The organism is Agromyces sp. GXS1127 (genome assembly GCF_050565425.1).
Classification (GTDB): Bacteria; Actinomycetota; Actinomycetes; order Actinomycetales; family Microbacteriaceae; genus Agromyces.
In genome coordinates this window covers 97231-152664 of record NZ_JBOCIG010000008.1, presented here as the reverse complement: position 1 = coordinate 152664, position 55434 = coordinate 97231, and the positions used below count along the sequence as shown (strand labels likewise).

The following is a 55434-nucleotide window of genomic DNA, read 5'->3' as shown; positions in this document are numbered from 1 at the left end:
GCGGCCGCCGGCCGGCTCGCGCGCCACTTCCCCGCGCAGGTGGACCGGGTCTACGTCCAGCACGACCTCACCATCGTCTCCCCGGGCCCGCTCGAACCCTCGCTCGACGCGCGACTGCGCGCGTTCGCCGAGGTGGAGGGCCGCGACCTCGCATCGAGCTATCGCGTGACCGCGGCATCCGTCAACCGCGCCCTCGCCGCCGGCGACACCGAAGACGGCATCCGGGCCTTCCTCGAGCGGATCTCGCTGACCGGCATCCCGCAGCCGCTCGCCTACCTGCTGAGCGAGTCGGCGGCCCGGTTCGGCGCCGTACGGGTCGGCGCCGCGGATCCGTCCGAGGCTCCGGCCCGGGCCTCCGTCCGGTCCGACGACGCGCAGCTCGTGGGCACGCTCCTCGTGGACCAGACGCTCTCGTCGCTCGGCCTCCGGCAGGCCGGCTCGCACCGGCTGCTCTCCCGGTTCCCGCCCGACGTGGTCTTCTGGGCCCTGAGCGACGCCCGGTACCCGGTCGCCGCGGAGGACTCGGAGGGGCGCATCGTGCGCCTCCGGCGCCACCACGTCGGCCATGCCGCCGCACCGGCCCCGCGCACGGATCCGATCGCGGCGCTCCTCGACCGGCTCGCGGAGGCCGACGCCGGCGGTGGAACCGAGCAGGCCTGGCTCGCGCGGCAGCTCGAGGCGGCGGCCCGCGCGAAGGAGACGCTCACGGTCACCGTCCGGATGCCGGGCGGCGACACGGCCGACTACCTCCTCGCGCCGGCGAGCGTCGCGAACGGGAGGCTGCGCGCCCGGGATCGCAAGTCGGACATCGAGCGGACGCTCCCGATCTCCGCGATCGCGGCCGTCGCGCCCGCTCCCGCGGGCAGCTGACCGCGACCGCCCGGAGCCCCCGGCCGAGCGCACGCGGCCGCCGTCGAGACCCGCGGCCCGCGGCATCCGACCCCTCGGGGCCGACGCCCGGGAAGCCGGGATAGACTGGTCCGCTATGTCAGACGGCCCCCTCATCGTCCAGAGCGATCGCACCGTGCTCCTCGAGGTGGCGAACCCGCTCGCCGAGGACGCACGGCACGACCTCGCCATCTTCGCCGAGCTCGAGCGCGCACCCGAGCACATCCACACGTACCGCATCACGCGGCTCGGCCTGTGGAACGCGCGCGCCGCGGGGCACACGGCCGACGACATGCTCGGCACGCTCGAGCGCTACGCGAAGTTCCCGGTGCCGCAGACCGTGGCCGTCGACATGCGCGAGACCGTCGACCGCTACGGCCGGCTCGTGGTCGACCGCACCGACGACGGCGCACTGCGACTGCGCAGCGACGACCTGGCGGTGCTCACCGAGGTGGCCGGGGCGAAGCGCGTCGCACCGCTGCTCACCGAGCGGCTCGACGACACCAGCTTCCTCGTCGAGCCGTGGGCCCGCGGCCAGCTCAAGCAGGAGCTCGTCCGCCTCGGGTGGCCCGCCGAGGACCTCGCCGGCTACACGCCGGGGACGCCGCACGAGATCGACCTCGAACAGGACGGCTGGCACCTCCGCGACTACCAGCAGAAGGCGGTCGACAACTTCTTCGAGGGCGGTTCCGGGGTCGTGGTGCTCCCCTGCGGCGCCGGCAAGACCCTCGTCGGCGCGGGCGCGATGGCGACCGCGAAGACGACCACGCTCATCCTCGTGACGAACACCGTGAGCGCGCGCCAGTGGCGTGACGAGCTGCTGCGCCGCACGAGCCTGACGCCCGAGGAGATCGGCGAGTACTCCGGCCAGACCAAGGAGGTCAAGCCGGTCACGATCGCGACCTACCAGATCCTCACCGCGAAGCGGAAGGGCGAGTACGCCCACCTCGCGCTCCTCGACGCGCTCGACTGGGGCCTCGTGGTCTACGACGAGGTGCACCTGCTGCCCGCGCCGGTGTTCAAGCTCACCGCCGAGCTGCAGGCGCGCCGCCGCCTCGGCCTGACGGCGACGCTCGTCCGGGAGGACGGGCGCGAGGGCGACGTCTTCTCGCTCATCGGCCCGAAGCGCTTCGACGCGCCGTGGAAGGAGATCGAGGCGCAGGGCTTCATCTCCCCCGCCGCGTGCTACGAGGTGCGCATCGACCTGCCGCAGTCCGAGCGGCTGGCGTACGCGGCATCCGCCGACGACGAGCGCTACCGACTCGCCGCCACCGCGCCGGCGAAGCTCGGCGTCGTGAAGGAGCTCGTCGCCCGGCACGCGGGCGAGCGCATCCTCGTGATCGGCCAGTACCTCGACCAGATCGAGGAGCTGGCCGACGCGCTCGACGCGCCGCAGCTGACCGGCGCGACGCCGGTCGACGAGCGCGAGCGGCTCTTCCAGGAGTTCCGCGACGGCACGACACCGGTGCTGGTGGTGTCGAAGGTCGCGAACTTCTCGGTCGACCTGCCCGAGGCGACCGTGGCGATCCAGGTCTCCGGGTCGTTCGGCTCGCGGCAGGAGGAGGCGCAGCGCCTCGGCCGCCTGCTGCGTCCCAAGGAGTCGGGCCTGTCGGCGAACTTCTACACGCTCGTCGCGCGCGACACGGTCGACCAGGACTTCGCGCTGAACCGCCAGCGCTTCCTCGCCGAGCAGGGCTACAGCTACACGATCCTCGACGCGCACGCGCTCGCGGCCTGAGGCGACGGGCGTCAGTCAGCGGATGTCGCGGCGCGGCGCCGCACGCGCCGCGACCGGTCGCCGAGCCACCACGCGAGCCGGTCGAGCCCCATGACGACGACCCCGAGCACGGCGATGTACGCCACGACCTCGAGCATCTCCACGAACGATCCGAGCGCGCCGAGGGCGTCGGTGTCGAGGAACGGGTACGGGAACCGGTCGGGCACCTCGGGCAGGGCGAGCGCGCGCCAGAGGAAGATCAGCCCGTAGGCGGTGGGGTAGACGAGCCACCACGCGGCATCCCGCCACCGGACGACGCGGTGCGGACCGAACGCGACCCAGTCCACGAGCACCATCACCGGCACGACGTAGTGCATGGCGAAGATCGCGCGTTCGGCGAGCCGGTCGGTCGGGTCGGTGACGAACAGGCCGGGGATCGGGTTCTCGAAGTGGTTGAGCAGCACGTGCGAGACGACCATGGTGGTGAGGATCCAGGTCGTCACGCCGCCCCGGAGCACCGGCGCCGGCGGAGCGGCCGCGCCGCGGCGTACCATCCAGTACAGCGCGCCGGCGAAGTAGGCGAAGACGATCACGTTGCTCTGGGTCGTGAAGTAGGCCAGGCGCCGCTCGCCCGCGACGAGTCCCCAGAGGACCACGACGACGATCGCCGCCCGCCACCAGAACGCGGGCGTCGCCCAGACGTTCACGCGCGGCTCGGCCTCGACGTCGTCGTGCACCCTCGCATTGGCCGCGTCCACGCCCACCCGATCACCTCTCCTCGTCCACGAGCGGGCGCGTCGTGCACCGCAGGCCGAGGGTAGGCGGCGCGTCCTGACCCTGTCAATCCACGCCCTGCACCGACGCGTCCGGCGCGAACGCGTCCCGCGCCGATCGCACGAACAGCATGCGCTCGCCCAGGATGGCGTGCACGAACCGCATGTCGCGCGGCGCCTCGGTCCCGGACACCACGATGCGCCCCGCCTCGCCCCCGACGACCAGCGGACCGATCGACACGCAGAGCTCGTCCACCAGGTCGGCGGCCGCCAGCGCGCCGAGCAGGCGCGGCCCGCCCTCCGAGAGCACCGACCGCATGCCGCGTGCGGCGAGTTCCGCGAGGGCGGACGGCAGGTCGACGTCGTCGTGGCCGGCGACGATGACGTCGGCGACCCCGGCGAGCGCGGCACGCCGGTCGGGCGGCGCCGAACGACTGGTGAGGACGACGGGTCGTTCGAGGGCCCGGGCGAAGAACGGATGGTCCGGCCCGAGGCCGAGCCCGGTCGACACGAGCGCGAAGCGGGGCTGCGGAGCCCTGCCGCGTGCCGCCCGCCACGCGGCATCCTCGGCCACGACCGCGGCGCCGCCGTAGCCCTCGGCGCGGACGGTGCCCGCCCCGACCACGACGACGTCGGCATGCGAGCGCAGCACCGACATGAGCCGCTGGTCCTCCGGGTCGCCGAGCCCGCCGCTCCGGCCGGCGAGCGTCGCCGCGCCGTCGAGGCTCGAGACCATGTTCACCCGGCAGAAGGTGCCGCGGCGCGGCCCCGAGTCGACGACGTCGACGGCGTACGCGGCGTGCATCCGGTCCGCGTCGAAGGGCGGCATCACCGCCGCGAAGGCCGGGGTCACGGAGCTTCCTCCGGCCGGACGTTGTGCTCGAGGAAGGCGGGCTCGCGCCATCCCTCGATCGCCTCGACCATCCGCACGGCGTCGACCGTCTCGCGCACGTTGTGCACGCGCACGATCCGCGCCCCCCGGCCGATGCAGTAGACGGCCGCCGCGAGCGACCCCGCCAGGCGGCCGCGTCGATCGCGGCGCCCGAGGCTCTCCCCCACGAAGTCCTTGTTCGAGAGCGCGACGAGCAGCGGCGGCCCGACGGCCGCGATCTCGTCGAGGCGGCGGGTGAGCTCGAGCGAGTGCAGCGTGTTCTTGTTGAGGTCGTGGCCCGGGTCGATGACGATGCGCTCGTCGGGCACGCCGTGCGCCTTCGCGAGCGCGATCCGCTCGCGGAGGAACGATGCGACCTCGGCGACGACGTCGTCGTACCGCGGCATCGGGTGGGGCGTGCGCGGCGCGGCGAGGCTGTGCGTGATGACGATCGTCGCCTCGCTGTCGGCGACGACGTCGGCCATGGCGGGATCGTGGATCCCCGTCGTGTCGTTGATGACGTGCGCGCCCGCGGCGATCGCGCGGCGCGCCACCTCGGGGTGGAACGTGTCGACCGAGACCACGGCTCCCGATCCGGCGAGCGCGGCGACCACGGGCACCACGCGGTCCGCCTCCTCGTCCACTGGGATCGCGGGGCCGGGCGCGAACTTCGCGCCGCCGATGTCGACCCAGTCGGCGCCGTCCGCCACGGCGGCGCGGGCGGCGGCCACGGCGCGGTCGAGGGCGAACGTCTCGCCCCGGTCGTAGAAGGAGTCGGGCGTGCGGTTGACGATCGCCATGACGGCGACCTGCCGCCCGAAGTCGAACTCGCGCGGTCCGATGCGTCGGGTGAGACCGCTCACGCCGTCGCGCCGATCTCGGGGATGGGGACGCCGGGGTCGGCGAGCGCGGCGGGGTCGACCGGCACGCGGGACCGGATGAGCCGTTGCACCTCGTCGTTGACGTCCCAGACGTTCACGTTCATGCCGGCGACGACGCGCCCCTCGAGCAGCCGGAACGCGATGCACTCCCGCCGGGCCAGGTCGCCGCGCACGACGAGCTCGGCCCGCTCGGCGAGCTCGCCGTATCCCGAGTACTCCATGCCGAGGTCGTACTGGTCGGTGAAGAAGTACGGGATCTCGTCGTACTCCAGTTGCTCGCCCGCGAGCACCCGGCCCACCGCGCGGCCCGACGCGTCGGCGTTGTCCCAGTGCTCGACGCGGAGCCGGTGCCCGAGTGTGGGGTTGAACACGTTCGCGACGTCGCCCGCGGCGAAGACGCCGTCGGCGCTGGTGCGGAACGAGGCATCCGTCACGATGCCGTCGTCGACCGTGAGGCGAGCGGATGTCGCGAGCTCGACGTTCGGCGTCGCGCCGATGCCGACGACCACGAGGTCGGCCGGCAGCCGCTCGCCCGTCGCGAGCACGACCCCGCGCACGCGACCTCGCTCGCCCTCGATCGCGGAGACCGAGACCTCGGTGCGGAGCCCGACGCCGTGTTCGCGGTGCAGCTCGGCGAACATGTCGCCGAGCTCGCGCCCGACGGCCTTCTCCAGGGGGGCTTCGCCACGCCCGAGCACGGCGACCTCGTTGCCGTACGTCCGCGCCGCCGCGGCGACCTCGAGGCCGATCCAGCTCGAGCCGATCACGACCACGCGCCGGTCGCCGGCGCGGAGCGCGGTCCGCAGGCGGGTCGAGTCCGGCAGCGACCGCAGCAGGTGGACGCCGCGGAGTCCTGCGCCGGGACCGTCGAACGGCCGCGGCGACGCGCCGGTGGCGAGCAGCAGGCGGTCCCACGCGAGCTCGCCGGCGTCGGTCGCGAGCGTCCGGGCCTCGGTGTCCAGCTGCGTGGCGCGCACGCCGCGTCGCACGTCGACGTCGTGGTCGCGGTACCAGGCCGCATCCAGCGGGTACACGGCGCTCGACGGCTCGTCGCCCGCGAGGTAGCCCTTGGACAGCGGCGGCCGCTCGTACGGCAGGCGCGGCTCCTCGGCGACCACCACGATCTCGTCGTCGACGCCCTGCTCGCGCATCGACTCGACCGCTCGCGCCGCGGTGAGGCCCCCGCCGACGACCACCACTCGTTCGCGTGCCATGCCGCGAGTCTTTCACGCCGCCCGGCGGGCCGGGACGGCTCATGGCATCCGTTCGCAGCGCGTTCGAGCAATTCCCAGCCAAGTTCCAGCCCACGCGCAGCAGAATCGTTGCATGAGTGACGGACCTCGCATCCTCATCGTCGACGACGAGCCCAACATCCGCGACCTGCTGACGACGAGCCTGCGGTTCGCCGGCTTCGCGGTGCGTGCAGTGGCCAACGGCGCGCAGACCATCTCGGCCGTGCTCGAGGAGGAGCCAGACCTGATCATCCTCGACGTCATGCTGCCCGACATGAACGGCTTCGGCGTCACCAAGCGCCTGCGGTCGGCCGGGTACACCGCCCCGATCCTCTTCCTCACCGCGAAGGACGACACGGAGGACAAGATCACCGGCCTCACGGTCGGCGGCGACGACTACGTCACCAAGCCCTTCAGCCTCGACGAGATCGTCGCGCGCATCCGCGCCATCCTGCGTCGCACCATGCACGCCGAGGAGGACGCGGTGATCCGCACCGGCGAGCTCACCATGGACCAGGACACGCACGAGGTGCTCGTGGGCGACGTGCCCGTCGAGCTCTCCCCCACCGAGTTCAAGCTGCTCCGCTACCTGATGCTGAACCCCAACCGGGTGCTCTCCAAGGCGCAGATCCTCGACCACGTGTGGGAGTACGACTTCAACGGCGACGCGGGCATCGTCGAGAGCTACATCTCGTACCTGCGCCGCAAGCTCGACCAGCACTCGTCCGAGCCGCTCATCCAGACCAAGCGCGGCTTCGGCTACATGCTGAAGTCGAAGTCGTAGTCCAGCACCGGTACAGGGAGCGTCCGTAGACTCGGCCCGCCATGCACCAGACCCTCGCCGACCGGTGGAGCCGGATCTCGCTCCGGACGAAGATCACGGGCGTCACCGTCCTCATGCTGACGCTCGGGCTCCTCGTCTCCGGCATCGGCACGGCGGCGATGCTCCGGTCGTACGTGGAGTCGCAGCTCGAGACCAAGCTCGAGTCGATCGCGTCGAGCAACATCGGCGATTACCTGTCGCGCAGCGACGCCGACGCCACCGGGTCCGACGGCGGGGCGTTCGACCTCGACGCCTCGGACGATGTCTTCGTCGCGGTGTACGACGCGAACTCCGGCCGCTTCCTGACGCACAACTGGGGAACCCGTGATCCCGGTGTCTTCCCGCTGATCCCGAAGCACTTGTCGCAGGCCGACGTCTACGCGCAGAACGTCGGCGGCGGCTACCGGGTGTTCTCCCTGCCCGACGCCAACGGCGACCTCACGTTCCGTGGCGTCTACGCGGTCATGTACGCCGATGAGCAGGGCAACCTCGCGCCCATCCTCATCGCCATCTCGTCGAAGGACACCGAGCGGCTGCTCGCGGCCTACCTCACGATCTTCCTCGGCTTCGGCATCGGCGTGGTGCTCGTCGGCGCCCTTCTCACGCGGATGCTCGTGACGACGACGTTCACCCCGCTCCGCGAGGTCGAGGCGACGGCCGCGGCGATCGCCGACGGCGACTTCAGCCAGCGTCTCGGCGGCGCCACGCCGAACACCGAGGTCGGGCGCCTGAACCGGTCCCTCAACACGATGCTCAATCGGATCGACCGGGCGTTCCGCGATCGGGCCCGCACGATCGACCAGATGCGGCGATTCGTCGGCGACGCGTCGCACGAGCTGCGGACCCCGCTCGTGTCGGTCCGCGGCTACGCCGAGCTCTACCGCATGGGCGCCCTGCAGGGGCCCGACGACGTCGCGCAGGCGATGGATCGCATCGAGAAGGAGGCCATCCGCATGGGCGGCCTCGTCGAGGACCTGCTCGCGCTCGCCCGGCTCGACGAGGCGAAGCCGCTCGACCTCACCGAGGTCGACCTCGTGCCGCTGGCCCGCGATGCGGCCCTCGACGCGATGGCGGCGAACCCGGGACGCACGGTGACGGTCATCGCGCCCGAGGCGATCCCGACGGGCTCCACGGAGGTGGTCCCGGCCGAGGTCGAGGTCGACCTGGACCCGGCGAACGCGCGTTCGACGTCCGGGCCGATGGCCTTCGCGGGCGCGACCCTGGCACGGCTTCGCGGACGGCGCGCCGGGGACGGCGGCGATGAGGGCGTCGCCCCGACGCGCCCCGCGCGGCGCGGCGGCCGGGGCGGCGCGGGCGCTCGCGCGGGTCGCGGTGGGCAGGCGCGCGGCGGTGCGGCGGCGGATGTCGCGACCACGACGCGCGCCGGAGGAGGCGGTGACGCCGAGTCGGCGGCCCCCGGCGCGGGCGGGCCCACCGCCGGAGCCGCGGCCGAGGGCGTTCCCGTGCGCCGCGCGATCGTGCTCGCCGAGGAGAACAAGATCCGCCAGGTGATCACGAACCTCATGGGCAACGCGATCCGCTTCACGCCCGTCGAGAGCCCCATCGAGATCCGGGTCTCGGTCGACGACGACGCCGAGCGCGCCCTGCTCGAGATCGTCGACCACGGCGAGGGCATCCCGCCGCAGATCCGGGAGAAGATCTTCCAGCGCTTCTGGCGCGCCGACACCTCGCGCACGCGCGAGACCGGGGGGTCCGGCCTGGGACTCGCGATCGTGTCGTCGATCGTGTCCGCGCACAACGGGCACGTGGACGTCGTGGAGACGCCCGGCGGCGGGGCGACGTTCCGCGTCGCGCTCCCGCTGGCGGGCTCGAGCGCCGCTCCGCAGCCGGTCGCGCACGGCTGAGCCGCCGCGCTCGAGGCGCGTCGTGCGCCGCGGCCGCTCGGGGAGCGCGTCGGCGGCGGCTCGGCGCTCGCGTCGGCCCCGGCGACCCGGCACGTCCTCCACAGCCGCGCCCGCGGCGCTGACCTCCTCGTGGAACGCCGGCGACTCGTTCGCCGGGCCCGCGCCTCGTACGGTCGCAGCAACGCGAACCGGAAGGGATGACGATGACGAGGTACCAGGTCGACAGCGAGCAGGTGCACGCCGCGACGCAGAGCATGCAGGGCACGATCGGGCGGATCCAGTCGGAGGTGGCCGCCCTGATGGCCCAGCTCACCGGACTGCAGGCTTCGTGGTCGGGTCAGGCGTCGGCCGCGTTCCAGGCCGCCGTGGGCGACTGGCGCGCGACGCAGCAGCACGTCGAGCAGAGCCTCGCCGCGCTGAACCAGGCGCTCGGCGCGGCGGCGCTGCACTACGGCGACGTCGAGCAGGCCAACGCCCGGCTCTTCGTGCGCTGAGGCGCGCCGGCGAGCGAGCGCGGAAACGACGAAGGGCGCCTCCCGGAGGAGGCGCCCTTCGCGCGTGGTGCGGCGGATGCCGCCATGCGGAACGGATCCGCGAGGACTCAGAAGTCCATGCCGCCCGTCGGGTCGGCCGGAGCGGCGGCGACCTTCTCCGGCTTGTCGGCGACGACGGCCTCGGTGGTGAGGAAGAGGCCGGCGATCGACGCGGCGTTCTGCAGCGCCGAGCGGGTGACCTTCGCGGGGTCGATGATGCCCTGCGCGAGCAGGTCGCCGTACTCGCCGGTCGCGGCGTTCAGGCCGTGGCCCGCGGGGAGCTCCGAGACCTTGTTCGCGACGACGCCCGGCTCGAGGCCGGCGTTGAGGGCGATCTGCTTGAGCGGCGCCTCGATGGCGACCTTCACGATGTTCGCGCCGGTCGACTCGTCGCCCGAGAGCTCGAGCTTGCCGAACGCGGCCTTGCCGGCCTGGATGAGGGCGACGCCACCACCGGCGACGATGCCCTCCTCGACGGCGGCCTTCGCGTTGCGGACGGCGTCCTCGATGCGGTGCTTGCGCTCCTTGAGCTCGACCTCGGTGGCCGCGCCCGCCTTGATGACGGCGACGCCGCCGGCGAGCTTGGCGAGGCGCTCCTGGAGCTTCTCGCGGTCGTAGTCCGAGTCGGTGTTCTCGATCTCCGAACGGATCTGGGCGACACGGCCCGCGATCTGGTCGGGGTCGCCCGCGCCCTCGACGATGGTCGTCTCGTCCTTGGTGATGACGACCTTGCGCGCCTGGCCGAGCAGGTCGAGCGTCGCGTTCTCGAGCTTGAGGCCGACCTCCTCGGAGATGACCTGGCCCCCGGTGAGGATCGCGATGTCCTGGAGCTGGGCCTTGCGGCGGTCGCCGAAGCCAGGTGCCTTGACGGCGACCGACTTGAAGATGCCGCGGATCTTGTTCACGACGAGCGTGGCCAGGGCCTCGCCGTCGACGTCCTCGGCGATGATCAGGAGCTGCTTGCCCGACTGGATCACCTTGTCGACGATCGGGAGCAGGTCCTTGATGTTCGAGATCTTCTGGTTGGCGATGAGGATGTACGGGTCCTCGAAGACCGCCTCCTGGCGCTCCGGGTCGGTGACGAAGTACGCCGACAGGTAGCCCTTGTCGAAGCGCATGCCCTCGGTCAGCTCGAGCTCGGTGCCGAAGGTGTTCGACTCCTCGACGGTGACGACGCCCTCCTTGCCGACCTTGTCGATCGCCTCGGCGATGATCTCGCCGATCTGCGGGTCTGCGGCCGAGATGGACGCGGTCGCGGCGATCTCGTCCTTGGTCTCGACCTCCTTGGCGGCGGCGAGGAGCTCCTCCGAGACGGCCGAGACGGCCTTCTCGATGCCGCGCTTCAGCGAGATGGGGTCGGCGCCGGCGGCCACGTTGCGGAGGCCCTCGCGCACGAGCGCCTGGGCGAGCACGACCGAGGTCGTGGTGCCGTCGCCGGCGACGTCGTCGGTCTTCTTCGCGACCTCCTTGACGAGCTCCGCACCGATCTTCTCGTACGGGTCGTCGAGCTCGATCTCCTTGGCGATCGACACGCCGTCGTTCGTGATCGTGGGGGCGCCCCACTTCTTCTCGAGCACGACGTTGCGGCCGCGCGGGCCGAGGGTCACCTTGACCGCGTCGGCGAGCGTGTTGAGGCCACGCTCGAGGCCGCGGCGGGCCTCCTCATCGAAAGCAATGATCTTTGCCATGTGTGTCTCTCGTCCCTTCCCGGACGTCTAAGAACCTTGGGGTTAGCACTCGTATCGAGTGAGTGCTAAATCGATTCTGGCACTCGCCTGCGTCGAGTGCAAGCGAGCGGGGGACGGAGCGCCGTGCCCGGACATGCGGAAGCGCCGCCGGGGGGATCCGGCGGCGCTTCCGAGGAACCGGACTCAGGCGGGACGGACCGCCTCGGCCTGGGGACCCTTCGAGCCCGAGCCGACCTCGAAGGTCACCTGCTGGCCCTCTTCGAGGACCTTGTAGCCGGCCATGTCGATCGCGGAGTAGTGGACGAAGACGTCCTGCCCTCCGCCGTCGACGGTGATGAATCCGTATCCCTTTTCAGCGTTGAACCACTTCACGGTTCCGTTCGCCATGCGTTGCTCCCATGTTGCCGTGTATCGAAGTCAGCACGTGCCGTCGGCTGTACCGGGCCGTCGTCGTGCCGACGTCGACGACGGGGACCGGCGCCGGGTGCTCACACGGGTGTTCGAGCGGCCGGTTCTAGATACTCACGGCGCGGCGGCCGGGCACAAGGCTTCCGGCGACGCGAATGGTCGCAGAATGGCAACGATTCGGTCACCGGGTCACCCGGCGACGGCCTCCGCGTAATCCGACCCGAGCACGACGACCAGCTGCATGCCCTCCTCGCCGAACTCCTCCGAGAGGCGCACCTCGGCCTCGGGCAGCTGCTGCGCGACGCCCCTGGCGGCGCCCTCGAGGTCGGCCGTGGCGTAGTAGACGACGGTCTGCTCGATGTCCGACGTGTCGGCGTTCGTCGTGATGCCGACGGGGACGCCGGCGGCCGTCAACGCCTCGCCCGCGCGCGCCGCGAGCCCCGACGTCGCGGTGCCGTTGAGGACGGCCACGCTGACGTCCGGCGCGAGCGTCGGCTCGGCCGTCGGCGCCGCCGACGCGGACCCGGCCGGCGGCTCGGCGTCGTCGAAGTCGAGGCGCTGGTTGTACGCGGACACCGCGGCGATCCCGATGCCGGCCAGGACGACCGTGGCGAGCGCGGCCCAGGCGAACGTGACCCACCGCCGTCCGCGACGCGCGGGCGCGCGGTGCGCGCCGACCCGGTCCATGCCGTGCGGGATCGAGTCGAAGCGGTCGCGGGGGAACTTCTGCACCTGGGGTCCAGTCGGTCGGGGCGCTCAGGCGAGCGGCCGGGCGGTCGGGATGGTTCGGCGCGCACGCGACTGCGCGCGGGCGTCGCGCTGCCGCTGGAGACGCCCGACGAGCATCGGGTCGAACCGCAGTGCGGCCGGCGAGTCGACGAGAGCGCCGAGGAGGCGATAGTACCGGGCCGCGGAGAGCCCCAGCTCGTCGCGGATCGCGTCGGCCTTCCGCGCGGGGTCGCGCCACGGCCGTGACTCGAAGGCGAGGATGGCGCGCTGCGCCTCGTCGAGCCCGTCTCCGTCCATCGACGCCCGCCTCCCGTCACGTCCACCGTCGTGCACATCCTAGGGAGCGGATGCCACGAGCCCGCCGCACGCGTCGGCGCGGCCCGAACGCGACGTCCCCCGTCCACCGTGCGCCGCGGCGCGGCCGGGAACACCGTCGCATCGGGACACGTTGCACCCGACGCGCCGCGAAGCTGCGACGATGGAAGACGGCCGACCCGAGGAGACCCATGACGTACCAGGTGAACAAGTCCGACGACGAGTGGCGCGCACAGCTCGACGACGAGCAGTACGCGGTGCTCCGCGAAGCCGCGACCGAGCGCCCGTGGACGGGCGAGCTCCTCGACGAGGAGCGCGCCGGGGTCTACGCGTGCGCCGCGTGCGGCAGCGAGCTGTTCAAGTCGGGCACGAAGTTCGACTCCGGCTGCGGCTGGCCGAGCTTCTACGAGTCGGTCCGTCCCGAGGCCGTCGAGCTGCTCGAGGACACCTCGCTCGGCATGGTGCGCACCGAGGTGCGCTGCGCGAACTGCGGCTCGCACCTCGGCCACGTCTTCCCCGACGGCTTCGGCACGCCCACGGGCGACCGCTACTGCATGAACTCGATCGCGCTCGACTTCACGCCCGAGTCCTGACCGTGCGATCCGTCAGAGAGGCCGTCCTCGCGCGCCGCTCCTGGCCGAGCGTGACGGATGCCGCACCGACGGACGCCGAGCTCGCGGGCCTCCTCGAGGCGGCATCGACCGTTCCCGACCACGCCGCCCTGGGACCGTGGCGCGTGATCGCGCTGCGCGGCGAGGCACGTCGGCGCCTCGGCGCGGCGCTCGCCGAGGCATCCGGCTTCGAGGGTGACGCCGCCGACAAGCTCGCGGCCAAGCCGCTCCGCGCTCCCCTGCTGCTCGCCCTCGTGGCCGCGGTGCGGCCGCACCCGAAGGTGCCCGCCTGGGAGCAGGAGGCGTCGGCGGCGGGCGTCGGTCACCTGCTCGCGCTGCTGCTCGACGACGCCGGCTGGGGCGTCATGTGGCGCACCGGCCCGTTCACGCGGCATCCGGCCGTCGCGCGCATGCACGGGCTCGCCGAGGGCGAGCACCTGCTGGGCTGGCTCTACGTCGGCGGGCGCGGGGCGGCCGACCGTCCGCAGCGGCGGAGCGACCCCCGGATCGCGGACCGGTTCAGCGCCCTGACGTGAGCGGGCCCTCGGCCGCCGTCTCCGCCGTCGGAGCATCGGCCGCGAGATGCCGTGCCGGACGCCACCGGATGCTCGCGAGCGCGACCGCCACCAGGGCGAGGACCGTGCCGCCGACCGTCGCGAACCCGACCGGCCGGCCGGCGGTCGGCAGGAGCAGGTCGAGCGCGAGCGCCGCGGCGAGCTGCCCGGCCACGAGCCCGAGGGCGAGCACGAGCACGCCGACGCGCCGGACGAGCACGGCCTGTGCGGCGATGAAGACGCAGCCGACCGCACCGCCCGCGTAGAGCCACGGCTCGGCGGGGAACGCGGTCGGCCAGCCGACGGATGCCGCGTGCGCCAGCATCACGACGACGAGCACCGCGGTGCCGACGAGGAAGTTGGTCAGCGTCGCCGCGAGCGCACTCGCCGACGCCGTGCGGACGCGGCCGTTCATGGCCTGCTGCCACGACGCGCCGACGCCGGCCGAGAACGGCAGCAGCATGAGCAGGAGCGGCACGGATTCGGCGACCTGTGCCGAGACGGCCCAACCGATGGCGGCGAGCGCGAGCGCCGCACCGGCGATGCGCGTCGGGCTGAGCGGGCGACGTCCGCCCGGACCGAGCCCGATCGCGTCGAAGACGACGCCGCCGAGCGTCTGCCCCGCGACGATGGCGACCGTGAAGAGTGCGACGCCCAGCACGCCGGCGGCGAGCCCCTGCGTCGCCACGAACCACGCACCGGCGACGCCGCCGAGCAGCATCCACCACGCCAGCCGCCGCGCGCGGACGGCGTCGCGCAGCCGTGCGACCCCGCGGCGGCCCTCGGGCCAGGCGGCGGCGATGATCGCCAGGATCACGAGGCCGGAGCCGAACGAGATCGCCGCGGCGACCGAGAAGTCGTCGAGCGCACGGGACAGTTCGCCGTTGATGCGGGACTGCAGCGCGACGAGGGCCCCCGTGACGACGGTGAGCGCGATCGCGACCCACATCGGCATGCGGGACGATTCGGCGTGGGCGTGGTGATGCGGATGCGCGACCGGATCGGTCGACGCCGCTGACGAGTGCGACACCGCGATCGGGTCGGGACCGCCGGAGGATCTCGACATCGAGCCGGCTACGGGACTCGAACCCGTAACCACCGCTTTACAAGAGCGGTGCGCTACCAATTGCGCCAAGCCGGCATGGGACCCTGACATCCTACCGAGCGCCAGGGGCCGGCACGACGACGGCCCGGCCGGTCGGCCGGGCCGTCGTGCGAACGGCGGTCGGGGCTAACCCGCGCTCGGCGTGGGCGTCGGGGTCGGGGTCGCCTCGGACTCCGAGTAGCTCTCGCCCGTCGCCTGCAGCACGAACGCCTGGAACTCCGCCGGGTCCTCGAGCGAGCCGACGTACTGCTTGCCGTTCACGAGCACCGTCGGCGTACCCGTCACCGACGCGAGGTCGGAGTTGGGGATCGGCTCCGTGAGCGCCCGCTCCGTGGCATCCTGCACCCAGCTCTTGAAGGTCGTGTCGTCGATGCACGAGTCGACCGACGAGGCCGCACCGGCCTCGGCGGCGAGGTCCTTGATCTCGTCGTTCGTGAGGCCGGCCGTGAGCTCCTCGGGCTGGTTCTCGAACATCAGCGCGTTGAAGTCGAAGAACGCCTCGGGCGACTCCTCGGCCACGCACGCGGCGGCGTTCGCCGCCCGCAGCGAGTACTGCGTGCCCGCCGACTTGTTCGTGAGGATCGCGATCGGGTGGATCTCGAGCGTCGCCGCCCCCTGCTCGACCATGGTGCGCATCGTCTCGGAGTTCGTCGTCTCGAACTGGCCGCAGTACGGGCACAGGTAGTCGATGTAGACGACGATGTTCGCCACCGTGCCGCTCTCGTCGGGGACGGTCGCGGTCGGCTCGCCGCCCGCGGGGATGGCCGGGGTCTCGACGGCCTCGATGCCCTCCTCGCCGCCGACCAGCAGGATGCCGTCGCTCGCCATGTTCTGCGGACCGGGACCCTCGGGACGGATGCTGTTGAAGATGAGCGCGCCGATCAGCGCCGCCACCGCGACGATCGCCACGACGACGCCGCCCTGGATCAGGAACTTGTTGCGGCGCTCGCGCTTCCGCTGCTCCTCGCGGAGGACGCGAGCCTTCTCGCGAGCCGCTTCGCGTCGCTGGTTGCGGGTGGGGCGTGGCTCTGATCCGCCAGTGCTCATCGTGGGTCAACTCCGGGTCGCTGTGGGGGCGCGCGTGCATGCAGGCGCACGCACCGAAGAGTGTAGGAGCGATCACTGGGAATCGCCCAAACGGCGCCCGGATGCGCGCTGCACGCGGCATCCGCCCTCGTCGTCGGCGACGTCACGCGCGCGGACGCACCGCGCAGCCGTGCCATACTGAGTGGGCGTCGACACGGATGTCGGCGTTTCCATTCACTACGGATCGTCCGGCACGTACCTGCCGGTGAAGGAGAAGCAGAACCATGGCGTCAGTCACGTTCGACAAGGCCACCCGCCTGTACCCGGGTGGCACCCGTCCCGCCGTCGACCAGCTCGACCTCGAGATCGCGGACGGCGAGTTCCTCGTCCTCGTCGGTCCCTCGGGCTGCGGCAAGTCCACGTCGCTCCGCATGCTCGCCGGCCTCGAAGAGGTCAACGAGGGCAACATCTTCATCGGCGACCGCAACGTCACCGACGTGCCGCCGAAGGACCGCGACATCGCGATGGTCTTCCAGAACTACGCGCTGTACCCCCACATGACCGTCGCCGAGAACATGGGCTTCGCGCTCAAGATCGCCGGCGTCGGCAAGGAGGAGCGCGCCGCGCGCGTCCTCGAGGCCGCCAAGCTGCTCGACCTCGAGCCCTACCTCAACCGCAAGCCGAAGGCCCTCTCGGGCGGCCAGCGCCAGCGCGTCGCCATGGGCCGCGCGATCGTCCGCCAGCCCCAGGTGTTCCTCATGGACGAGCCGCTGTCGAACCTCGACGCCAAGCTCCGCGTGCAGACCCGCACCCAGATCGCGTCGCTCCAGCGCCGCCTCGGCGTCACCACGGTCTACGTCACGCACGACCAGACCGAGGCGCTCACGATGGGCGACCGCATCGCGGTCCTGAAGGACGGCGTCCTCCAGCAGGTCGGCACGCCGCGCGAGCTGTACGAGCGGCCGAGCAACGTCTTCGTCGCGGGCTTCATCGGCTCGCCGGCGATGAACCTGTTCCACGCCGAGGTCGCCGACGGCGGCGTGATGTTCGGATCGTCGCTCGTCGCGGTCGAGCGCGAGGCGCTCGACTCCGCGTCGGGCAACGTCGTCACGGTGGGCGTGCGCCCCGAGGACATCGAGGTCTCGACCACCCCGGGCGAGGGCCTCGAGGTGAAGGTCGACCTCGTCGAGGAGCTCGGCGCCGACGGCTACCTCTACGGCCACTCCGAGATCGAGGGCAAGCGCACCGACATCGTCGCGCGCGTCGACGGCCGCAGCCACCCGTTCGCGGGCGACACCGTCTACCTGCTCCCGACGCCGAAGCACGTGCACGTCTTCGACGCCGAGTCGGGCGAGCGCCTGCTCAAGACGGCCATCGCCAGCTGACCTCCGGTCGTCCACGAAGCCGGTCGGGCCCTCGGCCCGGCCGGCTTCGTCGTTCCCCGGTACGCTGTCCCTGATGAGCGGCACTCTCTCGATCACGTCGGCGATGACCGATCCGGCACTGCTCGACCTCCCGTGGGATCTCCCACTCGAAGCCTGGCCGAGCGAGCACATCGCCGCGCTGCCGAAGGGGATCTCGCGCCATCTCGTGCGCTTCGCGCACCTCGGCGGCCACGTGGTCGCCATCAAGGAGACGACGGCCGAGATGGCCAAGGGCGAGTACGAGATGCTGCGAACGCTCCAGCGCCTCGAGATCCCCTGCGTCGAGCCCGTGGCGGTCATCACGAACCGCACCGACTCCGACGGCGAAGGGCTGAAGCCGGTCCTCGTCACGCGGCACCTCCGCTTCTCCCTGCCGTACCGCGCCCTCTTCTCCCAGACGCTCCGGCCCGACACCGCGACCCGCCTGGTCGACGCGCTCGCGGTCCTGCTCGTCCGCCTGCACATCATCGGGTTCTTCTGGGGCGACGTCTCGCTCTCGAACACGCTGTTCCGGCGCGACGCCGGTGCGTTCGCCGCGTACCTCGTCGATGCGGAGACGGGCAAGCTCTACGAGGGGGGACTCTCGAACGGCCAGCGCGAGAACGACCTCGAGATCGCCCGGGTCAACATCGCGGGCGAGCTGCTCGACCTCGAGGCCGGCGGCCGCGTCGCCGACGAGCTCGACCCCGTCAACATCTCGAACGGCATCGTCGACGCGTACCGCAACCTCTGGAAGGAGCTCACGGGCAGCGAGTCGTTCGGCATGGCCGAACGCTGGCGCATCAACGAGCGGGTGAACCGGCTGAACGACCTCGGGTTCGACATCGAGGAGCTCGCGATCCGCACGGACGAGTCGGGCACGACGCTGCGCATCCAGCCGAAGGTCGTCGACGCCGGGCATCACCAGCGACGCCTGCTGCGCCTGACGGGCCTCGACGCCGGCGAGAACCAGGCGCGGCGCCTGCTCAACGACCTCGACTCGTACCGCGCGGCGTACCGACAGGACGCCGACGAGGAGATGGTCGCGCACGAGTGGCTCATGCGCGTGTTCGAGCCGGTCGTCCGCGCGGTCCCCCAGGAGCTGCGCGGCAAGCTCGAGCCGGCCGAGGTGTTCCACCAGCTGCTCGAGCACCGGTGGTACCTCGCCCAGCGGGCGGGGCACGACATCCCGCTCGCGGAGGCGCTGACCTCGTACATCAACGACGTGCTCAGGCACCGGCGCGACGAGGCGACCGTGATCGGTCCGCCCACCGAGGCGATCACGACCGCGATGCCCGCGCTCGCCCCCGACACCTCCGCCATCCCCGTGCACGACCCCGACGACGAGGGCGACTGGCGCCTCAAGGTCTGACCCGCAGCGCCCACTCGACCTCGGGGCCGGGGCTACTCGGCGCGCAGCTTCGCGATCTCGTAGAGGGTGACGGATGCCGCGATGCCGGCGTTCAGCGACTCGGTCGCCGCCGAGATCGGGATCGAGACGACCGCGTCGCAGGTCTCGGTGACCAGCCGCGAGAGGCCCTTGCCCTCAGAGCCGACGACGATCACGATCGGCCGGTCGGCGAAGTCGAGCCCCGGCAGCGACACGTCGCCGCCGCCGTCGAGGCCGAGCACGAACACCCCGCGCTCCTTCAGCGCCTTGAGCGACTGCGTCAGGTTCGAGGCCATCGCGACCGGCACGCGCGCGGCCGCACCGGCCGAGGTCTTCCACGCCGACGCGGTGACGCCGACCGAACGGCGCTGCGGCACGATGACGCCGTGGCCGCCGAAGGCGGCGGTCGAGCGGATGATGGCGCCGAGGTTGCGCGGATCGGTCACGCCGTCGAGCGCGACGAACAACGGCGTCTCTCCGGAGTCGATGACCTCGTCGAGCAGGTCGACCGGGTGCGCGTACTCGTAGGGCGGCACCTTGAGCGCCAGCCCCTGGTGCACCCCGCCCTCGCCCGCGAGCCGGTCGAGCTCGGGCCGCATGACCTCGAGGATCGGGATGCCGCGGTTCGTGGCGACCTTCACGGCCTCCTTGACGCGGTCGTCCATCTCGATCCGGGCCGCGATGTAGAGCGTCGTCGCCGGGATGCGGGTGCGCAGCGCCTCCACGACGGCGTTCCGGCCGGTCACGATCTCGGACTCGTCGCCCGACTTCGCACGGCGCGCAGCGCCCGATGCACCGCGCGGTGCGCCCGGACGCTGGCCGCCGCGACCGCCGGACTTCGCGGCGGCGCGCTCGGCGGCCGCCTTCTTCTTGTACGCCTGGTGGTAGGGACGATCCTCGGCCTTCGGCGTCGGGCCCTTGCCCTCGAGGGCCTTGCGGCTGTGGCCGCCGGTCCCGACCTTCTGGCCCTTGCCCTTCTTCCGCACGGCTCCCGCGCGAGGCTTTCCGCTGCTGCCCTTCATGAGGTGAGGCTCCAATGCGTTCCGGTCTGGCTGTCTTCGATGGTGATGCCGGCGTCCGCGAGCTCGGCGCGGATGCGGTCGGCTGCGGCCCAGTCCTTCGAGGCGCGCGCTGCGCGGCGATCCTCGAGGAGCCGGGCGACGAGGGTATCGAGCGCGGTCGCCGCGGGTCCGGCATCCGTCGACCAGAACGCATCGGTCGGATCGATGCCGAGCACGCGGACCATCGCGAGCACCTGCCCGCGCAGGTCGGCCGCCGTCCCGAGGTCCTCCCCGTCGAGCGCCTGGTTGCCCGCACGGACGGTCTCGTGCAGGACGGCGAGCGCCTGCGGCACGCCGAGGTCGTCGTCCATCGCCTCGGCGAAGGCGTCGGGCCACGAGGCGTCCGCCCCCGCATCGGCGTAGCGGGTGCCGGCGAGGCGCCGATCGACCCGGGTCAAGAAGGTGCGGATCCGGTCGACCGCGGCCTCGGCCTCGGCGAGCGAGTCGGGCGAGTAGTCGAGCGTCGAGCGGTAGTGCGCCTGGCCGAGGAGGTACCGGACGGCGAGCGGCGAGGCGAGCGCCGTCAGCTCGCTCGCGTAGACCGAGTTGCCGAGCGACTTCGACATCTTCTGGCCGCCGATGTTCACGAGGCCGTTGTGCACCCAGTAGCGAGCGAAGCCGTCGCCGGCCGCGGTGGACTGGGCGAGCTCGTTCTCGTGGTGGGGGAAGCGCAGGTCGAGTCCGCCGCCGTGGATGTCGAACTCGGGCCCGAGGTAGCGCGCCGCCATCGCCGAGCACTCGATGTGCCATCCGGGCCGGCCGGGGCCCCACGGCGACTCCCAGCCCGCCGAGCGCGGCTCGGTCGCCTTGTGCCCCTTCCAGAGCGCGAAGTCGCGCGGGTCGCGCTTGCCGCGCGGGTCGGAGTCGGCCGCGGCCTCCATGTTCTCGCGGGCCTGCCGGGTCAGCTCGCCGTAGGTCGTCCAGCTGCCCGTGTCGAAGTAGACGTCGCCGGAGCCGTCGGGCGCCGGGTAGGCGTGCCCGCGGTCGATGAGGCGCTGGATGATCCGCTGCATCTGCGTGACGCTCGCGGTGGCGCGCGGCTCGTACGTGGGGGGCAGGATGCCGAGCCCGTTGTAGGCGGCGGTGAACTCGAGCTCGACCCGGTACGCGAGCGACCACCACTGCTCGCCGATGCCCTCCTCGGCGGCGGCGTTCAGGATCTTGTCGTCGATGTCGGTCACGTTCCGCACGAAGGTCACCGCGTACCCGCGCGCCATGAACCAGCGGCGCATGATGTCGTACACCAGCGCGCTGCGGAGGTGCCCGATGTGCGGGCTCGACTGCACGGTCGGCCCGCAGACGTACATGCCGACGTGCCCTTCCTCGAGGGGCACGAAGTCACGCAGGGCCTGGGCCTTCGAATCGTGGAGTCGCACGGTCACCCGTCAAGCGTACCGGCGCGCCCGGGATCCGGGATCGACGCCCGTCCGGACGGGACGTGGCCGACATCACAGTGGTCGGAGCGGCCGAACGACGTCCGCCCGACGAGAGGAGCCCCCGATGGCCACCACCCCGCACCCTGCGCGGACGACCCCCGACCACGACGTGCCCACCCGACCGGTCGACTCGGGCGTCGCAGGCGCCCCAGATCCGGCGCGGCGGCGGGCGCTCGCGCGAACGGCGGCCTGGATCGCCGCCGCCCTCTTCATCGGCCAGTTCGGCGTGGGTGCGGCCGCCGCACTCACGGGCATCGACGTCGGCGACCACGGGAACGCCCTCGGTCGTGCATCGGAGGCCCTGACCGGACTCGCCTTCCTCGCCGGGGCCGTGGCGATCGCCGCGCTCGCTCCCCGGGGTGCGCTGCTGACCGCGTGGATTCCGGGCATCGCCGGCCTCGCGGCATCCGGCGCGACCATGGTCTGGGTCGTGGCGACGGGCGCGGAGCCGGCGATCGAGGTCTTCCTCGCCGAGGTTGCGCTCACCGCGCTCGGGCTGGTCGCCGCGGGCGTCCTCGGCGCCCTGCGGCGGCGGGTCTGGCCGTGGTGGGTCGGGACGGGCGTCGCGCTCATCATCCCGATCATGTTCCTCGTCCCGCTCAACGCGATTCCGCTCGCCCTCGTGTGGGCGGCCGTCGCGCTCACGGCACACCCCGACCCGCGATCCTGAATCACGTGCGCACCCGCCGATACACTTCGCGCATGGCGACTGGCCGTGACGAAGCCGCCCCGTCCGCGGCGGGCCGGATCGCGATCCGGCTCGTCGCGACGTGCGCCGCGGCATCCGGCATCGTCGTCCTGGTGTCGGTGCCCTCGGCCTGGCGGGTCCGCACCGACGTCTGCGCCACGGCATGTCCTCCGGGCTCGATCGATGCCGCCGCGGCCGCCCGGCTCGATGCGCTCGGGCTCGGCGTCCCGGGATACGTCGCGATGGGCCTCGTCCTGATGCTCGTGCTGGTGGGTACGTGCCTCGCCGTCACGGCGCTGCTCCTGCGGGGCGCGCTCACCGGCCCGTCGACGGCGCGGGGCGCGGTCACGGCCGCGGCCGCCCTGGTCGCGATCGCGGTCGGCTTCCCCCAGCTCGTGCCGGCGCTCGTGACCGAGTACCCCGGGCTCGGGTGGCTGGCCCCGGTCGTCGACGCCTCGGTGCTCCTGCTCGTCTGGTGGCTCGCCGCGTTCCCCGACGGCGTGGTCCGAGGATGGCTCGCGCACGCCCTCGTCGCGACCGCGGTGGGCTGGGTCGCACTGTCGGCGGCGACCGTCGAGACGGAGATCGGGGCGGCGGTGGTCGCCGCCGGCACCCTCGTCGTCGCCGCGCTCGGGATCGCGATCGTGACCGTCGGGCTCGTGCGTCGCGATCGGAGCGACCGCCGACTCGTCGCCGGGACCTACGCGACGATCGGCGGCGCGCTGGTCGTGCTCGCCGTCGCGGGCGTCGTGCAGGCGGCTGGTTTCGCACCGATCGGCACCCTCGCGGACCTCGCCGTCCAGGTGCTCCTCGTCGCGGCCTTCCTCGCCATCCCGGTCGCCGTGGCATCCGCCGTGCTCAGGCGGGGCCTGTGGGGCACGGCCGCGTCCGTCGCCCGGATCATCGCGGCCGGGGCGGTCGCGCTCGCCGCCGTCTCCGGCTTCGCGATGGCCGCCGCGTCGCTCCACCTCGCGGGCGCCGAGCCGGCGATCGCCCTGACGGTTCCCGCGGCGCTCCTCGCGGTCGCCGTGCCGCCGCTCGACCGCCTGGCGGTGCGCGGGGCGCGGCGCATCCTCACGGGCAGTTCCGCGGACCGCCGCAGCGCCCTCCGGGACCTCGACGCCCGACTCGCGCTCGCGGCGACGCCCGAGTCGGGACTGGACGGGATCGGCGAGGAGCTCGCACGAGCGCTCGGGGTACCCGGCGCGACGATCCTCGTCGGCGTGCCGGACGCCGACCGGAGCGGTGATCCCCGCGACCCGGGCACGCCCACGGGCCGGGAGCTGCCCCTGGTCCACTCGGGACGCACGGAAGGCGTGCTCGCGATCCGACCCGGACGGACCGCCCTCGATCCCGCTCAGCTCGTCGAGCTCGAGCCGGTCAGGGCGCACCTCGCCGCCGTGCTGCACGCGCGTCGGCTCGCGCGCGAACTCGATGCCTCGCGCCGCGCTCTCGTCGCGGCGCGCGAGGACGAACGTCGCCGTGTCCGCGACGACCTGCACGACGAGCTCGGGCCGACGCTCGCGGCTGCGGCCCTGACGCTCGGAGCCGCCGAACGCGAGGCGAACCGCCACCCGCCCGAAGCCGTCCGCCTCCTCGCCGACGCCCGCTCGCAACTCGCCCTGGCCGTCGACGACGTGCGACGGATCGTCCGCGGGCTGCGGCCACCGGCCCTCGACGACGTCGGGCTGACCGAGGCCGTACGCGCCTACGCCTCGGCGGTCGACGGGCCGGTGCGCGTCGAGGTGTCGGGTCGGGCTCCCGATCCGGTGCCGGCCTCGGTCGAGTCGGCCGCCTATGCGATCGCCCTCGAGGCGATCGCCAACGCGATCCGGCACTCGGGCGGCTCGCGGTGCAGCGTCGCCTTCGATCACGACGACGGCCACCTCGTGCTGGAGGTGAGCGACGACGGGTCCGGTATGGCGGCATCCCGGCGGGGCATCGGATCGGAGTCCATGGAGCGGCGCGCCCGTGAACTCGGCGGTCGCCTGCAGATCGACGCCGACGCGGGCGGCACCACCGTGCGCGCCGTGCTCCCGATCGTCGAGCGGATGCCGCGGGAGGCACCGTGAACGGCCCCATCCGCGTCGCGATCGCCGACGACCACGCCCTGTTCCGGCAGGGCGTGCGCGCGATGTTCTCGACCGTGGACGGCATCGAGCTCGTCGCCGAGGCGGAAGACGGCGACGAGGCGATCCGCATCGCGGTGACGACCTCGCCCGATGTCCTGCTGCTCGACGTCCGCATGCCGAGGCGGAGCGGGGTCGATGCGATCCGGGCCATTCGTGCTCGTGCACCGCAGGTCCGCGTCGTCATGCTCACCATGGTCGACGCGGATGAAGCCCTCACCTCGGCGCTGCGCGACGGCGCGATCGGCTACGTGCTGAAGGGCGCCGATCCCGACGAGCTCGTCCGCGTGGTCCATGCCGCCGCCCGCGGCGAGGTGCTCTTCGGCGCGAGCATCGCGCCCCGCGCGACGGCGTTGCTGCGCCCAGCCGCCGGGCCGTGGCATCCGCCCCTGCCGGAGCTCCGCGAACGCGAACGCGAGGTGCTGGACCTCCTGGCCGCCGGCCACGGGACGACCGAGATCGCGGGTCGACTCCACGTGAGCGTGAAGACGGTGCGGAACGTGCTCGCGGGCATCCCCGGTCGCCTCGGCGTCGCGACGCGCGACGAGGCGATCGCGCTCGCCCGCGAGGCCGGACTCGGCCGGGCGGGCTGAGACGAGAGGGGCGGTCGCGGCCCGGTCCGGGGCCGCCGGCCCGTGAGCGGCGTCGTCAGGCGGGCACGACGAGGGCGGTCGCGATCGCCGCGACGCCCTCGCCGCGGCCGGTGAACCCGAGGCCGTCGGTCGTCGTCGCGGCGAGGCTGACGGGGGCGCCGACGATGCCGGTCAGCACGGCCTCGGCCTCGGCGCGGCGGGGCGCGAGCTTCGGACGGTTGCCGACGACCTGGACCGACACGTTTCCGACGCGCCATCCGGCCTCGGCCAGTCGGCGCACGGTCTCGGCGAGGAACACCTCGCCGTGCGCGCCGGAGAACCGCGGGTCGTCGGTGCCGAACATGCCGCCGATGTCGCCCAACCCGGCGGCGGCGAGGAGCGCGTCGCAGATCGCGTGTGCGACGGCGTCGCCGTCGGAGTGGCCGGAGAGGCCACGCTCCCCCGGCCAGTGGAGCCCCGCGAGCCACAGCGCGGTGTCGGGGTCGTCGGCGAACCCGTGCACGTCGATGCCGGTCCCGACGCGCGGCACCGCCGCATGGGCGGTCAGTGCGCGGCGGGGCGCGGGCTCGGCCGCCGGGGCGGCCGCGATCCGCTCGGCGAGCAGCTGCTCGGCGCGGTGGAGGTCGGACGGCACCGTGATCTTGAACGCCCGGGCGTCGCCCGGGACCACGTCGACCGGCACGCCGGCGGCGGCGACCAGGGCGGCGTCGTCGGTGAAGTCGGAGCCCGCTGACGCGTACGCCGACTCGAGGGCCTCGCGCGGGAAGCCCTGCGGCGTCTGCATCGCGGCGAGCTCGGAGCGGTCGACCGTCTCGAGGACGTGCCCGGATCCGTCGACGCGCTTGACGGTGTCGACGACCGGGAGACCCGGCACGATCCCGTGCCCACGACCCTCGACCGCGGCGGCGACCTCGTCGAAGACCTGCGGCGGCGCCAACGGGCGGGCGGCGTCGTGCACGAGCACGACCTCGATCTCGCGCGGAAGCCCCGCGATCCCCCGCGCGACCGACTCCTGCCGGGTGAGGCCGCCGGCGACGACGTCGAGGGCGACGGACGCCGCGCTCGCGCGCCCGGCGTAGCGAGCACGCACCTCGTCGACGCGATCGGCCGGCGCCACGACCACCACGTGCGGCCGCTCGCGCATGCCGAACACCGCCTCGAGGGCGACGCCGAGGATCGTGTCGTCGCCGAGCGGGACGAACGCCTTGGGCTCGGCGTGACCGAGCCGGGTGCCGCTGCCGGCGGCGACGACGATGACGGCCACGGTGGAGTCGTTCACGCCTCCACCGTACTCGTCGCCGCGATTGCGCCGAGGTCCCCGCGATCGCCTGGAGGACCCGGCGATCGCGCCGGCGGACCGCCCCGGAGACGACGATCGCCGCCGTGCGCCTCAGCGCCGGCGGCGATCGTCGAAGGGGCTCGGCCTAGGAGGCGAGCACCTCGTCGAGGACGGTGGAAGCCTGCTCCTCGTCGGTCTTCTCTGCGAGCGCGAGCTCGGAGATCAGGATCTGGCGGGCCTTCGCGAGCATGCGCTTCTCACCCGCGGAGAGACCACGGTCCTGATCGCGGCGCCAGAGATCGCGGACGACCTCGGAGACCTTGATCACGTCGCCCGAGGCGAGCTTCTCGAGGTTCGCCTTGTAGCGGCGCGACCAGTTGGTCGGCTCCTCGGTGAAGGGGGCGCGCAGCACCTCGAAGACCTTGTCGAGGCCCTCCTTGCCGATCACGTCACGAACGCCGACGAGGTCGACGTTCTCTGCGGGCACCTCGATCACGAGGTCTCCCTGCGTGACGTTCAGCTTGAGGTAGAGCTTCTCTTCGCCCTTGATGATGCGTTTCTTGACTTCGACGATCGTTGCGGCACCGTGGTGGGGGTAAACGACGGTCTCGCCAACCTCAAAAAGCATGAATAGACGTCCTTTCGGCAACTTTCAGGATATCACACCGAGGTAGTGCTAAGGTTCCGCCTCCGTCCCCGAGGACCGCCGCCGCCGTAGGCTACACTCGACTCGATCACACGCGCACGGGTCGTATGCCGCTGCGCGCACGCTCGTCCTTGGAGGTTCTGTGAAGGCGCGTCTCGCGGCATCCGCCGCCCTGGCTCTCGGCATCGCCATCGGCGGCAGCGGTTGCGCCATGCTGACCTACCAGGCGACCACCGAGAAGTACGACGCGAGCGACGGCGTCTCGGCCGATGTCGGCGCGCTCGACGTCCGCAACGTCCTCGTCGTGAGCGAGGACGGCGAGGAGGGCAACCTCATCCTCTCGGTGACCAACACGAGCACCGACGACGAGACGCTCTCGGTGCAGTTCGTCGACGCGGGCGACACGTTCGAGATCGACGTCGACGGCGGCGAGACCGTCTCCCTCGGCACCGAGGAGGAGGACCCGCTCCTCATCGAGAACCTCGACGCCGAGGTCGGCGGCAACGTCTCGGTCTACCTGCAGGCGGGCAGCGCCGAGGGCGTCGAGATCAACGTGCCGGTCCTCGACGGTCGCCTCCCCGAGTACGAGGACCTCGTCCCGTAGGCAGCGAGGGCCTGAAGACCACGAGAGCGGATGCCGCGGCGCGAGCCGGCGGCATCCGCTCTTCTCGTACCGCTACGCCTCGAAGCGGTAGCCGAGCCCGCGCACGGTCACGAGCTGGACGGGCTCGGAGGGCGTGACCTCGATCTTCGACCGGATGCGCTTGATGTGCACGTCGAGGGTCTTGGTGTCCCCGAAGTAGTCGCTCCCCCAGACGCGGTCGATGAGCTGGCCGCGCGTCAGCACGCGCCCGGCGTTGCGCATGAGCAGCTCGAGCAGCTCGAACTCCTTGAGCGGCATCGCCACCGGCTCGCCCTCGACCTCGACGGTGTGCCGGTCGACGTCCATCCGCACCCGACCGCCCTCGATGACCGCATCGTCGAGGTCGGTCGGCTCGATGCGACGACGGAGCACCGCGCGGATGCGCGCGAGCAGTTCGCGGGTGGAGTAGGGCTTGGTCACGTAGTCGTCGGCGCCGAGCTCGAGGCCCACGACGATGTCCACTTCGGAGTCCTTGGCCGTCAGCATGATGATCGGCACGTTCGAGCGCTGCCGGATCTCACGGCACACCTCGGTGCCCGGCAGGCCGGGGAGCATGAGGTCGAGGAGCACCAGGTCGGCGCCCTCCCGGTCGAACGCGGCCACCGCGGCGAGGCCGTCTGCGGCGACCTCCACCTCGTAGCCCTCGCGCTCGAGCAGGAAGCTCAGCGGGTCGCTCAGCGCGATCTCGTCCTCGACGAGCAGGATGCGGGTCACTCTCGGTCTCCTCGGGATGGCGCGGCCGGAAGCACCGCGGCGATACGGGACTTGGTGTCGTCGGCGACGGGCACTGGCGCGTCGACGGTCGATTCGACGGCCTCGGGCGCTTCCCGGGCGATCGGCCGCTCGGCGAGAGGCAGGCGGATCGTGAAGGTCGAGCCCCGACCCTGGCGCGACCACACGCGCACGTCGCCGCCGTGGTTCTGCACCGTGTGCTTCACGATGCTGAGCCCGAGGCCCGAGCCGCCCGTGTTCCTGGACCGGGCCTGGTCGACGCGGTAGAAGCGCTCGAACACGCGATCCAGGTCCTCCGGAGCGATGCCGATGCCCTGGTCGGCGATCGAGATCTCGACGGCGTCGTCGTCGACGGCGACGCCGACGCCGACGCGCCCGCCCTCGGTCGAGTACGCGATCGCGTTCGAGATGAGGTTGTGCAGCGCGACGACGAGGAGCGCCTCGTCGCCGTAGACCTCGGCGCGGGACTTCGCCCGGACCGCGACCTGGACGCCCTTCGCGGCCGCGACGACGCGGTTCTGGTCGACCGCCGCCGCGACGACGCGATCGACGTCCACGAGTTCGTCGCGCCGCAGCGCGTCGCGCGCCTGGAGCCGGGAGAGCTCGATGACCTCGCCCGTGATGTGCGCGAGGCGCGTGGACTCGACCCCGAGCCGGTCGGCGAAGCGCCGCACCTGGTCGGGTTCGTCGGCGGCCTGGTCGAGCGCCTCGGCGAGCAGGCTCACCGACGCGATCGGGGTCTTCAGCTCGTGGCTGATGTTGGCGATGAAGTCGCGCCGCACCTCGTCGAGGCGGTGCGCCTCGGTCCGGTCGTCGGCGAGCAGCAGGACGAAGCGGGTCCCGAGGCGGGCGACCCGGACCTGGAGCCGGATCGTCGCGTCGCCGAACGGCCCGCGCGGCAGCTCGAGCTCGACCGCGACCGGCTCGCCGGTCCTCCGCACGTCGGCCGCGAGGTCCACGAGCTGCTGGTGCGCGAGCATCTGGTTCCGGACGAGCCCCATGGCGAGGGCGCCGGGCGAGGCCCGGAGCACGTTGTTCGACGGGTCCAGCACGACGCCGGCCGACTCGAGCACGTCGAGCACCTGGTCGACGCCGTCGGGGATCGTCGGGGCGACGACGCGAGCTGCGCTCTGGCCGCGGCGTTCGGCCATGTGCAGCACGACCGTGAACCCGGCCCCGAGGAGGATGCCGAAGGTCAGCGCGACCAGCACCGACCAGGTGGAGTCCATGGCACCACCATAACCATGCCGGTCACCCGCCTCTCACCCGCGGCGGCGGCGGGCGGGGGTAGGTTAGGGAGAGTTCAGCAGCACGGCACCTGCCGTTCACCTTCGACGGCGAGGATGTCGCGTGCCGGTCCATGACCGGTCGTCCCGCGTGCCCGTCGTGGGAGCCCGAGACCATCGAAGGGGTCAACACATGCGTGAGGTGTTCCAGCAGGAACTGCGCGAGGTTCAGGACGGCCTCGTCGAGATCGCGACGCTCGTCGCGGAGGCCATCGACAAGGCGACCAGCGCCTTCAACGAATCGAACGTGAGCCTGGCCGAAGAGGTCATCGCCGACGACAACCTGATCGACCAGCGCGCCCAGGCGCTCGACGAGCTGGCCATCACGATCCTCGCTCGGCAGCAGCCGGTCGCGCGCGACCTGCGCATCGTGGTCAGCGCGCTGCGCATCTCGGCCTCGCTCGAGCGCATGGGCGACCTGGCGACCCACATCTCGCAGCTCGCCCGCTACCGCTTCCCCGACAAGGTCGTGCCGAAGTCGCTGCGTCCGACCTTCATCGAGATGGGCGCGCTCGACGTCGAGATCGCGCGCAAGCTCGTCACGCTCCTCGAGACGCAGGACGTCGAGCTCGCCGAGGCCATCCGCAACGAGGACGACAAGGTCGACGCGCTGCACCTCTCGGTCTTCGACAAGGTGCTCGGCGAGACGTGGAAGGGGCAGGCGGTCGACACGGTCGACTCGACCCTCGCGAGCCGCTACCACGAGCGCTTCGGCGACCACGCCGTGTCGATCGCGCAGAAGGTCGTCTACCTGGCGACCGGCGACTGGGTGCCCGAGCCCGTCTGACCGGCCGGCCGCCCGGCGACACCTCGAGGGCCGAGCGGATGCGACATCCGCTCGGCCCTCGCGTCGTTCCCGGGTCGGGCTACTTCTTGCCCTGCGCGGCCACGGCCGCGGCGCCGGCGGCGGCGGCCTCGGGGTCGAGGTACTCGGCCGGCTTCGTCGGCATGAAGTCGTCGCCGAGCTCGTACACGAGGGGGATGCCGGTCGGGATGTTGAGGCCCGCGATGTCGTCGTCGGAGATGCCGTCGAGGTGCTTCACGAGCGCGCGGAGCGAGTTGCCGTGCGCGGTCACGAGCACGGTCTTGCCGGACTGCAGGTCGGGGATGATGTCGGACTCCCAGTACGGCAGCATGCGCGCGATGACGTCCTTCAGACACTCTGTGCGCGGCATCTCGTCGTCGGAGAGGTTCGCGTAGCGCGGGTCGCCGACCTGGGACCATTCCGCGTCGTCCTCGATGGGCGGCGGCGGGGTGTCGAACGACCGGCGCCACAGCATGAACTGCTCCTGCCCGTACTTCTCCAGCGTCTCGGCCTTGTCGAGGCCCTGCAGCGCACCGTAGTGGCGCTCGTTCAGGCGCCACGAGCGGCGCACGTCGATCCAGAGCCGGTCGGCCTCCTCCAGCGCGAGGTCGGCGGTCTGGATGGCGCGGGTGAGGACCGACGTGTGCAGCACGTCGGGCAGCACGTCCTTCTCGACGAGCAGCTCGCCGGCGCGCTTCGCCTCGGACCGGCCGAGGTCGCTGAGCCGCACGTCGACCCAGCCGGTGAACAGGTTCTTCTGGTTCCAGTCGCTCTGGCCGTGGCGCAGCAGCACGAGGGTGTAGACCATGCGGTCCAGCCTAGCGACCCGGTCGCGGACCGCCGCGGCCGCGGTCGTCGCGTGACGGATGCCGCGCGGCGGGTGGGCTGCGACACTGGGACCATGCCGGTCGGATCCATCACGCGCGGGACGACGAACACGAATCGCCTGCGCCGCGTCGACCGCTGGATCGCCGAGCAGCCGGAGTTCCGGCGTGCCGTCGATCCGCTCGTGGTCGACCTGGGGTTCGGCGCGAGCGGCGTCACGGCGTTCGAACTCGCCGCACGCCTGCGCCGGGCCCGGGCCGACGTGCACGTGCTGGGCCTCGAGATCGACCCGGTTCGCGTCCGGACCGCCGAGGCGCAGCTCGCCGCCGTGCGAGCCGGGCGCACGCCGTTCGCGGCGGACCTGCCGGTGTCCTTCGGGCTCGGCGGCTTCGAGGTGCCCGTCGCCGGCGGCCGGCGACCGGCCGTCATCCGCGCGTTCAACGTGCTGCGCCAGTACGACGAGGCCGACGTGGCCGGCGCGTGGGACCGCATGGCGGCGCGGCTCGCGCCGGGCGGCCTCCTCGTCGAGGGCACGTGCGACGAGGTCGGTCGCATCTCGAGCTGGGTCGGGGTGACGGATGCCGGTCCCGGCTCGTTCACGATCAGCCTCCGGCTCACCGGGCTCGAGGCGCCGTCGATCGTCGCCGAACGCCTGCCGAAGGCGCTGATCCATCGCAACGTCGCCGGCGAGCGCGTGCACGAGCTGCTCGCCGCGCTCGATCGGGGCTGGCGCATGCACGCGCCCCTGTCCGTCTACGGGCCGTCGCAGCGCTGGATCGCCGTCGTCCGCGGGCTGCTGGAGGCGGGGTGGCCGGTCCGCGGCGGCGTGCGGCGCTGGCGGCTCGGCGAGGTGACGCTGGACTGGGCGGCGGTGGCGCCGGGCTGATCGCGCCTCAGTCGCCGGGCAGCAGCGCCCGCGCCTCCTCCAGGTCGAGCCCGGTCGCGGTGAGCAGGTCGACGAGGTACGGGCGGAGCGCCGCGAGCGTGTTCCGGTCGCCCTGCGAGCCGTCGGGGAGGATGGCCACGGGATCGAGATGCCGGACGATCTCGGCGAAGCCCTGACGCGCGATCGGCTGCTGCGACACGTCGCGCAGCGACTCGTCGAACACCTCCACGGCGACCGCGATCCGAGCGACCACGTCGGCCACCGCGTCCCGCGAGCGTCCGTCGCGGAGCACCCAGGCGACCCGTCGGGCGATGATCCGGAGGTTGCGCGTCGCGAGGTCCGCGCCCGAGAGCATCGCCCGCTGCCGCTCCAGGTCGAACCGGGCCCGGCGCACGATCGGCGAGAGGCGCGCGATCGCGAGCCCCGAGTCGACGCTCGCCGTCCACGCCTCGACGAGCGGCTGCGTCGCACGCGCCCGCGAGAGCGCCCGCCCCGCGGCATCCGGATCTCCCCCTCGGAGCGCCGCGGCGAGCTCGAGCAGCACCGCGACGTGCTCGTCGAGGAGGCGCCGACCGTCGCGGAGGGCCGTGCGGCGCGGATCGCGCGGGATCACCGCGGTCGCGAGGAGCGCGAAGGCGCCGCCGACCACGGCGTCGAGCGTGCGGACGAACGGGCCGCCCTCGGGTGCCGGCACGAGCATCACGAGCGAGCACTGCACGGCCGCGGCGATCGCGAACGAGGCGTTGCCCGACAGGAAGCGCGCGACCGCGAGCGTCACGGCGAGGGCCAGCGCGTACTGCCAGATGCCGCTGCCCGCCGCGAGCAGCAGGCCCTCGGCGAGCGCGATGCCGAGCGTCATCGCGACGACGGTCTCCAGCACCCGGATCGGGCGCGCGTCGCGCACGAAGCCGAGGGACGTGATCGCGACGAGCGCCGAGATGAGCGGCTGCTCGTGGCCCACGACGAGGAGGGAGAACGCGTACGCGGCGATGGCCGTGACGGTGATCTGCAGGATCGCCGGCAGCGAGTCGCGCAGACGCCGGAACCGCGGGGCCAGGTTGGTCGCCGAGCCGGGCGGCGGCTTCACGGCCGGATGCCGAGCCTCGGCAGGCGGGGCACCTCGACGGCCGCGGCGGCACCGGCCGGCACGATCTCGACCTGGGCGGCGGCGACGTCGATGCCGTGGCTCTCGACGATGAGCTCGAGGTCGCCGGGAACGGCGCGCTTGATCACCGCGAGTGCGATCGGGCCGAGCTCGTGGTGCATGGCCGCGGAGGTGACGGCGCCGACCGGGCGGCGCTCGGGCTCCTCCCCCGGCGCGGGCTCGGGCCGGACCTTCACGCCCACGACCGCATCGCCGCGCTTCGGCAGGACGGTGTCGCTCCCGTCGAGGTGCAGCATCACGAGCCGGCGCGGCGGACGGCCGAGGTTCACGACCTTCGCCACCGTCTCCTGACCTCGGTAGCAGCCCTTGTGGAGGTCGACCGCGCTGCGGAGCCAGTCGAGCTCGTGCGGCAGCGTGCGCTCGTCCACCTCCGTCGCGAAGCGCGGCCGCCACGCGGCGATGCGGAGCGCCTCGAGCGCGAGGGCGCCGGCGACGTCGACCGAACCGGCGCGCGCCGACGCCGCGAGCGCGGGCAGCGATGCGCGCGGCACGATCGCCTCGGCGTATCGCCAGCCCGCCCCGGCGTGTCCGGCCTCGGGCGCGTAGCCGTAGCCGTCGGGCAGGACGCGACGCCACGGGTCGCGCCACACGAGCGCGCCGCCTGCGAGGTCGACCGGGAAGGCGTCGTCGCGCGGCATCGCGCCGACCACCGCGAACGCCTCGCTCACGTCGGCGACCTCGACGCGCAGCATGAAGCGCATCCGATCGAGCCAGGCGGCGAGCACCGGCGCCGCGTCGCCCTCGAGCACGAGCCAGGTGCACTCGCCGTCGTCGACGACGTGCACGGCGTGCTCGACGTGGCCGGATGCGTCGAGGAACAGCGCCTCGGCGCTCTCACCCGGGGCGAGGTGGTCGAGCGCGCGGCTCGCCATCGAGTTGAGCCACGACCTCCGGTCGGGGCCCGAGACCGTGAGCACGCCGCGGTCCGACAGGTCGACGATCGCGCGCCCCTGCTCGAGGCGGCGCTGCTCGACCATCGGGTTGCCGTAGTGCGCGGCGACGCCCGCGTCGGGCGGATCGCCCGCGACCGCGCCCGGCAGCGCGAGGAAGGGCGAACCGGTCATCAGTCGACCTTCGCGAGCCGGGCCGACGCGTGCGTGCGGAGGTCCTGGCCGAGCGCGGCGATGTCCCACGCCCACAGCAGGTGGTTCTCGACGAGGCCGTAGAGTCGCGTGGCCGCCGCGTACTCCTTCGCGCCGGCGGTGCGCATGACGGCGTCGGTCGCGAGGTCGATGCGAGGCCCCGTGACCTGGCCGAGGTACAACTCGCTCACCCCGCCCGGGTGCACGATCGAGACCTCGAGGTCGAAGCCGCCGGCGTCGTTGCGGAGGGTCTCGACCGACTCCGCGTCGGGGAACCGCGTCCGGCCGACGGCGGGCAGCATCGCCGGGCCGGGATCGCCTTCGCCGAGCGGGCGCGCGAGCCGCCAGTAGCCGGTCTCCGCGGCGAGCGGCGTGGGCTCGTCGTCATCCGTCGTCGGGAACAGCCAGGTGGAGGACGTGTAGTTGAGGTACGGCAGGCCGTCGTGGCTGAAGCTCACGCGCTGCCCGAACTCGTGCGTGACCGAACCGTCGCCGACGGCGTAGTCGATCACTCCGGAACCCTCCCAGACCCCGATGAGCCAGGAGAGCGGAACGAGCTCCGCGGGGAGGTCGACCGGCAGCTCGATCACGGTCTAGCGCTGCCCCTTGAAGAGCTTGAAGACGACGACGCCGCTGATCCAGGCGATCGTGAGGCTCGCGAGACCGAGCAGACCGATGAAGAAGAGTTCGAGCGCGAGCAGCGAGGACATGCTGCGAGTCTACCCGGTGCTCAGCCGACGACCGGAAGCAGCGCGAGCGCTCCCACGGCCACCGGGACGACGGCGCCGGCGATCGACGCGCTGACCCGGCCGACGTACCCGTGGGGCCGTCGGGAGGCGAGCTGCAGCAGCAGGGCCGAGATGACGGATGCCGCGAACACCATGCCCAGGACGCCGAGCGCGGCGTAGGGGCCGGTGTCGTGGAACCAGTCCGTCGTGCCCGCCCACGCGAGGACGACGACGGCCGCGGTGCCGATCAGGGAGATGGCCCAGACGATCGGCACGGCCCATCGGGCGAGCCCCGTCGCCGCCGGCTCCGCGTCGTCCTGCGTCATGTGCGTCCCCATGTCCGTCGCCGGTCGCCCGGCGTCCCGTAGTATTGACCGCACCTTACTACTGGAGGGTGTGCGTGGCGCAGCTGCTGATCCTGACGCCGGCAGCAAACGAAGACGTTCTCCCGGCCCTGTCTCTCCTGACGCATCGGGTGCGCGTGATCCCGGCGTCGCCCGATCAGCTGGTGCGCGCGCCCGAGGCCGACCTCGTCTTCCTCGACGCGCGGACCAACCTGGCCGGCGCGAAGGCGCTCGCGCAGATCCTGCGCACGACCGGGCTCTCGGTGCCCCTCATCCTCGTCGTGACCGAGGGTGGACTCACCGCCGTCACCTCCGACTGGGGCGTCGACGACGTCATCCTCGAGCAGGCGGGCCCCGCCGAGATCGACGCCCGGATCCGACTCGCCCTCGGGCGCGCACAGGCCGCGCAGCCCGCCGAGCGCATCCAGACCTCCGGCGTCGTCATCGACGAGGCGAGCTACTCGGCGAAGGTCCACGGCCGCACGCTCGACCTCACCTACAAGGAGTTCGAGCTGCTCCGCTTCCTCGCGGCGCACCCGTCGCGCGTGTTCACTCGCGAGCAGCTGCTCAGCGAGGTCTGGGGCTACGACTACTTCGGCGGCACACGCACGGTGGACGTGCACGTGCGGCGCCTGCGAGCGAAGCTCGGCGACCTCGACAGCCTCATCGGCACGGTGCGGAACGTCGGCTACCGCTTCAACGTCCACGAGGACGACGAGCAGGACGCGAACGTCACCGCCCGGTGACCTGCGCTTCACCACCGCGTCGCGGGCCGGTGGCATGATGTGTGGATGACCGCGGAGAGCACCCTCGACGACGACCGCACCGCGAGCGACTTCGACGACGACTTCGAGCCGCTCGACATCGACGGCGCGCCCGAGCTCCTCGCCGAGCGCTACCTCGATCGCGAGCTCAGCTGGCTGGCGTTCAACCAGCGCGTGCTCGAACTCGCCGAGGACCCGCGCCTGCCCGTGCTCGAGCGCGCCAACTTCCTCGCCATCTTCGCCTCGAACCTCGACGAGTTCTTCATGGTCCGCGTGGCGGGCCTGAAGCGCCGCATCAACACCGGGCTCGCCGTGCCGACGAACGTCGGACGCACCCCGCACGAGGTGCTCGCCGACATCTCGAAGAAGGCCCACGAACTGCAGACGCGGCACGCCGCCGCGTACCAGGAGCTCGTGAAGCCCGCGCTGGCCGAGGCCGGCATCCGCATCGTCTCCTGGGACGAGCTCGACGACGCGCACCGCGAGCACCTGCACGGCTACTTCAGCTCGCAGATCTTCCCGGTGCTCATGCCGCTCGCGGTCGATCCCGCCCACCCGTTCCCCTACATCTCGGGCCTCTCCCTGAACCTCTCGGTGCGCGTGCGCAACAGCCGCACCGGCCGCCAGGAGTTCGCCCGCGTCAAGGTGCCGCAGATGCTGCCGCGGTTCGTCCGCGTCGACCCGGCCGAGGCCGTCGAGGACGCGAGGTACATCGCCCTCGAGGAGCTCATCGCCAACCACCTCGGCGACCTCTTCCCCGGCATGGAGGTGCTCGACCACCACGTGTTCCGCGTCACGCGCAACGAGGACGTGGAGATCGAGGAGGACGAGACCGAGAACCTCATCAAGGCGCTCGAGAAGGAACTGCTGCGTCGCCGCTTCGGCCCGCCCATCCGGCTCGAGATCTCCGACGACATGGACGAGGTGACGCTCGGCCTCCTCGTCCGGGAGCTGGATGTCACGGAGCAGGAGGTCTACGTCCTGCCCTCCCCGCTCGACCTCGGCGGGCTGTTCGACCTCGCGCGCATCGACCGGCCCGAGCTGCACTACCCGACGCACGTGCCGACCACGAACGCGCAACTGCAGCCGTCCGAGCCGAACCGGCAGGCCGACATCTTCGCCGCGGTCGCCGAGAAGGACGTGCTGCTGCACCATCCGTACGAGTCGTTCGCCACCAGCGTGCAGGCGTTCCTCGAGCAGGCCGCGGCCGATCCCGACGTCCTCGCGATCAAGCAGACCCTCTACCGGACCTCGGGCGACAGCCCGATCGTCGAGGCGCTGATCGACGCCGCCGAGTCGGGCAAGCAGGTGCTCGCGCTCGTCGAGATCAAGGCCCGCTTCGACGAGGCCGCGAACATCACGTGGGCCCGCAAGCTCGAGAAGGCCGGCGTCCACGTCGTCTACGGCCTCGTGGGGCTGAAGACCCACTGCAAGCTCGCGCTCGTCATCCGCCAGGAGAAGACCGGCCTCCGGCACTACAGCCACATCGGCACGGGCAACTACAACCCGAAGACCAGCCGCATCTACGAGGACCTCGGCCTGCTCACCGCCGACGACCAGGTCGGCAAGGACCTCACGCGGCTCTTCAACGAGCTCTCGGGCTACGCGATCGAGAAGAAGTTCAAGCGCCTCCTCGTCGCACCGCTGCACCTCCGCAAGGGACTGCTGAAGCTCATCGCCCAGGAGACCCGGAACGTGCAGGAGGGCGCGCCCGCCGGCATCCGCATCAAGGTCAACTCGATGGTCGACGAGGCGATCATCGACGCGCTCTACCGCGCCTCGAACGCGGGGGTGCCCGTCGAGATCTGGGTGCGCGGCATCTGCAGCCTCCGCCCCGGCATCCCCGGGCTGAGCGAGAACATCACGGTCCGCAGCATCCTGGGGCGCTACCTCGAGCATTCCCGCATCTTCTCGTTCCGGAACGGCGGCGAGCCGGTGACCTACATCGGGTCGGCCGACATGATGCACCGCAACCTCGACCGACGGGTCGAGGCGCTCGTCCGGCTGACCGACCCCGACCACCTCGCGGCGATCGCCGGCCTCTTCGACGAGGCCATGGACGAGCGGACGGCATCGTGGTGGCTCGACGGCGAGGGCACCTGGACGAGGCACTCCACGGATGACGCGGGGCGGCCGCTCGACGACCTGCAGCACCTCCGCATCCAGCGGGTCGCGCAGCGCAGCAAGCGCGTCGCCCAGCGCGCCAGCCGGGCGGCGCGCCGATGAGCCAGGTCGCCACCGCCGTCTACGCGGCCGGCGCCGTCTGCTGGCGCGTCATCGACGGGCGCTTGAACGTGCTCGTCGTGCACCGCACCGTCCACGGCGACGTCACGATCCCCAAGGGGAAGGTCGATCCGGGCGAGACGCTGCCGCAGACCGCCGTCCGCGAGATCGCGGAGGAGACCGGGCTCTCGGTCGCGCTCGGCGTGCCGGTGGGCGTGTCGCGGTACCCCCTCCCGAGCGGTCGGGAGAAGATCGTGCACTACTGGGCCGCCGAGGTCACCGAGAAGGCGATCCAGGCCTCGACGTTCCGCCCGAACGCGGAGATCGCGGCCCTCGAGTGGGTGCCCATCAAGCGCGCCCGCGGGTACCTCACCTACGAGCCCGACCGCGAGATCCTCGACACCTTCGCGGCGCTCGTCGACCAGGGCGTGACCGAGACGTTCGCGCTGATCGTGCTCCGGCACGGCAAGGCGCAGGCCCGATCCTCGTGGAAGGGACCGGACACCGCCCGGCCGCTCGTCGAGCGCGGCGTGCAGCAGGCCGCGGCGCTCGTCGGCACGGTCCTCGCCTGGCGGCCCAGGAAGATCGTCTCGAGCCCGGCCGTCCGGTGCGTGACCACCGTCGCGCCGCTGTCGGCGAAGACGGGGATCCCGGTCAAGCGCGACGACGGCATCAGCCAGGACGCCTGGGAGTCCGGCAACGACGAGGTCCGCCGCGTCATCGGCAAGCGCGTGCGCGTCGGCAAGACCGCGGTGATCTGCGGCCACGGCCCGGTGATGCCGGAGATCATGCGCGAGATCGCGCTGGCCACGGGTACGCCGCTCGGCTCCTACGTGACGGATGCCGCGAACCTCGAGGTCGGCGCCTTCAGCGTCGTCCACCTGTCGAAGTCGAACCCGTCGTCGGGCATCATCGCGATCGAGACGCACGCCCCGGCCGCCTGAGGGATCACCGTGCCCTCGTCGGGGCACTTCACGGCCTGCGAGCACGCCCACCGCGTCCGCGCCGTCACGGCGGACTCACAGCACCGGCATCCCGGCCGGTCAGCCCCAGTTCACCTTCCGTTCACCGTCGTGGGGGACGCTCGTCACGCACGCTGGTTAGCGTCGCAGGCGGGTCGGGCACCCGGCCCCACATCCTGCAATCGAACCCCGGAAGGGAATCACGTGAACCTCAAGCGTTTCGCCGCGCCTGCCGTCATCGCCATGACGGCGGCCCTCGCGCTCAGCTCCTGCGCCGCGAACGAGGGCGGCGCCGACACCGGCGACACCGGCTCGGAGTCGACGCTCTCGGGCAACCTGGTCGGCGCCGGCGCCTCGTCGCAGGACTCGGCCCAGCAGGCGTGGATCGCCGGCTTCCAGACCGCGAACCCCGACGTGACCATCGACTACGACCCGTCGGGCTCCGGCGCCGGTCGCGACACGTTCCTCTCGGGCGCCAGCGACTACGCGGGCTCCGACCGCGCGTTCAACGACGAGGAGATCGCGGCGGGCGGGTTCGCCAAGTGCGCGCCCGACACGAGCGTCGTCGAGCTCCCGCTCTACATCTCGCCGATCGCGGTCATCTTCAACCTCGAGGGCGTCCACACGCTGAACCTCGACGCCGCCACGATCGCCGGCATCTTCGCCGGCGAGATCACCAACTGGAACGACGAGGCGATCGCCGCCGCGAACGAGGGCGTCGAGCTCCCCGACCTCGCGATCACGCCGGTCCATCGTTCGGACGACTCGGGCACCACCGAGAACTTCACCGAGTACCTCGGTGCGACCGCGCCCGACGTGTGGACCTACGAGGCCGACGGCGTCTGGCCGTTCGAGGGCGGCGAGGGCGCACAGGGCACCTCGGGCGTCGTCGACGCGGTGACCAACGGCACCGGCACCATCGGCTACGCCGACGCGTCGCGCGCCGGCGACCTCGGCACCGTCGCGGTCCAGGTCGGCGACGAGTTCGTCGAGTACTCGCCCGAGGCCGCAGCCGCGATCGTGGACGCGTCGCCGTTCGTCGAGGGCCGTGACGAGCACGACCTCGCGATCGAGCTCGACCGCACCTCGGAGGAGGCCGGCGTCTACCCGATCGTCCTCGTCAGCTACCTCATCGCCTGCCAGGAGTACGCGGAGCCCGAGAACGTCGAGCTCGTGAAGGCGTACCTCTCCTACATGGCCAGCGCCGAGGGCCAGGACGTCGCGGCCGAGGCGGCCGGTTCCGCCCCGATCTCCGACTCGCTCCGCGAGAAGGTCACCGCTGCGATCGACTCGATCCAGTAGTGGTTCGTGCCCGGCCCCGGTAGCTTGACGAGCGTCCGGGGCCGGGCACGGCCATGTCCCTCGAACCACCTGACCGGAGGATCTCCCAGATGACCACCGCAGCCGCGCCGATCCGGGCGAAGCAGCGCCCCGGCGACCGCGTCTTCTCCAAGTCGGCGGTGTTCGCCGGCTCGATGATCCTCGTCACGCTCGCCGCGGTCGCGACGTTCCTCATCGTCCAGAGCATCCCCGCGTTCGTCGCCGACAGCGAGGACGCGTCGATCCTCGACTCGAACTTCTGGGCCTACGTCGGCCCGCTCGTCTTCGGCACCGTCTGGGCGGCCGCGCTCGCGTTGCTCATCGCCCTCCCCGTCTCCATCGGGATCGCGCTCTTCATCTCCCACTACGCGCCGCGGCGGCTCGCCTCGGTGCTCGGGTACGTCGTCGACCTGCTGGCCGCCGTGCCGTCGGTCGTGTTCGGCCTCTGGGGCATCGGCGTCCTCGCCCCCGCCATCCAGCCGGTCTACTCCTGGCTGGTGGACAACCTCGGCTGGTTCCCGCTCTTCGCCGGTCCGGTGTCCGGCACGGGTCGCACCATCCTCACCGCCGCGGTCGTGCTGGCGGTCATGATCATCCCCATCATCACGGCCATCTCGCGCGAGGTGTTCCTGCAGACGCCGGTCCTCCACGAGGAGGCTGCGCTCGCCCTCGGCGCGACCCGGTGGGAGATGATCCGCACCGCGGTGCTGCCGTTCGGTCGCCCCGGCATCATCTCGGCCGCCGTGCTCGGCCTCGGCCGCGCGCTCGGCGAGACGATGGCCGTGGCCATGGTCCTGTCCGCGACCGGCGCGGTCACCTTCCAGCTGCTCACCTCGGTGAACCCGTCGACCATCGCCGCGAACATCGCACTGAGCTTCCCCGAGGCCTACGGCATCAACGTCAACGTGCTCATCGCGACCGGCCTCATCCTCTTCATCGTCACCTTCGCGGTGAACGCGATCGCCCGCTGGATCGTCGCTCGCCGTGCCGAGTTCTCGGGAGCGAACTGATGACCACGACGATCACCCCTCCCGAGACGCGCGGCCCGACGGCCGCGCCCGTCAGCAACTCGCTCACCGCGGGCAAGCTGCCGAACGGCGCACCGTGGATGGTGCTCGGCGCGAGCCTCCTCGTGTCGGCCGGCCTGTTCGCCGTGATCGCGTTCGCCGGCGCCGAGTTCAACTGGGTCGGCACGTTCGTGGTGGCCGCCCTCCTCTACGTCGTCACGATCACGCTGCTCTCACGGATCGTCGAGGGGTCGCGCCGGGCGACCGACCGGTTCGTGACCGCGCTCGTGACGGGCGCGTTCCTCCTCGCGATGATCCCGCTCGTGTCGCTGACGATCACCGTGGTGACGCTCGGGCTCAACCGCTTCGATGCCGAGTTCTTCACGTACTCGATGCGCAACGTCACCGGTGAGGGCGGCGGCGCGCTGCACGCGATCACCGGCACGCTGCTGATGACCGGCACCGCCGCGCTCATCTCGATCCCGATCGGCCTGATGACCTCGATCTACCTCGTCGAGTACGGCCGCGGCCGGCTCGCGAGGGGCATCACCTTCCTCGTCGACGTCATGACCGGCATCCCCTCGATCGTCGCGGGCCTGTTCGCCTACGCGCTGTTCGCGATCTTCTGGGGTCCCGGCACGCGCACGGGCATCGCCGGCGCCGTCGCCCTCGCGGTGCTCATGATCCCCGTCGTCGTCCGCTCGAGCGAGGAGATGCTGCGGCTCGTCCCGGTCGAGCTCCGGGAGGCCGCGTACGCCCTCGGCGTGCCGAAGTGGCTGACCATCGTCAAGGTCGTGCTGCCGACCTCGATCGCGGGCATCACGACGGGCATCATGCTCTCGATCGCCCGCGTCATCGGCGAGACCGCACCGCTGCTCATCGCTGCCGGCTTCACGAACAGCATGAACTACGACATGACGGAGGGTCGCATGCAGTCGCTGCCCGTCTTCGTCTACACCCAGTACGCCAACCAGGGGAACCCGCCCGAGGCGTACCTCGACCGCGCGTGGGCCGCCGCCCTCACGCTCATCCTCATCGTCATGGTGCTGAACCTCGTCGCCCGGCTCGTCGCGCGGTTCTTCGCCCCCAAGTACGGTCGCTGACCCCCAGATAGGAACCGAAGTGTCCAAGCGCATCGAAGTCCGAGACCTGAACGTCTACTACAGCAAGTTCCTGGCCGTCGAGGGCGTCTCCCTCGAGATCGAGCCCCGCAGCGTGACGGCGTTCATCGGCCCGTCGGGCTGCGGCAAGTCGACCTTCCTCCGCACGCTCAACCGCATGCACGAGGTCATCCCCGGCGCGCGCGTCGAGGGCGAGGTGCTCATCGACGGGAACAACCTCTACGACCCCGAGGTCGACCCCGTGCTCGTGCGCCGCCAGGTCGGCATGGTCTTCCAGCGCCCCAATCCGTTCCCGACGATGTCGATCAAGGAGAACGTGCTCGCGGGCGTCAAGCTCAACAACAAGCGCATCTCGAAGTCCGACGCCGACGACCTCGTCGAGCGGTCGCTCCAGGGCGCGAACCTCTGGAACGAGGTCAAGGACCGGCTCGACCGCCCCGGCTCGGGCCTGTCGGGCGGCCAGCAGCAGCGTCTCTGCATCGCCCGCGCCATCGCGGTCTCGCCCGAGGTCATCCTCATGGACGAGCCCTGCTCCGCCCTCGACCCCATCTCGACGCTCGCGATCGAGGACCTCATCGAGGAGCTCAAGCAGGAGTACACGATCGTGATCGTGACCCACAACATGCAGCAGGCCTCGCGCGTCTCCGACAAGACCGCGTTCTTCAACATCGCGGGCACCGGCAAGCCCGGCAAGCTCATCGAGTACGACGAGACGACGACGATCTTCTCGAACCCGACCGAGAAGGCCACGGAGGACTACGTCTCCGGCCGCTTCGGGTGACGTTCGCCGCTCGCGACTCGCGGCCCGGTCCCGATTCCCGGGGCCGGGCCGTCGCCGTGGTAGCGGTCGCTGGTCAGTCGCGCGGGCTCAGGAGGTAGGCGTTCAGCGCGGCGGTCTCGTCCGCGTCGACGGTGAGCGGCGTGCCGTCGAGCTCCACGATCGGCGCCGCCATGCGCACGCTCGACACGAGCCACGCGGCATCCGCTCGCCCCAGCTCGTCGAGTGCCAGGTCGCGGTACGAGACGCTGCGCCCCTGCGACTCGAGGTGCGCGAAGATGCTGCGCTGGGTGGTGCCGTGCAGGATGCCGGCCGCCGGCGGCGGCGTGACGAACTCGTCGCCGATCCGCGCGATCACGCTGGACGTGGGTCCTTCGAGCACGAATCCGTCGGACGAGGTGAAGACCGCGTCATCCGCGCCGCGCCGCTTCGCCTCACGGATCGCCGCCATGTTCGCCGCGTAGCTCAGGGTCTTGGCGCCGAGCAGCAGCCAGGGCGCCCGCTCCCCCGCACCGCGCGACACGCCGCGGTCGAGGCTGACGACGCGGATGCCGCGCTCCCGTGCCGCGGTGAAGTCCGCGCCCGGCGTCACGTGCACCCAGCCGGTGGGCCTCGTCCCCGGGTCCACTCCGCGGCTCACGGCGATCTTCAGGGCGTACTCGCCGTCGGCGGGAACGCGTTCGGCCGCGCGCCGGATCACCAGCCGCCACTGCTCGAGGTTGGGCTCCGGCAGCTCGGTGAGTCGCGCCGAGTTCGCCAGTCGGGCGAGGTGCGGGCCGACCTCCTGCACGTGCCCGTCGACGACCGCGAGGGTCTCGAAGATCCCGTCGCCGCGATGCGGCGCGAGGTCGTTCACGGCGAGCGCGCCGGAGCCCGGCTCGATCTCGCGGAAGGACGCCTCGAGGAACTCGGTCGACGCATCGACGGGCAGCGGGTCGACGAGGAACGAGACGGTGTCGGCCATCCCTCGATGCTACGCCGGGCGGGTCGGGGACGTGGACCGGCCGAGGTTGCGGTCGCGGGTGCGACGCCGGGGCACGAAGATGGCCGGCCGCAGAACGCCTCTCGGCGCGAGGCCGCTCGAAGCGGCGAATATTGGAGCCCGGGGTTACTGCGACCGGCCACGAACAGTCTAAACGAGGCCCGCCGCGGGTCTATTCCCCGGCGCTCGGCTCGCGTTCAGTCGAGGCTGTCATGGCGCCAGAGCCGGGCGCACGCAGCGAGTTCCTCGGCGAGCGCCGAGAGGCGGAGGGCACGCTGGGTGAGCATGCCCGGACGGTCGGGGTGCACGGCATCCGCGGCATCCGCGTCGTCGGCGAGACTCGCGAACCCGGCCGCCGCGACCCGGCAGAACGCCGTCGCGCGCTCGAGCGCGGCGGCGAAGTCGCCGGAGAACACGCCGCGCAGGATCGTGTCGGCCAGCTCGCGCACCTCGGCGGGGCCGGCGGGGGTCGGTGCGCCGGCGACGACCGGATCGATGGTGTGCGAGACCTCGGTGCCGCGCTGGAAGGCGAGGCTCACGCCCTGTGCGTCCTGTCGGATCATGGTGCGCAGCAGGTAGATGCGCCACAGCGCGCCCGGCAGGCTCTTCGGCGAGGCCTGCGACCACAGTTCGGCGATCGCGTCGATGCCGTGCTCGTCGGTGTACGACACCAGCCGGGCGACGACCTCGGGATCGGGGTCGTCCCGCACGCGGGAGAGGACCGCCGCCGCCGTGTCGTGCGCGACGCGGCTCACGTACGCCGGGTCCTCGGCGCCCAGGTACCCCTCGAACATGCGAGGGGGGAAGCGCGTGGGGCGGTGGAAGTCTGCGGTCATCGCGGACACGATACCCCGGCGGTCCGGGAACCGCCCGGGTCGGACCGGTGTTCCGCGGGGAGCGGAATCGAGCCTGCCGCAATCGGTCGTCGAGCCCGCGTCGACTGCGTCGCTCCTGCACGGAGCGTGGATCGCCAGTTCGATCCCATCCGCTCGGAGGTGATGATCGCGTGGCAGTTCCGACACCGCACATCGCACGTCGCGATCTCGTCGGATACCCGTTCCCAGGAGTACGCCGCCTTGGCGAGCTTCATGACCTCCCCGACCTGTTCCGTCCCTGCCGACACCGCCCCGCCGGTCCCCGGCCCGACCGACCGGAGGCCCCAGGAGCCACTCCTCCGCCTGTTAGGGTGGTCACGCCCCTATAGCTCAGTTGGTTAGAGCAACGGACTTCAACAGAACACAGGAGCGTCATCGCAGAAATGCGGTGGATGTACGCCGCTATATGCTGGGACCCCCTGAGAGCCCGAGGTACTCGCCCGACCGGGCAGTGACAATCCGAGGGATTGGGCGATCAGCAGGTAACCGAAAGGGAACCTCAGAGACTACACGCGGCGCACCTGACCGGCTCGGCCGAAGGTGAAGATATAGTCCAGACTGCAAGCCGTTCGCGGTGGCTGGGGAAACTCAGTGCAGCAGGTTAATCCGTGGGTCCAGGGTTCGAGTCCCTGTGGGGGCACCTCCGACGTCACGGCGCGAGCCGCGGCATCCCGAGTCCGAACTCGTGCCGCAGCGCGCTCGCGGCCGCGTGCCAGCCGGCGAGGCCGTGCACGCCGGGACCCGGCGGCGTCGAGGCCGAGGCGAGGTAGACGCCGGCGAGCGGCGTGCGCCAGGGGTCGGGCGAGAGCACCGGGCGGCGCACCAGTTGCGCGAGCGACGGGGCGCCCGAGGCGATGTCGCCGCCGATGTAGTTGGCGTTCTCGGCCTCCATGCGCGCCGCCGAGCGCGACGACGTCGCGAGCACGAGGTCGCGGAAGCCCGGCGCGAAGCGTTCGATCTGCCGCGTGACGGCCTCGGTCGGGTCGAGCGTCGACCCGGCTGGGACGTGCGTGTACGTCCACAGCACGTGCCGACCGGCGGGCGCGCGCGTGTCGTCGAGCGTCGACGGCTGCGACACCAGCACGTACGGTGACGACGGATGACGCCCGCGCGCGACGTCGCGCTCGCCCGCGGCGATCTCCTCCCGCGAGCCGCCGAGGTGCAGCGTGCCGGCTCCGGCGAGGTCCGGGTTCGCCCACGGCACCGGGCCGGCGAGCGCGAAGTCGACCTTCGCCGCGGCGTTGCCGTACCGGAACCCGCGCAGCGCCCGCCGGTACCGTGCGGGCACCCGGTCGCCGGCGAGTCGCGCGAGCGCACGCGGCGTCACGTCGAGCACGACGACGTGCGCCGGCGGCAGGGCAGCGAGGTCGTCGACCGCGGCATCCGTCACGACCTCGCCGCCGTGCGCGACGAGGTCGTCGACGAGCGCGGCGACGATCGCGCCGCTGCCGCCGACGGGGACCGGCCAGCCCCGGGCGTGGGCGTGCATGGTGAGGACGAGGCCGGCGCCGGCCGTTCCGAGGCTCGGCAGCGGGCGGATCGCGTGCGCCGCGACGCCCGTGAGCATCGCGGGTGCCACGTCGTCGTGGAACCGCAGGTTCCACGCCCCCGTGCCCTGCTCGATCGCCCGCAGCCCGAAGCGCGCGGCGACGAGCGGATGGCGTGGCACGCGGACGAGCGTCGACCCCGTGAACTCGCTCACCTCCTCCTCCTGCGCGACGAGCGGGGCGACGAGGCGCCGGTACGACCGGCCGTCGCGTCCGAGGCCGTCGACAGCGCGGTCGAGGTCGCGCCACGCGATGCCCGCGCGCCCGCCGTCGAGCGGATGGCCGAACGAGATCTCGGGCACCCGGAGCTCGATGCGACGCTCGAGCCCGAACGCGCGGAAGAAGGGTGAGGCGAGCGCCATCGGGTGGACCGCGGAGCACACGTCGTGTCGGAACCCGGGGAGCGTGAGCTCGGCCGTCCGCGAGCCGCCGCCCGGCTCGGCGGCCGCCTCGAAGACGCGGACCGAGAGTCCCGCGCGCGCCAGCGTGACCGCCGCGGCGAGTCCGTTGGGCCCCGATCCCACCACGACCGCGTCGACGGCGTCGCTGCGAGCCATCCGACCTCCCGTCCACGGGAGCGGGCGTGCTCCCCGGTGGCCACCATGATGTCACGCGACGACCGGACGGCGGCGGACCGGGCACCGCCGTGGGGGATCGAGGACGTGGAGGGCCTCGATGCCCCGACGCGGCGGCTCCTCCCCAGGATTCCCCTTCCGCACTGCCAGGTGCGGTGCACCGAGCGTACGTCCGAGGTGCCGTGCGGGGAACACCCTCGAACTGGGGAGTGACTGGCGGACGAAGGCGGCGTAGCGCAGCGGCCGCCGACCCGCCGACCCGGAGAGCGGCCGGCGCGACGGCGGATCAGCCGACGATGCGGCGGAGCCCCGACATCAGCGCGAGACGCTCCTCGGCGTCGCGGCCGAGGGGCGTGACGTTGAGCGTCGTGACCCCGGCCCGAGCGAACGCGGCGACGCGCTCGGCGATCTCGGCGGCCGACCCGATCAGCGAGATCGCGCGCACGAGCTCGTCGGGCACGGCCGCGATCGCCTCCTCGCGCCGACCGTCGAGGTAGAGGTCCTGGATCCGCTCGGCCTCGGCCCGGAAGCCGTAGCTCGAGATGAGGTCGTTGTAGAAGTTCCGGCCGCGCGCACCCATGCCGCCGATGTACAGCCCGAGGTTCGGCTTCTGCGCGGCGATCGCGGCCTCGACGAGCTCGGGCCGGTCGGTGATGGCGAGCGCCGGGCTCGCGAAGACGTCGAGCGCCCCCAGCTCGGGGGCGCGACGGGCGCGGCCGGCCGCGAGCGAGGCGCCCCACACGTCGGCCGCCCGCTCGGGGTGGAAGAACATCGGCAGCCAGCCCTCGGCGATCTCGGCGGTCTGCTCGACCGACTTCGGGCCGAGCGAGGCGATCGTGATCGGGATCCGCTCGCGCACCGGCTCGTTGATGAGCTTCAGCGGCTTGCCGAGCCCCGTGCCCTGGCCGGCCGGGAGCGGGATCGTGTAGTTCCGACCCTCGTGCACGACGCGTTCGCGTCGCCACACCATGCGGCAGACGTCGACGATCTCGCGCATGCGGCCGAGCGGCGCGTCGTACGGGACGCCGTGGAAGCCCTCGATGACCTGCGGTCCCGACGCGCCGATGCCCAGCTCGAACCGGCCCTCCGACACGAAGTCGAGGCCGGCCGCGGTCATGGCGGTGAGCGAGGGCGTGCGCGTGTAGAGCTGCAGGATGCCGCTCATGAGCGACATCCGCGTGGTCCGCGCCGCGAGGAACCCGAGCTGGCTCACCGCGTCGAACGAGTACACCTCGGGGACGACGACCAGGTCGACGCCCGCGCGCTCGAGTTCCGCGACCTCGGCGGCGGCCTCGCGGAAGCCGCCGGCATAGCTCAGGAACATGCCGATGCGCATGCGTCGCTCCTCGTCGTCGGGGGGTGGTGTCGTGGCGGGCGCGCGGCCCCCTCAGACCCTAACCGACCGGATCAGGTCTCGACGACGACGACCGGCTCGGTGGTGGGCGCCTCGGAGCCGCCCGCGGGTTCGACCGTCATGCCGACGATGACCCCGGGTCTGAACTGGCCGTCGAGCACGACGTACGCGGCCCCGTCGTCGGGGTCGAAGGTGCCGGCCGGCGTCGCTCCGGACGCGTCGATGTACCAGAGCTCGTACGTCGAGTCGGCGCCGACCTCGGGCAGGCCGGAGGCGCGTACGGCCGATTCGCCGAGCTGCTCCGACCACACGACCGTCACCTCGCCGCCGTCGGCCGCGGCGACGGTCGCGGATCGGGCGTCGGGTGCCGAGGCGATCGCCTGCACCTCGCGCTGCGCTCCCCACCCGGCCGGTCCGGGCCAGTTGACCCCCACGATCGCGCCCGCGACGAGCAGCACGGCGGCCGCGACGGCCGCGACGATCGCGGCCGGTCGCTGGAACCACCGGCGGCGGGCCTCGCGTTCCACCGGTCCGGCCACGGATGCCGCGGGCTGCGGGTCGCGGGCAGCGTTGGCGCCTGCGCCGGCAGCGGCAACGGCCGCCCGCTCGGCCGCCTCGACCCCTGTGACGGGCACCTGCGCCACCTCGTCGAGCCGGTCGAGGATCGAATCCTTCATCGTGGGCGGCGGCGACACGGGCTCGACGGCTTCGGCGAGCGCGGCCGCCGCCTCGAGCCGTGCCGCGACCTCTGCGCGAAGCTCGGGCGACTCCGCGAGGCGCGCCTCGACGATCGCACGCTCCTCGTCGCTCACGGCGTCGAGCGCGTAGGCGTCGAGCAGCCCGTCCAGGTCCTCGCGCTCCCGGCGCTCGCGGAACTCGGGGTCGGTCATGCGCTCACCCCCATGGCTCGGCGCAGGCGGATCAGGCCGTCGCGCATCCTGCTCTTCACGGTGCCGAGCGGAACGTCGAGCCGCTCGGCGATCTCGGACTGCGTCAGCCCGCCGTAGTAGGCGAGCGTCACGCACTCCCGCTGGAGGTCGCTGAGCTCGGCCAGGGCCTCGGCGGCCCGTTCGTGGTCGAGGCGGACCTCGACCGCCTCCGCCACGCTGTCCACCGGGACGTCGAGGTCGCGCGCGCCGATCCGCGCGTCGCGGTCGCGAGCGGACTGCGCCGACCGCACCCGGTCGACCGCGCGACGGTGCGCGAGGGTGAACATCCAGGAGATCGCCGATCCGCGTGAGGCGTCGAATCGGGGGGCGGTCTGCCACACTTCGAGGAAGACGTCCTGGGCGACCTCCTCGGCCTGCGCCGGATCGATCACGACCCGGCGCACGAGTCCGAAGATGCGCGCGGCCGTGCGGTCGTAGAGTTCGCCGAACGCGGCTCGGTCCCCCGAGCCGGTCGCGCTGAGCAGGTCATCGACGGTCGGGGCGGATGCCGCGGGCTCGTGCTCGCCGTCCGTCACAGGTCCCAGCATGGCAGACGGCCCGGGTCGCAGCGGCCTGACGGCCGACATCGGGACCCGGGCGACCGGGCGCTCGGACTGGACGACGGTCATTCGATGCTCCTGGGGTGCGGTCGTGCACCCGTGGTTCGGTGCGGAGCGCGGCGAGGATCGGACCGGCCGTCGGTCGGACGGTGCCGGTGCCGGTGCCGGTGCCGGCCGTGGCCGGGCTAGATGCCGCCCGGAGCCTCCTCGCCGGCCGCGACGCGGCGGCGGTGCTCGCGGATGCGGACGACCCGCTTGGCGACGAAGGCGGCGACGGCGAGCACCGCGGCCGCGATCACGACGACCTGGAACCCGTCGGCCCACGGCTCGACGACGTGCCAGTTCTCGCCGAGGAGGTAGCCGGCGAGCACGAACACGGTGTTCCAGATGACGCTGCCGAGCGTCGTGAGCACGAGGAACCACGCGACCGGCATCCGCGTGACGCCGGCCGGGATCGAGACGAGGCTGCGGAAGATCGGGATCATGCGGCCGAAGAAGACGGCCTTCCGGCCGTGGCGGTCGAACCAGGCCTCGGTGCGGTCGACGTCCGCGACGTCCACCAGGGGCACGGCCTTGACGAGCGCGCGCGTGCGCGCCCGCCCGAGGAGCGCCCCGACCAGGTAGAGGGCGAGGGCGCCGACGACCGATCCCAGCGTCGTCCACACGAGGACCTCGACGAGGCCGAACGAGCCGCGGCTCGCGGTGAAGCCCGCGAGCGGCAGGATGACCTCGCTCGGCAGCGGTGGGAAGAGGTTCTCGAGCGCGATCGCGAGTCCGGCACCGGGGGCGCCGAGGGTCTCCATGAGGTCGACCGCCCACGCGGCGAGCCCGGTGAGCTCGGTATCGGCGGCGGCACGCAGGGATGTCGTCGTCATGCATCCGACGCTAGGCGATGCCGGCTGGGCGAACAGTGGGGATGACCCCCGGATCCGGCCCGGGGCGCCCTCAGCCTGCTCCGAGGCGGATGCGACAGGCTGGACCTCCGGCAGATCGGAGCAGTCCCCGCATGACCTGGAGCCTCGTCCTCGACATCCTGCTCGTGCTCGTCCTCATCGGCGCGCTCGTGCACGGCTGGCGTGCCGGCCTGCTCCGCACCCTCGGCGGGCTGCTCGGCTTGGTCGCGGGCGGGATCGGCGCGTACTTCGCGATGCCGTGGGTCGTCTCGTTCGTCGCCGCGCCCGAGTGGCGTGCGCCGATCGCGATCGCCGTCGCGGTGCTGCTCCTCGTCGCCGGCGCGTCGATCGGCGGCGCGATCGGCCGTGCGCTCGGCCGGGGCGCCGACGCCGTGAAGCTCGGCCCGATCGACCGGGTGCTCGGCGCGATCGTGAACACCATGGTCACGGCCTTCGTCATCGCCCTCGTGGCCTCGGGCGTCGGCTCGATGGGCGTGCCCGTCGTCTCGCCCGCGGTCGCCGGCTCGTGGGTGGTCCGCGGCATCGACCAGGTGACGCCGCAACCCGCGCGCACCCTCATGGCGGAGCTCCGCACCGCCGCGTTCGGCGAGGCGATCCCCTGGCTGACTGGCGTGCTCGACGGGCCGACCGTCGCGCCGGAACTGCCGTCGGGCGGCGTCGACGATCCCGAGTTGAACGCGGCGGCGGCATCGGTGGTCAGGGTCACGGGCCTCGCCTTCGAATGCGGCGGCAACCTCACCGGATCCGGATTCGTCGTCGCACCGGATCGCATCGTGACGAACGCGCACGTGGTCGCGGGCGTCACCGAGCCGATCGTCGAGGCGCCGGGCCGGGGACCGATCGCGGGGCGCGTGGTCGCGTTCGACCCGGACGCGGACCTCGCCGTGGTCGCGGTCGACGGGCTCGATGTCGCGCCGCTCGACATCGCCGACGCCCCCGGCGCCGACACCGACGTGGCGGTGGCGGGCTATCCGTTCGGCGGGCCGCTCGAACTGCGCGCCGCGCGGGTCATGGCGAACGGCCCGATCACCATCTCGATCGACGGCGACAGCACCTCGCGCGACGTCGTGACGCTCGCGGCCGACGTGGACCACGGCAACTCCGGCGGTCCCGTGCTCACGGGCGACGGCGAGGTCGGCGGCGTCGTGTTCGCGAAGTCGCAGACGGTCGACAACGTCGGCTTCGCGGTGCCCGTCGGCACGCTCGAGCCGCTCGCCGACGAGGCTTCGTCGCTCAGCGAGCGCGTCGACTCGGGCAGCTGCGCCTTCTGACGGGGGTCCGGGCGGGACCTCCGGGCCGGCACGCGGCCGGCACCGGCCTCACTCGGCGGTGAACCCCGCGAAGCGGATGCCCCAGCTCAGCTCCCACTGCTCGCCGGGGTCGAGCCAGCGCAGCCCCTTGCCGGAGTTGAACGCCTCGGCCGGCGCGGTCATCGGCTCGACCGCGATCGCCCGGCTCTCGCCGGGGTAGGCATCGGTCGTGAACACCTGCACGTACGCGAACTCGTCGTCGGCCCAGACCGAGACCGTCCGCCCGTCCGGCGCGACGAGCGTGTGCTCGACCGTGCCGTCGACCGAGGCGACCTCGCCGAACGCGTCGTCGAGGTCGACGTCGCCGACGCGGCGCCCCTCGCGGAAGTCCCACTCGGTGCCGTCGACCGGGACCTCGCCCGTCGGCAGCAGCCGCTCGTCGACCTCGAGATGGCTCGCGGCGTCGAGCCGCAGCACCAGCTCCTCCGTGGGCACCCCGCCGATCTTGAGGAAGGGGTGCGTGCCGACGGCGACGGGGGCGGGCTCGGCGCCCACGTTCTCGAGGAAGTGCGTGACCTTGAGTCCGTCCGAGACGAGCTCGTACCGCACCGCGGTGCGGACGAGGAACGGGTAGCCCAGCTGCGGGAAGATCGTGGCCGCGAGCGTGACCGAGTCGCGGTCCTGTTCGACCGGCGCGTACTCGGTGTACCGCAGGAGCCCGTGGATCGCGTTCTGCCGCGCGGGCTCGGTGATCGCGAGCTGGTGCGTCCGCTCGCCGTGGCGCCACACGCCGTCCCGGATCCGGTTCGGCCACGGCACGAGCACGATGCCGGACCCGGAGGGCGGGGTCTGGTCCTCGCCGTACGAGGGGACGAGGTCGATCCCGTTGATGGTGAGGGAGCGCAGGCCGGCGGCGACGGCGGTGACGGTCGCCCGGACGTCGCCGGTGGAGGTGGTCGTCTCGAGCTCGAATTGATCGCCCGTGGGGAGATTCATGCACTCCACCCTAGGGCCGCTCGGCGGGTCGGGCGACGACCACCTCGAGCCCGGCGTCGCGGAGCTCGCCGAGGAGCACCGCGGGGGCCGCGGCATCCGTCACCAGCGCGTCGAACGCGTCGACCGGGGCGATGCGCCCGAGGTGGACCTCGCCGAGCTTCGAGGCGTCGGCCACGACGACGACGCGCGCGGCGCGCCGCAGCATGAGCGACTTGACGGATGCCTCGGGCAGGTTGGCGTTCGTCACGCCGAGCCGCGGGTCGACGCCGTTGCACCCGATCACGGCGAGGTCGACGTGCACCTCGTCGAGGACCGAGCCCGCCAGCGGGTGCACCAGCGAGTGCTGCCTCGGACGGAGGGTCCCGCCGGTCACGACGACCGTGAAGCGCGGGATCTCGGGCTCGAGCTCGAGCGCGATCGAGAGGCCGTTGGTGAAGATCGTGACGTCGTCGAGGTCGTCGCGGGCGCGGAGCGCGCGCGCGACCTGGAGCGTGGTGGTCCCGACGTCGAGGATGACGCTCTGCCCGCTCCGGACGAGGGCGGCGGCGCGTTCGCCGATGAGCTGCTTCGGCACGACGGATGCCGCGAGCGCCTCCTCGAAGCTCGGCTCGCGATCGGGCCTCGGCTCGGCGGCGCCGGCCCCGGAGGGCACGGCACCGCCGTGGACCCGTCTCACCACGCCGGCGCGCTCGAGCGCGTCGAGGTCGCCGCGCGCGGTGACCGGGGTCACGCCGAACGACTCGCTGAGCTCGACGACGCGCACGAACCCGCGCTCGGTGACGAGGTCGGCGGTGAGTCGGCGGCGGTGGGCGACGTCGGGCTGCATGAGGACCAGTGTGCGCGCGGCATCCGTACTTTGCAATACGAAACCCACTTGTTTCTGAAACGAAAGTCGCGTACCGTGGCGCCGTGCACCAGACCGAACCCGGCCTCCTCGATCCGCGCATCGCCGTGCGCCGCTCGACGCTCGCCGACGGCCGCGAGCTCCTCTACTTCGACGACGCCGACACGACCCTCCCCGCCGAGCGCGCGGTCGACGCCCGCGCCCTCGACCCGCGGCCCGCCGTCGCCGAGATGCGGCAGGACCCGCTCACGGGCGAATGGGTCTCGATCGCCGCGGCCCGCCAGAACCGCGTGTTCCTGCCCCCGGCCGACGCCGACCCACTCGCGCCGCAGACCGCGACGAACCCGTCCGAGATCCCGAGCAGCTACGACGTCGCCGTGTTCGAGAACCGTTCGCCGTCGTTCGGGCCCGACCTGCCCGACTGGCCGGTCGACGGTACGACGGATGCCGCGGCATCCGCCCTCGCCGACGTTCGCGCCGTCGGACTCGAGCGCCGACTGCCCTCGCACGGCCGGTGCGAGGTCGTGTGCTTCAGCCCCGAGCACGAGGGCTCGTTCGGAACGCAGACCGTCTCGCGGGCCCGCACGGTCATCGAGGCGTGGGCGCACCGGACCGCCGCACTGTCGGCGCTGCCCGGCGTGCAGCAGGTGTTCCCGTTCGAGAACCGCGGCCGCGAGATCGGCGTGACGCTCCCCCACCCGCACGGCCAGATCTACGCCTACCCCTACGTGACGCCGCGCACCGAGCGGCTGCTCGCCGCGATCGACGCCTACGGGCCCTCGCTCCAGGCCGACGTGCTCGAGCGCGAGCGCTCCGGCGAGCGCCTGCTCCTCGCGGGCGAGCACTGGACCGCCTACGTGCCGTTCGCGGCGCGCTGGCCGATCGAGGTGCACCTCGTGCCGAACCGGCACGTGCCCGACCTCGCCGCGACCACCGCCGAGGAGCGCGACGAGCTCTCGCGCGTGTACCTGCGGCTCCTCCGCAGCGTCGACCGGCTGTACGACACGCCCACGCCGTACATCGCCGCGTGGCACCAGGCGCCGGTGCACGAGCACCGCGACGACGTGCGGCTCACCATGCAGTTGACGAGCCCGCGGCGCGCCGCCGACCGCTTGAAGTACCTCGCAGGGTCCGAGGCCGCCATGGGCGCCTGGATCGGCGACGTGCCGCCCGAGGCGCAGGCCGCCGCACTGCGCACCGCCATCGAAGGAGTGGACCCGTGACCGACGCCGTGGCCTCCGCCCAGCACCTGTTCGCCGAGCAGTACGGCCGCCGCCCCGCGGGCGTCTGGTC

At 72.5% G+C, this 55434-nt stretch carries 54 protein-coding genes and 1 tRNA gene (1 of these 55 only partly in view); 24 read left to right on the top strand and 31 right to left on the bottom strand.

Features of this window, described 5'->3' with window-relative positions; genetic code table 11:
• Nucleotides 1-870, top strand: the 3' portion of a protein-coding gene (locus tag ACQ393_RS15235) for a helicase-associated domain-containing protein (RefSeq protein WP_430647722.1). It extends 1008 nt beyond the left edge of the window; only the last 870 of its 1878 coding nucleotides appear in the window; its start codon lies beyond the left edge, outside the window; it ends in the stop codon at nt 868-870.
• A 115-nt stretch (nt 871-985) separates the two neighbouring features.
• Complete coding sequence (locus ACQ393_RS15230; protein WP_430647721.1) at nt 986-2626, top strand: DNA repair helicase XPB; 1641 nt, start codon at nt 986-988, stop codon at nt 2624-2626.
• 11 nt (nt 2627-2637) lie between these two features.
• Here the strand turns inward: ACQ393_RS15230 and ACQ393_RS15225 are convergent, their stop codons facing one another.
• The 4 genes from ACQ393_RS15225 to ACQ393_RS15210 all read right to left on the bottom strand — a co-directional run bounded on the left by ACQ393_RS15225 (nt 2638) and on the right by ACQ393_RS15210 (nt 6344).
• Nucleotides 2638-3369, bottom strand: a complete 732-nt coding sequence (locus tag ACQ393_RS15225) for a Pr6Pr family membrane protein (RefSeq protein WP_430647720.1) — start codon at nt 3367-3369, stop codon at nt 2638-2640.
• A gap of 76 nt (nt 3370-3445) precedes the next feature.
• Nucleotides 3446-4231, bottom strand: a complete 786-nt coding sequence (locus ACQ393_RS15220; protein ID WP_430647719.1) for a dihydrofolate reductase family protein — start codon at nt 4229-4231, stop codon at nt 3446-3448.
• Nucleotides 4228-5049 (bottom strand): dihydropteroate synthase, encoded by an 822-nt coding sequence (gene folP, locus ACQ393_RS15215; RefSeq protein WP_430647768.1) that lies wholly within the window; start codon nt 5047-5049, stop codon nt 4228-4230. Before folP ends, ACQ393_RS15220 begins: the two co-directional genes overlap by 4 nt.
• Nucleotides 5050-5108: 59 nt before the next feature.
• Entirely contained in the window at nt 5109-6344 is a 1236-nt protein-coding gene (locus tag ACQ393_RS15210) for an NAD(P)/FAD-dependent oxidoreductase (RefSeq protein ID WP_430647718.1), read from the bottom strand.
• Nucleotides 6345-6456: 112 nt separating this feature from the next.
• Between ACQ393_RS15210 and ACQ393_RS15205 the strand changes: the two genes are divergently transcribed.
• From ACQ393_RS15205 to ACQ393_RS15195, 3 genes are all read left to right on the top strand, one after another.
• A complete protein-coding gene (locus ACQ393_RS15205) occupies nt 6457-7146 on the top strand; it encodes a response regulator transcription factor (RefSeq protein ID WP_155053295.1) in 690 nt (229 codons plus the stop codon).
• A gap of 41 nt (nt 7147-7187) precedes the next feature.
• A complete protein-coding gene (locus ACQ393_RS15200; RefSeq protein ID WP_430647717.1) occupies nt 7188-9050 on the top strand; it encodes a sensor histidine kinase in 1863 nt (620 codons plus the stop codon).
• A gap of 203 nt (nt 9051-9253) precedes the next feature.
• Complete coding sequence (locus ACQ393_RS15195; RefSeq protein ID WP_430647716.1) at nt 9254-9544, top strand: WXG100 family type VII secretion target; 291 nt, start codon at nt 9254-9256, stop codon at nt 9542-9544.
• A 107-nt stretch (nt 9545-9651) separates the two neighbouring features.
• Here ACQ393_RS15195 and groL read toward each other — a convergent pair whose 3' ends face one another.
• The 4 genes from groL to ACQ393_RS15175 form a co-directional block, all read right to left on the bottom strand.
• Nucleotides 9652-11271 carry a chaperonin GroEL gene (groL, locus tag ACQ393_RS15190; RefSeq protein WP_430647715.1) on the bottom strand — a complete coding sequence of 540 codons (1620 nt, stop codon included), beginning with the start codon at nt 11269-11271 and terminating at the stop codon, nt 9652-9654.
• Between the two features lie 183 nt (nt 11272-11454).
• On the bottom strand, nt 11455-11658 hold the full coding sequence (locus ACQ393_RS15185; protein WP_067948690.1) for a cold-shock protein: 204 nt from the start codon (nt 11656-11658) through the stop codon (nt 11455-11457).
• A 210-nt stretch (nt 11659-11868) separates the two neighbouring features.
• On the bottom strand, nt 11869-12411 hold the full coding sequence (locus tag ACQ393_RS15180; RefSeq protein WP_430647714.1) for a LytR C-terminal domain-containing protein: 543 nt from the start codon (nt 12409-12411) through the stop codon (nt 11869-11871).
• A gap of 24 nt (nt 12412-12435) precedes the next feature.
• Nucleotides 12436-12705 (bottom strand): DUF3263 domain-containing protein, encoded by a 270-nt coding sequence (locus tag ACQ393_RS15175; RefSeq protein WP_430647713.1) that lies wholly within the window; start codon nt 12703-12705, stop codon nt 12436-12438.
• Between the two features lie 209 nt (nt 12706-12914).
• On the opposite strand from ACQ393_RS15175, the gene msrB reads away from it, so the two are divergent.
• Both msrB and ACQ393_RS15165 read left to right on the top strand, forming a co-directional pair.
• Nucleotides 12915-13316: a peptide-methionine (R)-S-oxide reductase MsrB gene (gene msrB / locus ACQ393_RS15170; protein ID WP_430647712.1), complete on the top strand. Its 402-nt coding sequence runs from the start codon at nt 12915-12917 to the stop codon at nt 13314-13316.
• A gap of 2 nt (nt 13317-13318) precedes the next feature.
• Entirely contained in the window at nt 13319-13870 is a 552-nt protein-coding gene (locus ACQ393_RS15165; protein WP_430647710.1) for a nitroreductase family protein, read from the top strand.
• Here ACQ393_RS15165 and ACQ393_RS15160 read toward each other — a convergent pair.
• The 3 genes from ACQ393_RS15160 to ACQ393_RS15150 form a co-directional block, all read right to left on the bottom strand.
• Nucleotides 13854-14843 carry a DMT family transporter gene (locus tag ACQ393_RS15160; RefSeq protein WP_430647709.1) on the bottom strand — a complete coding sequence of 330 codons (990 nt, stop codon included), beginning with the start codon at nt 14841-14843 and terminating at the stop codon, nt 13854-13856. The genes ACQ393_RS15165 and ACQ393_RS15160 overlap by 17 nt on opposite strands.
• A 113-nt stretch (nt 14844-14956) precedes the next feature.
• A tRNA-Thr gene (locus ACQ393_RS15155) sits at nt 14957-15029 on the bottom strand.
• 90 nt (nt 15030-15119) lie between these two features.
• Nucleotides 15120-16040 carry a DsbA family protein gene (locus tag ACQ393_RS15150; protein WP_430647708.1) on the bottom strand — a complete coding sequence of 307 codons (921 nt, stop codon included), beginning with the start codon at nt 16038-16040 and terminating at the stop codon, nt 15120-15122.
• Nucleotides 16041-16303: 263 nt separating this feature from the next.
• On the opposite strand from ACQ393_RS15150, the gene ACQ393_RS15145 reads away from it, so the two are divergent.
• Together ACQ393_RS15145 and ACQ393_RS15140 are read left to right on the top strand one after the other, a co-directional pair.
• Nucleotides 16304-17404 carry an ABC transporter ATP-binding protein gene (locus ACQ393_RS15145; RefSeq protein ID WP_430647707.1) on the top strand — a complete coding sequence of 367 codons (1101 nt, stop codon included), beginning with the start codon at nt 16304-16306 and terminating at the stop codon, nt 17402-17404.
• A gap of 73 nt (nt 17405-17477) precedes the next feature.
• Nucleotides 17478-18794: a DUF4032 domain-containing protein gene (locus ACQ393_RS15140; RefSeq protein WP_430647706.1), complete on the top strand. Its 1317-nt coding sequence runs from the start codon at nt 17478-17480 to the stop codon at nt 18792-18794.
• 32 nt (nt 18795-18826) lie between these two features.
• Here ACQ393_RS15140 and rlmB read toward each other — a convergent pair whose 3' ends face one another.
• Together rlmB and cysS are read right to left on the bottom strand one after the other, a co-directional pair.
• Nucleotides 18827-19834: a 23S rRNA (guanosine(2251)-2'-O)-methyltransferase RlmB gene (rlmB, locus tag ACQ393_RS15135; RefSeq protein WP_430647705.1), complete on the bottom strand. Its 1008-nt coding sequence runs from the start codon at nt 19832-19834 to the stop codon at nt 18827-18829.
• Nucleotides 19831-21255 carry a cysteine--tRNA ligase gene (gene cysS / locus ACQ393_RS15130; RefSeq protein WP_430647704.1) on the bottom strand — a complete coding sequence of 475 codons (1425 nt, stop codon included), beginning with the start codon at nt 21253-21255 and terminating at the stop codon, nt 19831-19833. Before cysS ends, rlmB begins: the two co-directional genes overlap by 4 nt.
• A gap of 118 nt (nt 21256-21373) precedes the next feature.
• Here cysS and ACQ393_RS15125 point away from each other — a divergent pair, with 118 nt between their 5' ends.
• The 3 genes from ACQ393_RS15125 to ACQ393_RS15115 are packed head-to-tail and all read left to right on the top strand — an operon-like array spanning nt 21374 to nt 24719.
• Entirely contained in the window at nt 21374-21979 is a 606-nt protein-coding gene (locus ACQ393_RS15125; RefSeq protein WP_430647703.1) for a hypothetical protein, read from the top strand.
• Between the two features lie 32 nt (nt 21980-22011).
• Nucleotides 22012-24069, top strand: coding sequence for a histidine kinase (locus ACQ393_RS15120; protein WP_430647702.1), 2058 nt, complete (start codon nt 22012-22014; stop codon nt 24067-24069).
• A complete protein-coding gene (locus tag ACQ393_RS15115) occupies nt 24066-24719 on the top strand; it encodes a response regulator (RefSeq protein ID WP_430647701.1) in 654 nt (217 codons plus the stop codon). The genes ACQ393_RS15120 and ACQ393_RS15115 overlap by 4 nt, the downstream gene beginning before the upstream one ends.
• Before the next feature lie 55 nt (nt 24720-24774).
• Here ACQ393_RS15115 and ispD read toward each other — a convergent pair whose 3' ends face one another.
• On the bottom strand, nt 24775-25998 hold the full coding sequence (ispD, locus tag ACQ393_RS15110; RefSeq protein ID WP_430647700.1) for a 2-C-methyl-D-erythritol 4-phosphate cytidylyltransferase: 1224 nt from the start codon (nt 25996-25998) through the stop codon (nt 24775-24777).
• A 145-nt stretch (nt 25999-26143) separates the two neighbouring features.
• The gene (locus ACQ393_RS15105) at nt 26144-26626 is read right to left on the bottom strand and encodes a CarD family transcriptional regulator (RefSeq protein WP_067948714.1); all 483 of its coding nucleotides are present in this window, start codon (nt 26624-26626) and stop codon (nt 26144-26146) included.
• Between the two features lie 160 nt (nt 26627-26786).
• Between ACQ393_RS15105 and ACQ393_RS15100 the strand changes: the two genes are divergently transcribed.
• Complete coding sequence (locus ACQ393_RS15100; RefSeq protein ID WP_430647699.1) at nt 26787-27248, top strand: hypothetical protein; 462 nt, start codon at nt 26787-26789, stop codon at nt 27246-27248.
• 72 nt (nt 27249-27320) lie between these two features.
• Here ACQ393_RS15100 and ACQ393_RS15095 read toward each other — a convergent pair whose 3' ends face one another.
• The gene (locus tag ACQ393_RS15095; protein ID WP_430647698.1) at nt 27321-28001 is read right to left on the bottom strand and encodes a response regulator; all 681 of its coding nucleotides are present in this window, start codon (nt 27999-28001) and stop codon (nt 27321-27323) included.
• Nucleotides 27998-29248, bottom strand: a complete 1251-nt coding sequence (locus ACQ393_RS15090; RefSeq protein WP_430647697.1) for a sensor histidine kinase — start codon at nt 29246-29248, stop codon at nt 27998-28000. The genes ACQ393_RS15095 and ACQ393_RS15090 overlap by 4 nt, the downstream gene beginning before the upstream one ends.
• A 190-nt stretch (nt 29249-29438) precedes the next feature.
• On the opposite strand from ACQ393_RS15090, the gene phoU reads away from it, so the two are divergent.
• Nucleotides 29439-30092: a phosphate signaling complex protein PhoU gene (phoU, locus tag ACQ393_RS15085; protein ID WP_430647696.1), complete on the top strand. Its 654-nt coding sequence runs from the start codon at nt 29439-29441 to the stop codon at nt 30090-30092.
• Nucleotides 30093-30171: 79 nt separating this feature from the next.
• Here the strand turns inward: phoU and ACQ393_RS15080 are convergent, their stop codons facing one another.
• Nucleotides 30172-30918, bottom strand: a complete 747-nt coding sequence (locus tag ACQ393_RS15080) for a phosphoglyceromutase (RefSeq protein ID WP_430647695.1) — start codon at nt 30916-30918, stop codon at nt 30172-30174.
• 93 nt (nt 30919-31011) lie between these two features.
• Between ACQ393_RS15080 and ACQ393_RS15075 the strand changes: the two genes are divergently transcribed.
• Nucleotides 31012-31821 (top strand): class I SAM-dependent methyltransferase, encoded by an 810-nt coding sequence (locus ACQ393_RS15075; protein WP_430647694.1) that lies wholly within the window; start codon nt 31012-31014, stop codon nt 31819-31821.
• A 7-nt stretch (nt 31822-31828) separates the two neighbouring features.
• On the opposite strand, the gene ACQ393_RS15070 is transcribed toward ACQ393_RS15075, so the two are convergent.
• The 4 genes from ACQ393_RS15070 to ACQ393_RS15055 form a co-directional block, all read right to left on the bottom strand.
• Nucleotides 31829-32908: an FUSC family protein gene (locus tag ACQ393_RS15070; RefSeq protein ID WP_430647693.1), complete on the bottom strand. Its 1080-nt coding sequence runs from the start codon at nt 32906-32908 to the stop codon at nt 31829-31831.
• Nucleotides 32905-34050: a YgfZ/GcvT domain-containing protein gene (locus ACQ393_RS15065; protein WP_430647692.1), complete on the bottom strand. Its 1146-nt coding sequence runs from the start codon at nt 34048-34050 to the stop codon at nt 32905-32907. The genes ACQ393_RS15070 and ACQ393_RS15065 overlap by 4 nt, the downstream gene beginning before the upstream one ends.
• Nucleotides 34050-34658: an FABP family protein gene (locus ACQ393_RS15060; RefSeq protein WP_430647691.1), complete on the bottom strand. Its 609-nt coding sequence runs from the start codon at nt 34656-34658 to the stop codon at nt 34050-34052. The genes ACQ393_RS15065 and ACQ393_RS15060 overlap by 1 nt, the downstream gene beginning before the upstream one ends.
• Nucleotides 34659-34798: 140 nt before the next feature.
• Nucleotides 34799-35122: a hypothetical protein gene (locus tag ACQ393_RS15055; protein ID WP_430647690.1), complete on the bottom strand. Its 324-nt coding sequence runs from the start codon at nt 35120-35122 to the stop codon at nt 34799-34801.
• A 74-nt stretch (nt 35123-35196) separates the two neighbouring features.
• Here ACQ393_RS15055 and ACQ393_RS15050 point away from each other — a divergent pair, with 74 nt between their 5' ends.
• From ACQ393_RS15050 to pstB, 7 genes are all read left to right on the top strand, one after another.
• A complete protein-coding gene (locus ACQ393_RS15050) occupies nt 35197-35886 on the top strand; it encodes a response regulator transcription factor (protein ID WP_400995912.1) in 690 nt (229 codons plus the stop codon).
• A gap of 45 nt (nt 35887-35931) precedes the next feature.
• A complete protein-coding gene (locus ACQ393_RS15045) occupies nt 35932-38130 on the top strand; it encodes an RNA degradosome polyphosphate kinase (RefSeq protein WP_430647689.1) in 2199 nt (732 codons plus the stop codon).
• On the top strand, nt 38127-39071 hold the full coding sequence (locus ACQ393_RS15040) for an NUDIX hydrolase (protein WP_430647688.1): 945 nt from the start codon (nt 38127-38129) through the stop codon (nt 39069-39071). The genes ACQ393_RS15045 and ACQ393_RS15040 overlap by 4 nt, the downstream gene beginning before the upstream one ends.
• Before the next feature lie 222 nt (nt 39072-39293).
• Nucleotides 39294-40391 carry a phosphate ABC transporter substrate-binding protein PstS gene (locus ACQ393_RS15035; RefSeq protein ID WP_430647687.1) on the top strand — a complete coding sequence of 366 codons (1098 nt, stop codon included), beginning with the start codon at nt 39294-39296 and terminating at the stop codon, nt 40389-40391.
• An 89-nt stretch (nt 40392-40480) separates the two neighbouring features.
• A complete protein-coding gene (gene pstC / locus ACQ393_RS15030; protein ID WP_430647686.1) occupies nt 40481-41419 on the top strand; it encodes a phosphate ABC transporter permease subunit PstC in 939 nt (312 codons plus the stop codon).
• Nucleotides 41419-42519 carry a phosphate ABC transporter permease PstA gene (gene pstA, locus ACQ393_RS15025; protein ID WP_430647685.1) on the top strand — a complete coding sequence of 367 codons (1101 nt, stop codon included), beginning with the start codon at nt 41419-41421 and terminating at the stop codon, nt 42517-42519. The genes pstC and pstA overlap by 1 nt, the downstream gene beginning before the upstream one ends.
• Nucleotides 42520-42538: 19 nt before the next feature.
• Complete coding sequence (pstB, locus tag ACQ393_RS15020; protein WP_430647684.1) at nt 42539-43318, top strand: phosphate ABC transporter ATP-binding protein PstB; 780 nt, start codon at nt 42539-42541, stop codon at nt 43316-43318.
• 73 nt (nt 43319-43391) lie between these two features.
• Here pstB and ACQ393_RS15015 read toward each other — a convergent pair whose 3' ends face one another.
• From ACQ393_RS15015 to ACQ393_RS14985, 7 genes are all read right to left on the bottom strand, one after another.
• Nucleotides 43392-44279 carry an aminodeoxychorismate lyase gene (locus ACQ393_RS15015; protein ID WP_430647683.1) on the bottom strand — a complete coding sequence of 296 codons (888 nt, stop codon included), beginning with the start codon at nt 44277-44279 and terminating at the stop codon, nt 43392-43394.
• Nucleotides 44280-44494: 215 nt separating this feature from the next.
• Nucleotides 44495-45133 (bottom strand): DNA-directed RNA polymerase subunit beta, encoded by a 639-nt coding sequence (locus tag ACQ393_RS15010; protein WP_430647682.1) that lies wholly within the window; start codon nt 45131-45133, stop codon nt 44495-44497.
• Nucleotides 45134-45821: 688 nt separating this feature from the next.
• A complete protein-coding gene (locus tag ACQ393_RS15005) occupies nt 45822-47276 on the bottom strand; it encodes a phytoene desaturase family protein (protein WP_430647681.1) in 1455 nt (484 codons plus the stop codon).
• A 304-nt stretch (nt 47277-47580) separates the two neighbouring features.
• A complete protein-coding gene (locus tag ACQ393_RS15000) occupies nt 47581-48630 on the bottom strand; it encodes an LLM class F420-dependent oxidoreductase (RefSeq protein WP_430647680.1) in 1050 nt (349 codons plus the stop codon).
• 71 nt (nt 48631-48701) lie between these two features.
• Nucleotides 48702-49538 carry an anti-sigma factor domain-containing protein gene (locus ACQ393_RS14995; RefSeq protein WP_430647679.1) on the bottom strand — a complete coding sequence of 279 codons (837 nt, stop codon included), beginning with the start codon at nt 49536-49538 and terminating at the stop codon, nt 48702-48704.
• Entirely contained in the window at nt 49535-50125 is a 591-nt protein-coding gene (sigK, locus tag ACQ393_RS14990) for an ECF RNA polymerase sigma factor SigK (RefSeq protein WP_430647767.1), read from the bottom strand. The genes ACQ393_RS14995 and sigK overlap by 4 nt, the downstream gene beginning before the upstream one ends.
• Nucleotides 50126-50322: 197 nt before the next feature.
• A complete protein-coding gene (locus tag ACQ393_RS14985; protein WP_430647678.1) occupies nt 50323-51012 on the bottom strand; it encodes a DedA family protein in 690 nt (229 codons plus the stop codon).
• Between the two features lie 131 nt (nt 51013-51143).
• On the opposite strand from ACQ393_RS14985, the gene ACQ393_RS14980 reads away from it, so the two are divergent.
• A complete protein-coding gene (locus ACQ393_RS14980) occupies nt 51144-52322 on the top strand; it encodes a MarP family serine protease (RefSeq protein ID WP_430647677.1) in 1179 nt (392 codons plus the stop codon).
• 48 nt (nt 52323-52370) lie between these two features.
• Here the strand turns inward: ACQ393_RS14980 and ACQ393_RS14975 are convergent, their stop codons facing one another.
• Both ACQ393_RS14975 and ACQ393_RS14970 read right to left on the bottom strand, forming a co-directional pair.
• Nucleotides 52371-53297, bottom strand: coding sequence for an aldose 1-epimerase family protein (locus ACQ393_RS14975; RefSeq protein WP_430647676.1), 927 nt, complete (start codon nt 53295-53297; stop codon nt 52371-52373).
• A 10-nt stretch (nt 53298-53307) separates the two neighbouring features.
• On the bottom strand, nt 53308-54123 hold the full coding sequence (locus tag ACQ393_RS14970; protein ID WP_430647675.1) for a DeoR/GlpR family DNA-binding transcription regulator: 816 nt from the start codon (nt 54121-54123) through the stop codon (nt 53308-53310).
• An 83-nt stretch (nt 54124-54206) separates the two neighbouring features.
• Here ACQ393_RS14970 and galT point away from each other — a divergent pair, with 83 nt between their 5' ends.
• Nucleotides 54207-55364 (top strand): galactose-1-phosphate uridylyltransferase, encoded by a 1158-nt coding sequence (gene galT / locus ACQ393_RS14965; protein WP_430647674.1) that lies wholly within the window; start codon nt 54207-54209, stop codon nt 55362-55364.
• Nucleotides 55365-55434: the final 70 nt, after the last annotated feature.

Excerpts from the sequence above, each read along its gene's own strand:
- ACQ393_RS15230 (WP_430647721.1), top strand. The coding sequence starts at position 986 with ATGTCAGACGGCCCCCTCATCGTCCAGAGCGATCGCACCGTGCTCCTC.
- folP (WP_430647768.1), bottom strand. The coding sequence starts at position 5,049 with ATGGCGATCGTCAACCGCACGCCCGACTCCTTCTACGACCGGGGCGAG.
- ACQ393_RS15210 (WP_430647718.1), bottom strand. The coding sequence starts at position 6,344 with ATGGCACGCGAACGAGTGGTGGTCGTCGGCGGGGGCCTCACCGCGGCG.
- ACQ393_RS15205 (WP_155053295.1), top strand. The coding sequence starts at position 6,457 with ATGAGTGACGGACCTCGCATCCTCATCGTCGACGACGAGCCCAACATC.
- ACQ393_RS15200 (WP_430647717.1), top strand. The coding sequence starts at position 7,188 with ATGCACCAGACCCTCGCCGACCGGTGGAGCCGGATCTCGCTCCGGACG.
- ACQ393_RS15195 (WP_430647716.1), top strand. The coding sequence starts at position 9,254 with ATGACGAGGTACCAGGTCGACAGCGAGCAGGTGCACGCCGCGACGCAG.
- groL (WP_430647715.1), bottom strand. The coding sequence starts at position 11,271 with ATGGCAAAGATCATTGCTTTCGATGAGGAGGCCCGCCGCGGCCTCGAG.
- ACQ393_RS15185 (WP_067948690.1), bottom strand. The coding sequence starts at position 11,658 with ATGGCGAACGGAACCGTGAAGTGGTTCAACGCTGAAAAGGGATACGGA.
- ACQ393_RS15175 (WP_430647713.1), bottom strand. The coding sequence starts at position 12,705 with ATGGACGGAGACGGGCTCGACGAGGCGCAGCGCGCCATCCTCGCCTTC.
- msrB (WP_430647712.1), top strand. The coding sequence starts at position 12,915 with ATGACGTACCAGGTGAACAAGTCCGACGACGAGTGGCGCGCACAGCTC.
- ACQ393_RS15160 (WP_430647709.1), bottom strand. The coding sequence starts at position 14,843 with ATGCCGATGTGGGTCGCGATCGCGCTCACCGTCGTCACGGGGGCCCTC.
- ACQ393_RS15150 (WP_430647708.1), bottom strand. The coding sequence starts at position 16,040 with ATGAGCACTGGCGGATCAGAGCCACGCCCCACCCGCAACCAGCGACGC.
- ACQ393_RS15145 (WP_430647707.1), top strand. The coding sequence starts at position 16,304 with ATGGCGTCAGTCACGTTCGACAAGGCCACCCGCCTGTACCCGGGTGGC.
- ACQ393_RS15140 (WP_430647706.1), top strand. The coding sequence starts at position 17,478 with ATGAGCGGCACTCTCTCGATCACGTCGGCGATGACCGATCCGGCACTG.
- rlmB (WP_430647705.1), bottom strand. The coding sequence starts at position 19,834 with ATGAAGGGCAGCAGCGGAAAGCCTCGCGCGGGAGCCGTGCGGAAGAAG.
- ACQ393_RS15125 (WP_430647703.1), top strand. The coding sequence starts at position 21,374 with ATGGCCACCACCCCGCACCCTGCGCGGACGACCCCCGACCACGACGTG.
- ACQ393_RS15120 (WP_430647702.1), top strand. The coding sequence starts at position 22,012 with ATGGCGACTGGCCGTGACGAAGCCGCCCCGTCCGCGGCGGGCCGGATC.
- ACQ393_RS15105 (WP_067948714.1), bottom strand. The coding sequence starts at position 26,626 with ATGCTTTTTGAGGTTGGCGAGACCGTCGTTTACCCCCACCACGGTGCC.
- ACQ393_RS15090 (WP_430647697.1), bottom strand. The coding sequence starts at position 29,248 with ATGGACTCCACCTGGTCGGTGCTGGTCGCGCTGACCTTCGGCATCCTC.
- phoU (WP_430647696.1), top strand. The coding sequence starts at position 29,439 with ATGCGTGAGGTGTTCCAGCAGGAACTGCGCGAGGTTCAGGACGGCCTC.
- ACQ393_RS15080 (WP_430647695.1), bottom strand. The coding sequence starts at position 30,918 with ATGGTCTACACCCTCGTGCTGCTGCGCCACGGCCAGAGCGACTGGAAC.
- ACQ393_RS15075 (WP_430647694.1), top strand. The coding sequence starts at position 31,012 with ATGCCGGTCGGATCCATCACGCGCGGGACGACGAACACGAATCGCCTG.
- ACQ393_RS15065 (WP_430647692.1), bottom strand. The coding sequence starts at position 34,050 with ATGACCGGTTCGCCCTTCCTCGCGCTGCCGGGCGCGGTCGCGGGCGAT.
- ACQ393_RS15055 (WP_430647690.1), bottom strand. The coding sequence starts at position 35,122 with ATGACGCAGGACGACGCGGAGCCGGCGGCGACGGGGCTCGCCCGATGG.
- ACQ393_RS15045 (WP_430647689.1), top strand. The coding sequence starts at position 35,932 with ATGACCGCGGAGAGCACCCTCGACGACGACCGCACCGCGAGCGACTTC.
- ACQ393_RS15040 (WP_430647688.1), top strand. The coding sequence starts at position 38,127 with ATGAGCCAGGTCGCCACCGCCGTCTACGCGGCCGGCGCCGTCTGCTGG.
- pstC (WP_430647686.1), top strand. The coding sequence starts at position 40,481 with ATGACCACCGCAGCCGCGCCGATCCGGGCGAAGCAGCGCCCCGGCGAC.
- pstA (WP_430647685.1), top strand. The coding sequence starts at position 41,419 with ATGACCACGACGATCACCCCTCCCGAGACGCGCGGCCCGACGGCCGCG.
- ACQ393_RS15015 (WP_430647683.1), bottom strand. The coding sequence starts at position 44,279 with ATGGCCGACACCGTCTCGTTCCTCGTCGACCCGCTGCCCGTCGATGCG.
- ACQ393_RS15010 (WP_430647682.1), bottom strand. The coding sequence starts at position 45,133 with ATGACCGCAGACTTCCACCGCCCCACGCGCTTCCCCCCTCGCATGTTC.
- ACQ393_RS15005 (WP_430647681.1), bottom strand. The coding sequence starts at position 47,276 with ATGGCTCGCAGCGACGCCGTCGACGCGGTCGTGGTGGGATCGGGGCCC.
- ACQ393_RS15000 (WP_430647680.1), bottom strand. The coding sequence starts at position 48,630 with ATGCGCATCGGCATGTTCCTGAGCTATGCCGGCGGCTTCCGCGAGGCC.
- ACQ393_RS14995 (WP_430647679.1), bottom strand. The coding sequence starts at position 49,538 with ATGACCGACCCCGAGTTCCGCGAGCGCCGGGAGCGCGAGGACCTGGAC.
- sigK (WP_430647767.1), bottom strand. The coding sequence starts at position 50,125 with ATGCTGGGACCTGTGACGGACGGCGAGCACGAGCCCGCGGCATCCGCC.
- ACQ393_RS14985 (WP_430647678.1), bottom strand. The coding sequence starts at position 51,012 with ATGACGACGACATCCCTGCGTGCCGCCGCCGATACCGAGCTCACCGGG.
- ACQ393_RS14980 (WP_430647677.1), top strand. The coding sequence starts at position 51,144 with ATGACCTGGAGCCTCGTCCTCGACATCCTGCTCGTGCTCGTCCTCATC.
- ACQ393_RS14975 (WP_430647676.1), bottom strand. The coding sequence starts at position 53,297 with ATGAATCTCCCCACGGGCGATCAATTCGAGCTCGAGACGACCACCTCC.
- ACQ393_RS14970 (WP_430647675.1), bottom strand. The coding sequence starts at position 54,123 with ATGCAGCCCGACGTCGCCCACCGCCGCCGACTCACCGCCGACCTCGTC.